The organism is Aquabacterium sp. (assembly GCF_036273115.1).
In the GTDB taxonomy this organism is placed as follows: Bacteria; Pseudomonadota; Gammaproteobacteria; order Burkholderiales; family Burkholderiaceae_C; genus Aquabacterium.
Genome location: NZ_DASUIN010000009.1, coordinates 1 through 57671, shown reverse-complemented (window position 1 = coordinate 57671; position 57671 = coordinate 1). Strand labels below are relative to the sequence as shown.

The 57671-nt window shown below is 60.4% G+C and carries 53 protein-coding genes and 1 tRNA gene (1 of these 54 running past the window's edge); 27 read left to right on the top strand and 27 right to left on the bottom strand.

Features of this window, described 5'->3' with window-relative positions; genetic code table 11:
• Both clpA and clpS read right to left on the bottom strand, forming a co-directional pair.
• Positions 1 to 551, bottom strand: partial view of an ATP-dependent Clp protease ATP-binding subunit ClpA gene (clpA, locus tag VFW72_RS03900; protein ID WP_329672959.1) — the 5' portion only. 1771 nt of this gene lie to the left of the window's left edge; only the first 551 of its 2322 coding nucleotides appear in the window; it begins with the start codon at positions 549 to 551; the stop codon falls past the left edge of the window.
• Positions 548 to 901, bottom strand: coding sequence for an ATP-dependent Clp protease adapter ClpS (clpS, locus tag VFW72_RS03895; protein ID WP_329672958.1), 354 nt, complete (start codon positions 899 to 901; stop codon positions 548 to 550). Before clpS ends, clpA begins: the two co-directional genes overlap by 4 nt.
• A 276-nt stretch (positions 902 to 1177) precedes the next feature.
• On the opposite strand from clpS, the gene VFW72_RS03890 reads away from it, so the two are divergent.
• Complete coding sequence (locus VFW72_RS03890; RefSeq protein WP_329672957.1) at positions 1178 to 1471, top strand: cold-shock protein; 294 nt, start codon at positions 1178 to 1180, stop codon at positions 1469 to 1471.
• Between the two features lie 89 nt (positions 1472 to 1560).
• Here VFW72_RS03890 and icd read toward each other — a convergent pair whose 3' ends face one another.
• The 3 genes from icd to hemN all read right to left on the bottom strand — a co-directional run bounded on the left by icd (position 1561) and on the right by hemN (position 5100).
• A complete protein-coding gene (gene icd, locus VFW72_RS03885; protein ID WP_329672956.1) occupies positions 1561 to 2814 on the bottom strand; it encodes an NADP-dependent isocitrate dehydrogenase in 1254 nt (417 codons plus the stop codon).
• A 168-nt stretch (positions 2815 to 2982) separates the two neighbouring features.
• Positions 2983 to 3663, bottom strand: a complete 681-nt coding sequence (locus VFW72_RS03880) for a sulfite exporter TauE/SafE family protein (protein ID WP_329672955.1) — start codon at positions 3661 to 3663, stop codon at positions 2983 to 2985.
• Between the two features lie 51 nt (positions 3664 to 3714).
• On the bottom strand, positions 3715 to 5100 hold the full coding sequence (gene hemN, locus VFW72_RS03875) for an oxygen-independent coproporphyrinogen III oxidase (protein ID WP_329673017.1): 1386 nt from the start codon (positions 5098 to 5100) through the stop codon (positions 3715 to 3717).
• Positions 5101 to 5236: 136 nt separating this feature from the next.
• Between hemN and fnr the strand changes: the two genes are divergently transcribed.
• Entirely contained in the window at positions 5237 to 6055 is an 819-nt protein-coding gene (gene fnr / locus VFW72_RS03870; RefSeq protein WP_329672954.1) for a fumarate/nitrate reduction transcriptional regulator Fnr, read from the top strand.
• A gap of 89 nt (positions 6056 to 6144) precedes the next feature.
• Here fnr and VFW72_RS03865 read toward each other — a convergent pair whose 3' ends face one another.
• From VFW72_RS03865 to VFW72_RS03825, 9 genes are all read right to left on the bottom strand, one after another.
• Complete coding sequence (locus VFW72_RS03865) at positions 6145 to 6468, bottom strand: hypothetical protein (protein ID WP_329672953.1); 324 nt, start codon at positions 6466 to 6468, stop codon at positions 6145 to 6147.
• Between the two features lie 100 nt (positions 6469 to 6568).
• Positions 6569 to 6829, bottom strand: coding sequence for a nitrogen fixation protein FixH (locus tag VFW72_RS03860; RefSeq protein WP_329672952.1), 261 nt, complete (start codon positions 6827 to 6829; stop codon positions 6569 to 6571).
• Between the two features lie 22 nt (positions 6830 to 6851).
• On the bottom strand, positions 6852 to 8330 hold the full coding sequence (ccoG, locus tag VFW72_RS03855) for a cytochrome c oxidase accessory protein CcoG (RefSeq protein ID WP_329672951.1): 1479 nt from the start codon (positions 8328 to 8330) through the stop codon (positions 6852 to 6854).
• Between the two features lie 128 nt (positions 8331 to 8458).
• Positions 8459 to 9394, bottom strand: coding sequence for a cytochrome-c oxidase, cbb3-type subunit III (ccoP, locus tag VFW72_RS03850; protein ID WP_329672950.1), 936 nt, complete (start codon positions 9392 to 9394; stop codon positions 8459 to 8461).
• 14 nt (positions 9395 to 9408) lie between these two features.
• Positions 9409 to 9546 carry a cbb3-type cytochrome c oxidase subunit 3 gene (locus tag VFW72_RS03845; RefSeq protein WP_329672949.1) on the bottom strand — a complete coding sequence of 46 codons (138 nt, stop codon included), beginning with the start codon at positions 9544 to 9546 and terminating at the stop codon, positions 9409 to 9411.
• 12 nt (positions 9547 to 9558) lie between these two features.
• On the bottom strand, positions 9559 to 10188 hold the full coding sequence (gene ccoO, locus VFW72_RS03840) for a cytochrome-c oxidase, cbb3-type subunit II (RefSeq protein ID WP_329672948.1): 630 nt from the start codon (positions 10186 to 10188) through the stop codon (positions 9559 to 9561).
• 13 nt (positions 10189 to 10201) lie between these two features.
• The gene (gene ccoN / locus VFW72_RS03835; protein ID WP_329672947.1) at positions 10202 to 11629 is read right to left on the bottom strand and encodes a cytochrome-c oxidase, cbb3-type subunit I; all 1428 of its coding nucleotides are present in this window, start codon (positions 11627 to 11629) and stop codon (positions 10202 to 10204) included.
• A 48-nt stretch (positions 11630 to 11677) separates the two neighbouring features.
• Complete coding sequence (ccoS, locus tag VFW72_RS03830) at positions 11678 to 11854, bottom strand: cbb3-type cytochrome oxidase assembly protein CcoS (RefSeq protein ID WP_329672946.1); 177 nt, start codon at positions 11852 to 11854, stop codon at positions 11678 to 11680.
• Positions 11855 to 11866: 12 nt separating this feature from the next.
• Positions 11867 to 14251, bottom strand: a complete 2385-nt coding sequence (locus VFW72_RS03825; protein WP_329672945.1) for a cation-translocating P-type ATPase — start codon at positions 14249 to 14251, stop codon at positions 11867 to 11869.
• Positions 14252 to 14372: 121 nt separating this feature from the next.
• On the opposite strand from VFW72_RS03825, the gene VFW72_RS03820 reads away from it, so the two are divergent.
• Entirely contained in the window at positions 14373 to 14849 is a 477-nt protein-coding gene (locus VFW72_RS03820; protein WP_329672944.1) for a DUF192 domain-containing protein, read from the top strand.
• 13 nt (positions 14850 to 14862) lie between these two features.
• On the opposite strand, the gene VFW72_RS03815 is transcribed toward VFW72_RS03820, so the two are convergent.
• On the bottom strand, positions 14863 to 15750 hold the full coding sequence (locus VFW72_RS03815; protein WP_329672943.1) for a patatin-like phospholipase family protein: 888 nt from the start codon (positions 15748 to 15750) through the stop codon (positions 14863 to 14865).
• A gap of 105 nt (positions 15751 to 15855) precedes the next feature.
• On the opposite strand from VFW72_RS03815, the gene VFW72_RS03810 reads away from it, so the two are divergent.
• From VFW72_RS03810 to VFW72_RS03755, 12 genes are all read left to right on the top strand, one after another.
• The gene (locus VFW72_RS03810; protein WP_329672942.1) at positions 15856 to 16635 is read left to right on the top strand and encodes a sulfite exporter TauE/SafE family protein; all 780 of its coding nucleotides are present in this window, start codon (positions 15856 to 15858) and stop codon (positions 16633 to 16635) included.
• A gap of 51 nt (positions 16636 to 16686) precedes the next feature.
• Positions 16687 to 18396 carry a nitrite/sulfite reductase gene (locus tag VFW72_RS03805; protein ID WP_329672941.1) on the top strand — a complete coding sequence of 570 codons (1710 nt, stop codon included), beginning with the start codon at positions 16687 to 16689 and terminating at the stop codon, positions 18394 to 18396.
• 22 nt (positions 18397 to 18418) lie between these two features.
• Complete coding sequence (locus VFW72_RS03800) at positions 18419 to 18925, top strand: DUF934 domain-containing protein (protein ID WP_329672940.1); 507 nt, start codon at positions 18419 to 18421, stop codon at positions 18923 to 18925.
• A gap of 14 nt (positions 18926 to 18939) precedes the next feature.
• Positions 18940 to 19725: a phosphoadenylyl-sulfate reductase gene (locus VFW72_RS03795; protein ID WP_329672939.1), complete on the top strand. Its 786-nt coding sequence runs from the start codon at positions 18940 to 18942 to the stop codon at positions 19723 to 19725.
• A 38-nt stretch (positions 19726 to 19763) separates the two neighbouring features.
• Positions 19764 to 20717, top strand: coding sequence for a sulfate adenylyltransferase subunit CysD (gene cysD / locus VFW72_RS03790; RefSeq protein WP_329672938.1), 954 nt, complete (start codon positions 19764 to 19766; stop codon positions 20715 to 20717).
• The gene (locus VFW72_RS03785) at positions 20717 to 22042 is read left to right on the top strand and encodes a sulfate adenylyltransferase subunit 1 (protein ID WP_329672937.1); all 1326 of its coding nucleotides are present in this window, start codon (positions 20717 to 20719) and stop codon (positions 22040 to 22042) included. Before cysD ends, VFW72_RS03785 begins: the two co-directional genes overlap by 1 nt.
• Positions 22043 to 22068: 26 nt before the next feature.
• Entirely contained in the window at positions 22069 to 22884 is an 816-nt protein-coding gene (gene cobA / locus VFW72_RS03780) for a uroporphyrinogen-III C-methyltransferase (RefSeq protein ID WP_329672936.1), read from the top strand.
• Positions 22885 to 22942: 58 nt separating this feature from the next.
• Positions 22943 to 23266 (top strand): ferredoxin FdxA, encoded by a 324-nt coding sequence (fdxA, locus tag VFW72_RS03775; RefSeq protein ID WP_329672935.1) that lies wholly within the window; start codon positions 22943 to 22945, stop codon positions 23264 to 23266.
• Positions 23267 to 23284: 18 nt separating this feature from the next.
• A complete protein-coding gene (locus VFW72_RS03770) occupies positions 23285 to 24346 on the top strand; it encodes an NAD(P)/FAD-dependent oxidoreductase (protein WP_329672934.1) in 1062 nt (353 codons plus the stop codon).
• 206 nt (positions 24347 to 24552) lie between these two features.
• A complete protein-coding gene (locus VFW72_RS03765; protein ID WP_329672933.1) occupies positions 24553 to 26682 on the top strand; it encodes a TonB-dependent siderophore receptor in 2130 nt (709 codons plus the stop codon).
• Positions 26683 to 26818: 136 nt separating this feature from the next.
• Positions 26819 to 26894: transfer RNA gene (locus VFW72_RS03760), tRNA-Asn, on the top strand.
• Between the two features lie 537 nt (positions 26895 to 27431).
• Positions 27432 to 28562, top strand: a complete 1131-nt coding sequence (locus VFW72_RS03755) for an aminotransferase class V-fold PLP-dependent enzyme (RefSeq protein WP_329672932.1) — start codon at positions 27432 to 27434, stop codon at positions 28560 to 28562.
• Here VFW72_RS03755 and VFW72_RS03750 read toward each other — a convergent pair.
• The 3 genes from VFW72_RS03750 to VFW72_RS03740 all read right to left on the bottom strand — a co-directional run bounded on the left by VFW72_RS03750 (position 28559) and on the right by VFW72_RS03740 (position 32229).
• Positions 28559 to 28930: a response regulator gene (locus VFW72_RS03750; protein WP_329672931.1), complete on the bottom strand. Its 372-nt coding sequence runs from the start codon at positions 28928 to 28930 to the stop codon at positions 28559 to 28561. The two genes, VFW72_RS03755 and VFW72_RS03750, sit on opposite strands and share 4 nt — an antisense overlap.
• Positions 28931 to 28950: 20 nt before the next feature.
• A complete protein-coding gene (locus VFW72_RS03745; RefSeq protein WP_329672930.1) occupies positions 28951 to 30063 on the bottom strand; it encodes a sensor histidine kinase in 1113 nt (370 codons plus the stop codon).
• Positions 30064 to 30153: 90 nt separating this feature from the next.
• A complete protein-coding gene (locus tag VFW72_RS03740; protein ID WP_329672929.1) occupies positions 30154 to 32229 on the bottom strand; it encodes a PAS domain-containing sensor histidine kinase in 2076 nt (691 codons plus the stop codon).
• Positions 32230 to 32529: 300 nt separating this feature from the next.
• Between VFW72_RS03740 and VFW72_RS03735 the strand changes: the two genes are divergently transcribed.
• On the top strand, positions 32530 to 33003 hold the full coding sequence (locus VFW72_RS03735) for a hypothetical protein (RefSeq protein ID WP_329672928.1): 474 nt from the start codon (positions 32530 to 32532) through the stop codon (positions 33001 to 33003).
• On the opposite strand, the gene VFW72_RS03730 is transcribed toward VFW72_RS03735, so the two are convergent.
• Together VFW72_RS03730 and yfbR are read right to left on the bottom strand one after the other, a co-directional pair.
• Positions 33000 to 34640, bottom strand: coding sequence for a SulP family inorganic anion transporter (locus VFW72_RS03730; RefSeq protein WP_329672927.1), 1641 nt, complete (start codon positions 34638 to 34640; stop codon positions 33000 to 33002). The two genes, VFW72_RS03735 and VFW72_RS03730, sit on opposite strands and share 4 nt — an antisense overlap.
• Before the next feature lie 25 nt (positions 34641 to 34665).
• Complete coding sequence (gene yfbR / locus VFW72_RS03725) at positions 34666 to 35274, bottom strand: 5'-deoxynucleotidase (protein WP_329672926.1); 609 nt, start codon at positions 35272 to 35274, stop codon at positions 34666 to 34668.
• 78 nt (positions 35275 to 35352) lie between these two features.
• On the opposite strand from yfbR, the gene VFW72_RS03720 reads away from it, so the two are divergent.
• From VFW72_RS03720 to VFW72_RS03695, 6 genes are all read left to right on the top strand, one after another.
• Complete coding sequence (locus VFW72_RS03720) at positions 35353 to 35733, top strand: DUF3592 domain-containing protein (RefSeq protein ID WP_329672925.1); 381 nt, start codon at positions 35353 to 35355, stop codon at positions 35731 to 35733.
• Positions 35734 to 35828: 95 nt separating this feature from the next.
• Positions 35829 to 36896, top strand: a complete 1068-nt coding sequence (locus VFW72_RS03715) for an efflux RND transporter periplasmic adaptor subunit (RefSeq protein WP_329672924.1) — start codon at positions 35829 to 35831, stop codon at positions 36894 to 36896.
• Entirely contained in the window at positions 36893 to 40165 is a 3273-nt protein-coding gene (locus VFW72_RS03710) for an efflux RND transporter permease subunit (protein ID WP_329672923.1), read from the top strand. The genes VFW72_RS03715 and VFW72_RS03710 overlap by 4 nt, the downstream gene beginning before the upstream one ends.
• Before the next feature lie 20 nt (positions 40166 to 40185).
• Positions 40186 to 40407, top strand: coding sequence for a DUF2892 domain-containing protein (locus tag VFW72_RS03705; protein WP_329672922.1), 222 nt, complete (start codon positions 40186 to 40188; stop codon positions 40405 to 40407).
• Between the two features lie 95 nt (positions 40408 to 40502).
• Positions 40503 to 40838: a metal-sensing transcriptional repressor gene (locus tag VFW72_RS03700; RefSeq protein WP_329672921.1), complete on the top strand. Its 336-nt coding sequence runs from the start codon at positions 40503 to 40505 to the stop codon at positions 40836 to 40838.
• Positions 40839 to 40981: 143 nt separating this feature from the next.
• Positions 40982 to 42256: an NAD(P)/FAD-dependent oxidoreductase gene (locus VFW72_RS03695; protein WP_329672920.1), complete on the top strand. Its 1275-nt coding sequence runs from the start codon at positions 40982 to 40984 to the stop codon at positions 42254 to 42256.
• Between the two features lie 91 nt (positions 42257 to 42347).
• Here VFW72_RS03695 and VFW72_RS03690 read toward each other — a convergent pair whose 3' ends face one another.
• Genes VFW72_RS03690 through VFW72_RS03675 form a run of 4 tightly spaced genes read right to left on the bottom strand, consistent with a single transcriptional unit; the run spans position 42348 to position 45109 of the window.
• Positions 42348 to 42536, bottom strand: a complete 189-nt coding sequence (locus VFW72_RS03690; RefSeq protein WP_329672919.1) for a DUF2892 domain-containing protein — start codon at positions 42534 to 42536, stop codon at positions 42348 to 42350.
• Positions 42533 to 44344: a SulP family inorganic anion transporter gene (locus tag VFW72_RS03685; protein ID WP_329672918.1), complete on the bottom strand. Its 1812-nt coding sequence runs from the start codon at positions 44342 to 44344 to the stop codon at positions 42533 to 42535. Before VFW72_RS03685 ends, VFW72_RS03690 begins: the two co-directional genes overlap by 4 nt.
• Positions 44341 to 44703: a TIGR01244 family sulfur transferase gene (locus VFW72_RS03680; protein ID WP_329672917.1), complete on the bottom strand. Its 363-nt coding sequence runs from the start codon at positions 44701 to 44703 to the stop codon at positions 44341 to 44343. The genes VFW72_RS03685 and VFW72_RS03680 overlap by 4 nt, the downstream gene beginning before the upstream one ends.
• A 37-nt stretch (positions 44704 to 44740) precedes the next feature.
• A complete protein-coding gene (locus tag VFW72_RS03675; protein ID WP_329672916.1) occupies positions 44741 to 45109 on the bottom strand; it encodes a metalloregulator ArsR/SmtB family transcription factor in 369 nt (122 codons plus the stop codon).
• 48 nt (positions 45110 to 45157) lie between these two features.
• Here VFW72_RS03675 and VFW72_RS03670 point away from each other — a divergent pair, with 48 nt between their 5' ends.
• The 5 genes from VFW72_RS03670 (at position 45158) to VFW72_RS03650 (ending at position 50571) form a co-directional block, all read left to right on the top strand.
• Positions 45158 to 46027, top strand: coding sequence for an MBL fold metallo-hydrolase (locus VFW72_RS03670; protein WP_329672915.1), 870 nt, complete (start codon positions 45158 to 45160; stop codon positions 46025 to 46027).
• A gap of 10 nt (positions 46028 to 46037) precedes the next feature.
• On the top strand, positions 46038 to 46487 hold the full coding sequence (locus VFW72_RS03665; RefSeq protein ID WP_329672914.1) for an OsmC family protein: 450 nt from the start codon (positions 46038 to 46040) through the stop codon (positions 46485 to 46487).
• Positions 46488 to 46545: 58 nt separating this feature from the next.
• Positions 46546 to 46935 carry a DUF2946 family protein gene (locus VFW72_RS03660; protein WP_329672913.1) on the top strand — a complete coding sequence of 130 codons (390 nt, stop codon included), beginning with the start codon at positions 46546 to 46548 and terminating at the stop codon, positions 46933 to 46935.
• Positions 46936 to 47025: 90 nt separating this feature from the next.
• A complete protein-coding gene (locus VFW72_RS03655; protein WP_329672912.1) occupies positions 47026 to 49113 on the top strand; it encodes a TonB-dependent copper receptor in 2088 nt (695 codons plus the stop codon).
• A gap of 114 nt (positions 49114 to 49227) precedes the next feature.
• Positions 49228 to 50571 carry a DUF3422 domain-containing protein gene (locus tag VFW72_RS03650; protein WP_329672911.1) on the top strand — a complete coding sequence of 448 codons (1344 nt, stop codon included), beginning with the start codon at positions 49228 to 49230 and terminating at the stop codon, positions 50569 to 50571.
• 21 nt (positions 50572 to 50592) lie between these two features.
• Here VFW72_RS03650 and VFW72_RS03645 read toward each other — a convergent pair whose 3' ends face one another.
• The 3 genes from VFW72_RS03645 to VFW72_RS03635 all read right to left on the bottom strand — a co-directional run.
• The gene (locus tag VFW72_RS03645) at positions 50593 to 54819 is read right to left on the bottom strand and encodes a translocation/assembly module TamB domain-containing protein (RefSeq protein ID WP_329672910.1); all 4227 of its coding nucleotides are present in this window, start codon (positions 54817 to 54819) and stop codon (positions 50593 to 50595) included.
• Positions 54816 to 56768, bottom strand: coding sequence for an autotransporter assembly complex protein TamA (locus VFW72_RS03640; RefSeq protein ID WP_329672909.1), 1953 nt, complete (start codon positions 56766 to 56768; stop codon positions 54816 to 54818). Before VFW72_RS03640 ends, VFW72_RS03645 begins: the two co-directional genes overlap by 4 nt.
• Positions 56765 to 57671, bottom strand: a 907-nt coding sequence (locus VFW72_RS03635; RefSeq protein ID WP_329672908.1) for a vWA domain-containing protein, incomplete at its 5' end; no start/stop codon positions are given. The genes VFW72_RS03640 and VFW72_RS03635, both read right to left, overlap by 4 nt.

Sequence of the window (57671 nt, the reverse complement as noted above, 5' to 3'; positions counted from 1 at the left end):
TTCAGGTTCTGCGTGTACTGCTCCAGTGGCGAGGCCTTGCCTTCTGCCTCTTCCTTCTCGGGCTCAGCACCACCGGTGGACTCAGACGACGACTTCGCCGATTCAGGTGGGTCGGCCTTGCGAATGCCGTGGGCGATGAAATTGACCACATCCAGACGAGTCACCCCCTGCTGGTGCAGGTAGTAAACCGCATGCGAATCCTTCTCGCCGAAGATGGCTACCAGTACATTCGCCCCGGTGACCTCCTTCTTGCCACTGCCCGAGCTTTGCACGTGCATGATCGCGCGCTGAATGACACGCTGGAACCCCAAGGTGGGCTGGGTGTCAACCTCATCGGTGCCCCCCACTGTCGGCGTGTTGTCTCGGATGAACTGATCCAAGTTCTTGCGCAGCTCATCCAGGTTAGCGGCGCAGGCCTTCAACACCTCGGAAGCAGAGGGGTTGTCGATCAAGGCCAACAGCAAGTGTTCGACGGTGATGAACTCGTGACGTTGCTGTCGGGCCTCGACGAAGGCCATGTGCAAACTCACTTCCAACTCTTGCGCAATCATGCGGTCTCCAGAATGCACTGCAGGGGATGCCCGGCGCGCCGGGCGGCGGCAAGAACGAGTTCGACCTTAGTGGCCGCGACATCTTTGGTGAAGACACCGCACACACCACGACCTTCGTGGTGGATTTTCAGCATGATCTGCGTTGCCGTCTCGATATCGTGACGGAAATATTCCTGCAACACCAGAACAACAAACTCCATTGGCGTGAAATCGTCATTGAGCATCACGACCTGGTAGAGCTTGGGCGGTTCAACCGCTAATTTTTCATGCTCGGCCACAACCGCACCCTGCCCATCTTCCGATGGACCGGATGGCTTGGATGCAACCGGGTGGAATAACCTTTTCGTCATGAATCGATTCTACGAGAGGGGCTTCCCTCGTGTCATGACATCTTGGGGTCACCGTGCACTTATCAAGGCCATGAAATTCACGCCAACAACAGCACTATTCAAACCACCGTTGCGGCACAGCCACCAGATCACCATCAACACCCCGATTGGACACCCCTAGTTTCGCAATATGAAACATTTATGTACCAAAACGGTGTGTTACCCCTAGCAAGTTCCCTTGACAGCCCCAAAAGCGACTCAGAAAATGTGAACAAATTCACATACAGGAGGGACAGTATGGCCACAGGCACTGTCAAATGGTTCAACGACGCCAAGGGCTTCGGCTTCATCGAGCCGGACCAAGGTGGTGGTGACGTTTTTGCCCACTTTTCTGCCATCCAGATGGACGGCTTTCGCACCCTCAAGCAAGGCTCCAAGGTCACTTACGACCTTGTTGCTGGCCCAAAGGGCATGCTGGCTCAGAACATTCAACCGGTCGACGGTGGCACGGCATCAGAAGCTTTGAGTGACCCGCTGGCAGACATGCACTTCCGGGAACACATCGACTCCGGTCGCAGTCTGCAACACTGACCGATCAACCCACAAAAAAAGCCCGCTTGAATAAGCGGGCTTTTTGTTTCGAGCGTGCCTGTGGGGACCGGCCCCACAGCTTAACGAGCTCACATGTTGTCGATCATGACCTGGCCAAAACCAGAGCAAGACACCTGAGTGGCACCTTCCAGCAAACGAGCGAAGTCATATGTCACCTTCTTGCTCAGGATCGACTTTTCCATCGAACTGATGATCAGGTCAGCCGCCTCGAACCAACCCATGTGACGCAGCATCATCTCGGCGGAGAGGATCTCGGAACCTGGGTTCACGTAGTCCTTGCCCGCATACTTGGGCGCAGTGCCGTGAGTGGCTTCGAACATGGCCACCGAGTCAGACAAGTTCGCACCGGGAGCGATACCAATACCGCCAACCTGAGCGGCCAGAGCGTCAGAGATGTAATCGCCGTTCAGATTCAGGGTGGCGATCACGCTGTACTCAGCCGGACGCAACAGAATTTGTTGCAGGAACGCGTCAGCAATTGCGTCCTTCACGATGATGTCCTTGCCCGTCTTCGGGTTCTTGAACTTGCACCATGGGCCGCCGTCAATCAATTCGGCACCGAACTCATTCTGAGCCAGCGCGTAACCCCAGTCACGGAAGCCACCTTCGGTGTACTTCATGATGTTGCCCTTGTGAACCAAGGTCACGCTGGGCTTGTCGTTGTCGATGGCGTACTGCAAAGCCTTACGCACCAGACGCTCGGTACCTTCACGAGAAACCGGCTTGATACCGATACCCGACGTTTCGGGGAAGCGAATCTTCTTGACGCCAAACTCGGTCTGCAAGAAGGTAATCAGCTTTTTGGCCTTGTCGCTTTGCGCCTCAAACTCGATACCGGCGTAAATATCTTCCGAGTTCTCACGGAAGATCACCATATCGGTTTTTTCAGGTTCCTTCACGGGCGAAGGCACACCCTTGAAATAGCGCACGGGACGCAAACAGACATACAAATCAAGTTCCTGACGCAAGGCCACGTTCAGCGAACGAATGCCACCACCCACGGGGGTTGTCAGCGGGCCCTTGATCGAGACCACGTAGTCTTTCAAAACCTGCAGCGATTCTTCAGGCAGCCAGACGTCTGGGCCATACACGCGGGTCGACTTTTCGCCTGCGTAAATTTCCATCCAGTGGATCTTGCGCTGACCACCGTAGGCCTTGGCCACCGCGGCATCAACCACCTTGATCATCACGGGCGTGATGTCAAAACCAGTGCCATCCCCTTCGATATAGGGAATGATGGGATTGTTAGGAACATTAAGCGAGAAGTCCGGGTTGACCGTGATCTTCTGCCCACCTTCGGGCACTTTGATGTGCTGATACATGACGTTGGTCTCCGCGTTTGGCGTTTCCGTAAAACCGCGTTGCCATGGATATCGGCAACGCGTAAATCATTCTACGCCAGGGGGTACCAATAACATCCGAATAAACCTGATATCGACAGGTTAGTCACGCCAATATTCCCAATAGATCCGGGGAATAGGTGACTCACTTTAACCACACCAGGCCTGCCATTGCGCCACCAAGTGATGAATCAACCCCCACCCTGCCATGGCCGCCAACATCCCACCCGCCAGGCGAATGGACCAAGCCGGGTTGCGCCAACCGGATCCGATCGAAGCAAGACGCTGAACCAGGCGTGGCGCGACCCAGACAGCCACACCACTGGGCAGTGCAAAGCTCGTCATGACCAACGCCCCCGACCACATATTCGGCGCCAGCGCAGCGACTGTCACCGCCGCGTAAAGCAAACCGCACGGCAGCAGCGCCCAGCCCATGCCCGCCACGAATGGAGCCGACTGACTCACCCAAGGCGAGACGGATCCGTCCGACACACCCCTGGCCCAGCGGGCCCGCAACCGGTGATAAACATCCAGCCCCCATTGGTCCAGTTGCCGCGGCATTCGCCCAGAAAGCAATAACCAGACCCCCAGGCACACAGCCATGGCCTGCGCGATGAGCCAAAAGGGTTTAAGGAAAGCGACCTCGCGGCTCCATTGAGATACCGAGCCAGCGCTCGCCGCAGCCACCGCTCCGAGCAATGCATAGCCGGCCCAGCGCCCGACCAAGGCCTGCCAGGGCAACGCGCGTCGCAAGGCCGCCGCACAGGGCACGCCACACATGGTCGCGCAATGCGGGGCTCCACCGAGCCCCATCAAGAAAGCAGTCAGCATCAGGCCGGACACCATGCCAGCCCCCGATCGACACTCAAAAACTGCAGACGGTCAAATGATGCGAGAGAAGCGCTCGACGGTTCGATCCGCTTGGAGATAGCGATCGAAGACCATGGCGATGGCACGAACAAAGTACCAACCCAACTCAGTAACCCGCACACCATCGGACTCCAGTTGCACCAGCCCCGACTCCACGAGCGGTTCCAGCTGACGCAGCTCAGCCGCAAAGTATTGCTTGAAATCGACCAGATACGCCAACTCGATCGATTCAAAATCGACCCGCCCCTGGCACATGATCGCCATGATGACCGCACGACGGACGAGGTCATCTCGACTCAAAGTCAGGCCTCGCACCACCGGCAGTTCGCCGCGCTTGAGCGCGTCGTAGTATTCATCCAGGGTTTTGGCGTTCTGACTGTAGTTGGGCCCGATGCGACCGATGGCCGAGACGCCCAACGCAATCAGATCGCTGTCAGGATGGGTGCTGTAGCCCTGGAAATTCCGATGCAGTCGACCTTGACGCTTGGCCACACTCAGGCTGTCTTCGTGCAGCGCGAAGTGATCCATGCCGATGTAGTCGTAGCCAGCCCCCCCGAAAGCATCAATGGCCATCGACAGCATGCCGATCTTGTCGCCCGCCTTGGGCAAAGCTGACGCATCGATGCGGCGCTGTGGCTTGAAGCGTTGAGGCAAGTGAGCATAGGCGTACAAGGCAATCCGATCGGGCTTGATCGAAATGACCTGATCCAGCGTACGGCGGAAGCTCTCGGGCGTCTGGTTGGGCAACCCGTAGATCAGATCCATGTTGATCGAGGTAAAGCCCTCAGCTCGGGCAGCCTCCATCAACTGCGCCACCTGCTCAAAGGGCTGGACCCGATGCACCGCCTGCTGAACCGCCGGATCGAAATCTTGCACGCCAAAGCTCAAACGATTGAAGCCAATGGCAGCCAACCTCTTGAGCCGAACCGGATCAATGGTGCGCGGATCGATTTCAATCGCGTACTCGCCCCCCGGAACGAACCGAAAAGCCGATTGCAGCATGCCGATGAGCTGCTCAAGCTCATCATCTGTCAGGAACGTCGGGCTGCCGCCCCCCAAATGCAACTGAGAAACAGGCTGACCGCGGCCCACTCGGTTCACCACAAGATCAATCTCGGTGCCCAGCGCTTTCAGGTAGGCCTCGGCACGCTCGTGGTGTTTGGTGATGATCTTGTTGCAGGCGCAGTAGTAGCACAACGACTCGCAGAACGGAATGTGCACATAAACCGACAATGGTGTCGCCACCCCACCGGCAAGCCCCTCTCCCCGCTGAGTCAGCGCCTGAGCATACTGGTCAGGTCCGAACGCCTCCACAAACCGATCGGCTGTCGGGTAGGACGTGTACCGAGGACCCGCCACATCCAACCGGGAAAGCACATCCGGGGAAACATGGGGCACCGAAGTACGGGAGCTGGAAAGGGCGACTGATTCACTCATGCGCCGGACTGTGCCAAACTCGCGCATTGCAGGGTTGATTTAGCTCAAGGTGAACGCCAGAGATCTGGCAACAATCGTGCAACCTTTGAGGTTCCTCATGTTGAATAGCTCCATCCCGATCGTTTCGCCTACAACCACCGACAGCCACGAACATTGCCCGCACCATAAAGGCGAACCCTGCGGCTCCTCCGCAGGTCCGGTGAAGTACGAGTCGTTCAAAGTTGCCTGTTCCAGCTGCAACTTGCGTGAACTGTGTCTGCCAGTGGGCTTGACGCAACCTCAACTGTCCCATCTGGATTCCTTGGTCGCTACCCGCAAGACCGTGAAGCGGGGCGACGCCCTCTTCCACACTGGCGACCCCTTCCGCTCGGTTTACGCGGTTCGTACCGGCTTCTTCAAGACACGCATCTCGGCCGAAGATGGCCGCGATCAAGTGACCGGCTTTCAAATGGCTGGTGAGTTGATCGGTTTGGATGGCATCAGCACTGACCGACATGCCTGCGACGCCATTGCGCTGGAAGATTCACAGGTATGCGTAATTCCCTACAGCCAACTCGAGGAACTGTCGCGCGAGTTTTCCGACTTGCAGCACCAGTTCCACAAGATCATGAGCCGTGAGATCGTGCGCGATCATGGCGTGATGTTGCTGCTCGGGAGCATGCGTGCGGAAGAACGCCTGGCAGCATTCCTGCTGAATTTGACCCAGCGCCTGCATGCAAGAGGTTTCTCGTCGTCGGCACTGGTTCTGCGCATGACCCGGGAAGAAATTGGCAGCTACCTGGGCTTGAAGCTGGAGACCGTCAGCCGGACATTCTCAAAGTTCCAGGAGGAAGGTCTACTGGAAGTCAAGCAGCGTGACATTCGGATCACAGATGAAGCAGGCTTGAAAGCCTTGGTCAACAGCGTTCGCTATTGACCCGCCATCGTTGACCCGCCATCAGGCTGATGGCCTCCAATAAAAAAACCCGCTGACGCGGGCTTTTTTTTGGGCAGACGCTGGGGATGTCACGCCATGGACCTTGCGTGATGCCGATGATGACGTCGATGAGAGCGGCGCCCCTCACGCGTCAACGATGGTTGCGCCACCACATGATCAGCCCCGGACTGCCCGTTGGCGTTCAACAGCCAGTGGGAAATCAGGCCAGACACAGCCGTGAGCGCCCAAAACACAAAAAATGCGAGGGTGTAAACAGCCTGGGGCGCCACATGTTCGCCCAGAAGAGTGATGTCACCCGGATCCACCCAGGCAAAAACGACCATTTCGATCACACCTGCCACCACAAAAGCGGGCCAGAGTATCTGTGCGGCACGCACTGCACGAAGGGACATGGACTCTCCTTTCAGTTCAGAACAGGAAACACACCCATATTCCTACCGTTGTGCATTGAACGCCTGAGGAAATACCCCTACCGCCACACAGGATTGATGGTCACCGATCGGCTGGCTGGTATGCCTTCTCGGCAGCTTGGTTACGCCCTTGAATTGCAGGAGCCATGTCTGGCTGGCTCTTCGTCTTCGACACGTCGATCACCGGGTCAACGTGCTTGACCGCGATGCCCACCGTAAACAATGACGCAACGACCACGGCCAAGGGCCCACCAATCACCATCCAGACGATAGGCAAACGATACCAAGGCGGCTGCTTGCTAGGGTCCACCTCATTGGCCGAGGTGGTTTGCTTGTCACTCATAAGGAATTCCCATTCAGTAATGTCAACGCGGAACCATGAACGTTGTGCGCTCACGCAAATCGATCTGTGGCTGATCACCGCGACGGACCTGCTCGATGACCAAGGTCATGCCGTGGGCCCCACTGCCCATTCTGAGCGCCACTTCAGGCGGCACACGAACGGAGATGGGTACCCAGCGCGCCTCGGCTGGTCCGAGCTTGATTTCATCGCCCCCTGAAACCGCCGACTGGCTGAGTTGCTCCACCCCAATCCGATAGCGCTGAGGCTCTTCGGTGGCGTTCATCAACTGCACACGGTAGACGTTCTCCACAAAGCCCTCCTCGACCACGCGAGCCAAGGCCCCGCGATCGCGCACGACATCAACTCGGAACGGCGCACGGGTAAACAGGCTGTACAGAAAGGCACTGACCACAACCACAAGGATACCTGTGTAAAGCAAAACGCGTGGGCGTGCGACGCGATGCCACATTTTCTTGCGGCCCCAGCCATTGTCGAGCGCATTGAGCGTGGCGTAGCGGATCAGACCGCGAGGCGACCCAACTTTGTCCATCACCGTATCGCACACATCAATGCATGCGGCGCAGCCAATGCATTCGTACTGAAGACCGTTGCGGATATCGATGCCGGTGGGACAAACCTGAACGCACAAAGTGCAATCAACACAGTCGCCCTTGACCTGGCCCGCCGCATCAGCCTTTTTGGACTTGGCACCACGCGGTTCGCCACGCTTGGTGTCGTAACTGACGATGAGGGTATCGCGGTCGAACATGGCACTCTGGAAACGAGCGTACGGGCACATGTACTTGCAGACCTGCTCGCGCATGTAACCGGCGTTGCCATAGGTCGCAAAACCGTAGAACAGCGTCCAGAACGCTTCCCAAGGGCCCATGCCAAATGAGATGACTTCCTGCGCCAACACGCGGATGGGCGTGAAGTAGCCGACAAAGGTGAAGCCGGTCCACAGAGCGACGGCTATCCAAGACACCTGGGTGCCGGCCTTTCGCCAGAACTTGTCAAACGACCATGGCGACTTATCAAGCTTCATGCGCTTCATGCGATCGCCTTCGAACTTGCGCTCGATCCACATGAAGATCTCGGTATAAACCGACTGCGGACAGGCATAACCGCACCACAGGCGCCCTGCGACCGCAGTGAACAAAAACAGCCCGTAAGCCGAGATGATCAACAAGCCGGTCAGGTAGATGAAATCCTGTGGATACAGGACCAGCTTGAAGATATAGAAGCGGCGCACACCCAAATCAAACAGCACTGCTTGCCGCTCACCCCAGTTCAGCCAGGGCAAACCGTAAAAAATGATCTGGGTGAACCAGACCAACACCCAGCGCCATTTAACAAACCAACCAGCGACCTCTCGCGGGTAGATCTTCTCGGTCTTTTTGTACAACGAGACCATTTCCTCACGTTTACCTGACGACTGAGGATCGGGCTGAATGGGGATGACACGCTTGGTGGAGTCTGCAGAGGATGGGGTGTCGCTCATATCACACACACAAATAAAGAAGGCCGCATGGATACCCTGCAGGGTATCACGATGCGGCCATTCGATCCGAGGTAACCCTTGGTTACTTGACTTGAATCAAGCGGGCACCCCATCGAGTTCAGCGGAACTTATTGCGCTTGAGCTGTCTTGGTGTTGTTAGACAGGCTCCAGACGTAAGAGGCAACCAGCTTGATCTGGTCTGCACTCAAACGGTCCTTCTGAGCAGGCATAACGTTCAGCTTGCCATTGTTGACCATGGCCATAATGGCATCTTCGCCGAAGCCATGCAACCAGATCTTGTCAGACAGGTTGGGCGCACCCAGAGCTTGGGTACCCTTACCTTCGACACCGTGGCAAGCAGCACAAACCTGCTTGAACTTCTCGCGACCCAACTCGGCCTTGATCGAGTTGTGACCCGAACCAGACAAGCTCAGCACATAGTTTGCGACATTGCGGACATCTTCAGGACCACCCACGGCAGCTGCCATCACAGGCATCTGACCACGACGACCTTCGGTGATGGTCTCGATGATCTTGTCAGGCGAACCGCCATGCAGCCAGTCGTTATCGGTCAGGTTCGGGAAGCCCTTGGCACCGCGCGCGTCAGAGCCGTGGCAAGCCGCACAGTTGTTCAAGAACAGCCGCTCGCCAATGGCGTGAGCTTGAGGATCGCGTGCCAGGTCTTCCACCGACATGGGCTTGAACTTGGCAAAGATCTTGTCCTGCTCGGCCACGGCCTTGGCGTTTTCAGCCTCGAGTTGCCCCTTGCTGGTCCAGCCCAGGCTACCCTTCGAAGCACCCAGCGCGGGGTACATGGCGAAGTAAGCCACGGCGAACACAATGGTCAGCACAAACAGACCCACCCACCACATAGGCAGAGGGTTGTTCAACTCACGCAGATCCTGATCCCAGACGTGACCAGTGGTCTTGTCGATGTTGCCTTGAGCATCACGAATGACCTTGTGACGGGCGGCAACCAGCAGCACAGCCACACAGTACACCAGACCGAACACGACGATGCCGACCACATAGGTGGACCAGCCGCTCGAAATGAAGTCGCTCATATAAGAGCCTCCAATCAATCTTCTTGAAGAGGCAGACGACCCGCCTCTTCGAAATGGGACTTGTTACGACGCGAGTACGCCCACGCCGTCACGCCCACGAAAACGCACAGGCAAACAACCGTGAAGATGCTTCGAAGCACGTTGATGTCCATGTGCGTCACTCCTTATTTGACAGCGGTGCCCAGCACTTGCAGGTAGGCAACCAGTGCGTCCATTTCGGTCTTGTCCTTGACCTCGTCGGCAGCAGCCTTGATCTCGTCATCGGTGTAAGGCACACCGACCACGCGCAAAGCCTTCATGCGAGGAGCCAGACCGGCTGCGTCAACCTTGGCGGTTTCAAGCCAGGGGTAGGCAGGCATATTGGACTCAGGCACCACGTCACGTGGGTTGTGCAAGTGAGCACGGTGCCAGTCGTCGCTGTACTTGTTGCCAACGCGCTGCAGGTCAGGACCGGTACGCTTGGAACCCCACTGGAAGGGGTGGTCGTAAACGAACTCACCCGCCACCGAGTAGTGACCGTAACGCAGGGTTTCTGCACGGAAGGGACGAATCATCTGCGAGTGGCAGCCGTAGCAGCCTTCGCGCAGGTAGACGTCACGGCCAGCCAGTTGCAAAGCGGTATAGGGCTTCAGGCCCTCAACCGGCTTGGTGGTGCTGTGCTGGAAGAAAAGTGGAACGATTTCAACGAGACCACCGAAAGCAACTGCGATCAGGATCAGAACGATCATCAGGAAGTTGCTGGTTTCAATGCGCTCGTGAGAGATCGCAGCAGGCTTGTGGTTGTGATCAGCCATGTTGTTCTCCTTATCAAGCTGCGACGGGTGCAGGGATCGCGGTGGTGGTTGCACGGCCAGACATGGCTGTCATGACGGTGTTCCACAGCATCAGGATCATGCCGCCGAGGTACAGCAAGCCACCGGCCACACGCAACACGTAGAACGGATAGGTTGCCTTCACGCCTTCAACGAAGGTGTAGACCAGGGTGCCGTCAGGGTTCACAGCACGCCACATCAGACCTTGCATCACACCGGCAATCCACATTGCGGCGATGTACAGCACGATGCCGATGGTGGCAGCCCAGAAGTGCAGCGAAATTGCGGGAACGCTGTACATCGTGTTGCGACCAAACATGCGGGGGATCAGGTAGTACAGGCTACCGATCGAGATCATGCCCACCCAGCCCAAAGCGCCAGAGTGCACGTGGCCCACGGTCCAGTCGGTGTAGTGCGACAGAGAGTTCACGGTCTTGATGGACATCATCGGACCTTCGAAGGTGGACATGCCGTAGAACGACAGGGCCACGATCAGGAACTTCAGGATCGCGTCATCACGCAGCTTGTACCAGGCACCCGACAGGGTCATGATGCCGTTGATCATGCCGCCCCAAGATGGTGCCAACAGGATCAGCGAGAAAACCATGCCGACGGACTGAGTCCAGTCGGGCAAAGCGGTGTAGTGCAAGTGGTGAGGACCCGCCCACATGTAGGTGAAGATCAGGGCCCAGAAGTGCACGATCGACAGGCGATACGAGTACACGGGCATGCCAGCTTGCTTGGGGATGTAGTAGTACATCATGCCCAGGAAGCCTGCCGTCAGGAAGAAGCCCACGGCATTGTGGCCATACCACCATTGCACCATCGCGTCCTGCACACCGGCGTAGGCCGAGTAGGACTTGGTCAGGCTGACAGGAATTTCAGCGCTGTTGACCACGTGCAGCAAGGCCACGGCGATGATGAAGGCACCATAGAACCAGTTGGCCACGTAGATGTGACGGATCTTGCGGGTACCGACGGTACCGAAGAACACCACAGCGTAAGCCACCCAGACCAAGGTGATCAGGATGTCGATGGGCCACTCGAGCTCAGCATATTCCTTGCCGGTGGTGTAACCCAGAGGCAGAGAAATAGCAGCCAAGAGGATGACCAGCTGCCAACCCCAGAAGGTGAAGGAAGCCAGAGGGCCTGCAAACAGACGCGTTTGGCAGGTGCGCTGAACCACGTGGTAAGACGTGGCAAACAGGGTGCAGCCACCGAACGCGAAAATCACCGCGTTGGTGTGCAGGGGTCGCAGCCGACCGTAGGTCAGCCAGGGAATACCGAAGTTCAACTCCGGCCAAGCCAATTGCGACGCGATCAACACGCCGACAGCCATGCCAACGACGCCCCATAGGACGGCGGCAAGGGCAAACTGCCGAACGACTCTGTCGTTATAAGTGGCAGAGTGAGTGGTTGCCATCTCTTTTTCTCCTTTGTTACACCCGTAATTGTGAGGGCAAACCACTAACTATTCTTGACTAGTCTCAAGTTTCTGGTCCGGTTTGCCATCATCTTTTTGAAGGATTCTCAGCCCTTCTTGCTCCAGATCCTCAAATTGGCCACTGAATACCGCCCACCCCAGGACCCCCAGGATGGCCAGCACCAGCACCACTGAAACTGGAATCAGAACGTAGAGAATTTCCATAAAATCAAATACTTAGCTCTTGGCCGACGTCAGCCGCAACGCATTGAGCACAACCGCCAGAGAACTGGCAGCCATCCCGATGCCTGCCAACCAGGCTGGCAACAGCCCTGCCAGCGCCAGGGGAATGCATGTCAGGTTATAGACGGCCGACCACAGCAAATTCTGATTGACAACACGCAACGCTCGTTTGCTGATGGCCACAGCCTGCGGCAACGCCGACAGACGCCCCCCCAGAATGATGAGGTCAGCCTGCGACTGCGCCAGCGCCGCACCTGCATCGAGTACCACCGACACATCTGCCTTTGCCAGGACAGGTGCGTCGTTGATGCCATCCCCCACTACCGCGACGAACTCGCCTGAGTGTTGAGCTTGCGTGACGACCTCCAGTTTACCTTCTGGGGTGGCGTGCGATTTCGCAATCTTCAGGGTGTTTGCACCACCCAGGTGCGCAATAGCGGCTTCAACTCTGGGGGCTGTATCACCAGAAAGAAGCATGCATTGCCACCCCGCATCGCTCAACTGACCGATGGTGCTGGCCGCATCGGCTCGGAAAACTTCGTCAAACTCAAAGGCAAATATTTCGCCAGAAGAAAAATCTTCCGATTGAGTTGCCAGCCAGACACGTGCCGCGTCCACACCCGGCCACGACTGAACCTGAGTCAAATGGCGGCCCAGCACCCAATCGGCAGCCCCCAAACGCCACATCCGCCCTTCTGCGTCGCGGGCTTGTATGCCTTTACCTGCCAGTTCCGTCACTTCGGTCAGGCCAATGGGCTGGCGCGCCTGAACCGGCTCGGGCAATGTAGCCACCAGTGAACGTGACAACGGGTGCTGTGAAAACGCCGCCAAGCCTCGGGCCATTTCCATGGCCGGCGCATCCAGTGGCACGACACCGCCAGCAGAGACCACACGGACCAAGGTCAAAGTGCCCTCGGTCAAAGTGCCGGTCTTGTCAAAATAGGCTCGCCGCACTTGCGCGAGCGCTTCAATCGCATCCAGCCGCCTGACCAGCAGTCCGTTTTTGCCCATGGCACCCGCAGCAGCCAACAGCGCCGAGGGCGCAGCCAAGGACAACGCGCACGGACACGTGACGACCAGCACAGAAACCGCAACCCAGACGGAGCGCGCTGGGTCGATCCATTGCCAGGCCAGAGCGCCCAGCCCGGCCAAGGCCAGTACGACCCACAGGAACGGCCCCGCCATGCGGTCGGCCATGCGAGCCAAACCAGGCTTCTCGGTCAGTGCCTGTTGAACCAGGGCCACAATCTGTTGATAGCGGGTGTCCGGCCCCAGACGCTCAATGGCAATCCAGATCGGCGCGCCTTGATTCAGGCTCCCTGCCACCACAATTTGCCCCTGCCGCTTAGGTACTGGACGAGACTCGCCTGTGAGCATCGACTCGTCGACCTCGGTCTGCCCCCAAATGACCTGACCATCCCCGGGAATGGCTTGCCCAACCGGTACACGAACGCGATCGCCGTGCTTCAGTGCAGACAAAGGGACCGACTCGACTGCAGCAGAGGACCAGTCCTGGTCGGCGGCATCGCTGGCAGCTCGCTCAACCGCTTCAGGTAGCCGCACGCACAAAGTTTCAAGCGACTGGGTGACCTTCTCTCGCGCCCTGCTCTCCAGCCATCGCCCGGCCAGCAGGAAGGTGACGAACATCGTCAACGAATCAAAATAGGTGGCGTCGCCAAACCGGACCGTGTCTCCGAAGGTGACCGCCGAGCTGACGATGAAGGTGGCCGCCATACCAATGGCCACGGGGGTGTCCATAGAGACGCGACGTTGCTTGGCTGCATGCCAGGCCCCGGAGAAAAACGGCCCGCAAGAAAACAGCATCACAGGCAAACTGAGCACCCAGCAGGCCCAGTTCATGAGACGCCAGATGTCTGCCGGAATTTCGTGAGGCCCGGCGACGTACTGAGGCACGGTGATCATCATCACCTGCATCATGCAAAAGCCTGCGACTGACAACCGCCAAAGCAAGCGTCGCCGCTCTTGCAGGCGCTCATGGCCAGCTCGAGCCGCCGCATCAGGCCACGCACGGTATCCCACAGCCTGAACCGCCTGAACCAGATCCGATAGTTTGACTCGCGATGGATCCAACAAAATGCGCGCGCGTTGCGAGGCAGATTGCACCTGAACCTCATCAACACCCGGCACCGCGCGCAGCGCCTCCTCGATGGTGATGGAGCAGGCTGCACAGTACATGCCAGACAGGCCCAGCCCAATGCGGCGTTTGCTGGAACCCAACGGAGCTTCCAGAACACATTGAGCCAACAGTTGCGGATCATCCAGACCTGCCAGTTGCGATGCCGTCAGTGGCGGCGGCTTCGGACCGGGCCCGCTCCCCTCATCCGGGAGAGACTCGGATCTGACAGGCAAGGAATTCATCAAACGCTCACTGCTAAAGTCTTGGAACGAAAGCTGCCAAGTTTGGCGCGGTGCCGCACTCTACACGCCACCGTGGCCCCATACTTGATCCAAGTAAAAAAAGCCGACCACGAACACAGGTATGAAGCTGAAACGATTCGCGCAGACAACTGCTACTTGGGCCCTGGCGTGGGCCTCATTGGTTTCGATGCCCGCCTGGGCCACCGACAATGGCAAGCCCCAGCAGCTGCCCACGACCACCCTCGGCATCAGTTTCTACAACATCAAGGCTGAGGTGGCACAGACCGAGCGCCAACGTGAAATTGGGCTGATGTACCGAACCGCCATGGGGCCCAACGACGGCATGATTTTCGTGTTCGAGCGCGCTGGCACACAGTGCTTCTGGATGAAGAACACCTTGATTCCGCTGTCGGTGGCCTTCGTCGATGAAGACGGCACCATCGTCAACACCGACGAAATGAAAGCCGAGACGGAAGATGCCCATTGCTCAACCAAGCCCGTTCGCTTTGTTCTTGAAATGAACAAGGGGTGGTTCGCCAAGCGAGGCATCAAACCCGGAACGCGGATTACCGGCGAGTTGTTCGCCGGCAAGCACTGAAGTGCCCTAGCCCTCATCGCCCCCGTGCAGCGATTTTTTCCTTGAGTTGCTGCAACACGGTGAGCGCCGCCTCACGGCCAGCCAGAATCGACAAGCGGCGTTGACTGAAATCGGCGCTGCCGATCCCAGCGAGCTTGGGCCGCATCACCACATCGGCATCCTTGAGTTCATACTGACTGATGCTGTGCCCCATGATGTTGAAGGTCTGCATGAGGATGTCAATGGCGCTCTTGGTCGGCTCGCCCTCTGGTATGGACGAGATATCGACTGCGATGATGATGTCGGCCCCCATCTTGCGCGCAAACTGCACCGGCACCGGTGAAACCAGTCCGCCATCCACATACTCCCGCCCACCGATTTTCACTGGTTGGAAAACACCCGGAACGGAACTGGACGCGCGAACGGCTGTGCCCGCATCGCCGCGCTGAAACAGAATGGGCTGACCGTTGTTCAGATCGGTGGCCACGATGCCCAGTGGGACACGCATATTCTCGATCTGGGTGTTGGCGGTTGCGGTTCGCACGAACTTGGCCAGCGCCTCACCTTTCATCAGAGAGCGGCTGGGAAACATCCAGTCGGTGATGGACGACTCGTCCATGTTCATGGCCAGTTCGGCCATTTCCTTGGGTGTTTTGCCACTGGCATACAGGGTGGCTGCCAAGCTGCCAGCCGAGGTACCCACCACCAGATCGGGCTTGATGCCCTGCTCTTCCAGAACCTGCAAGACCCCGATATGAGCGAACCCGCGGGCTGCGCCCCCACCAAGGGCCAGTCCAATTTTGGGCGGCTTGGGCGCGGGTTTGACCTGCGCAACGGGCGCCGGCGGCGGCGTTTGTTGAACGGCACAGCCCGCCAGCACCAGCCCGCACGCGATGACGGCGGCACGAGACGCACCAGCCACAGCCTTATAGAACCAAAAGTTATTTACTGAATGCAAAAAAGTTGTTCTCATTTATATAGAAGTTTTTTACAGTTCGGGCCTCGATACGATTCCCAGTAGCTCATCATGAATTTTGATTGGACAGCCATTGCAGCGGGCGCCGGAGTAGGCTCCATTGTGGGGCTGACCGGCGTTGGCGGTGGCTCTTTGATGACGCCACTGCTCATTTCGGTGTTTCATCTCGACAAGGCCGTGGCCATTGGCACGGACCTGTGGTTTGCTGGCCTGACCAAGGTGTCGGGTTCGGTGGCGCATCACCGCGAAGGTCATGTCGACTACCACATCACCCGCAAGCTGCTGTATGGAAGCATTCCCGCATCCATCCTGACGATGATCGTCATGCATATGTATGACATCCACAAGACCAAGCAAAGCGCGCTGGCCTACGCTCTGGGCATTGCCCTGCTGCTGACGGCAGTGACTGTGGCGTTTCGCCCTGTGTGGCACAAAGTCGGGATCTGGCTGGAGCGCTGGATCACACGCGAGCGTCGTCCTGCATTGACCGTGTTGTGCGGCGCCATTTTGGGCGTGCTGGTTTCATTGAGTTCGATTGGGGCCGGCGCGCTGGGCGCCACCATGATCCTGTTGCTGTACCCGCGCCTGGATATGAAGCGTTTGGTGGGCAGCGACATTGCTCACGCCGTGCCACTGACGATCGTGGCCGGTATCGGACACGCGTCTCTGGGTAACGTGAACGTAAGCTTGCTGGTTGAGTTGCTCATTGGTTCTGTCCCCGCAATCTGGGTGGCCGCCAAGCTGACCAAGCATTTGCCTGAGACAATCACGCGCTTCGCCCTTTGCGCCTGCCTGATTCTTGCCGCCAAGAAGGTCTTGCTGACCGCTTGATCTTCTGAAGATTTTTGACACATTGACACCCGGCCAGACCGGATAGATGCCATGTATCAGTACACTGAATTTGACAAACAGTTCGTCCGCCAGCGCGCGGCTCAATTCCGCGATCAGCTTGAGCGCAATCTGGCCGGCAAGCTGGGCGATGACGAGTTCCGCCCTCTGCGTCTGCAAAACGGCTGGTACATCCAGCGTCATGCGCCCATGCTGCGCATTGCTGTGCCTTATGGCGAAATCTCGTCCAAGCAGATTCGTCAGATCGCCCGCATTGCACGCGAATACGACCGCGGCTATGCCCACTTCACCACCCGTCAAAACATCCAGTTCAACTGGATTCCGCTGCCCAAGAGCGCGGACGTGATGGACCTGCTGGCTGAAGTCCACATGCACGGCATTCAGACCTCGGGCAACTGCATCCGCAACATCACCTCTGACGCCACCGTGGGTGTGGCGCAGGACGAAATCATCGACGCTCGCCCCTATTGCGAAATCTTGCGTCAGTGGTCCACCCTGCACCCCGAGTTCGCCTTCCTGCCCCGCAAGTTCAAGATTGCGGTGAATGGCGCCAAGGAAGACCGCGCAGCCGTTTACTGGCATGACATCGGCCTGAACCTGGTCAAGAACGACGCTGGCGAAGTGGGCTTTGAAGTGATCGTGGGCGGCGGCATGGGTCGTACCCCGATCACCGGCACCATCATCAACAGCTTCGTGCCTTGGCAGCAAATTCTGGTCTACATCGAGGCCATCGTTCGCGTCTACAACCGCTACGGTCGTCGCGACAACATGTACAAGGCCCGTATCAAGATCTTGGTGAAGGCCGAAGGTCAGAAGTTCTTTGACCAGGTCAACAAGGAATTCAACGACATCCTGACACGTGATGTGGACGGCGCTGCCCACATCATTCCTCAGGCTGAATTCGACCGCGTGGCCGCCAGCTTCGTCTACCCCGAAGCGGTGAAGGCCCATGCCGCCGCTGGCAATGGTTTGCCTGCTGACGCCTCCGACGCCGAGAAAACCCAGTTCAGCAAGTGGCTGGAACGTAACGTGGTAGGCCACAAGGTTCAGGGCTACAAGGCCGTGCACCTGTCGGTCAAGCGCGTGGGTCAAGCCCCTGGCGACGTGACCGATGCTCAACTGGAAGCCATTGCCGACATGGCCGACCGCTTCAGCTGCGGCGAACTGCGTGTCACCCATGACCAGAACGCCCTGCTGCCCTTCGTGCGCGAAGAAGACCTGTTTGAAGTGTGGAAGGCCGCCAAGGCCAACACCCTGGCTTCGGCCAACATCGGCCTGCTGAGCGACATGATTGCTTGCCCAGGTGGGGACTTCTGCGCCTTGGCCAATGCGCGCTCCATCCCGATCGCCAATGAACTGATCGAGCGCTATCAAGACCTCGACGAGTTGTATGACATCGGCGAAATCGACCTGCACATTTCCGGTTGCATCAACTCCTGCGGTCACCACCACACCGGCCACATCGGCATCTTGGGCGTGGACAAGGACGGCACCGAGTGGTACCAGGTCACCCTGGGTGGCTCGGATGGCTCCAACCATGCCCCCGTCAGCACCGCTGGTAAGGTCATTGGCCCCTCGTTTGCCGCCGACGAAGTCAGCGATGTGATCGAAGCCATTATCGAGACCTACCGCAGCCAACGCGCCGCCAACGAGAAGTTCATCGACACCGTCAAGCGCGTGGGCATCGATCCCTTCAAGAGCGCCGCCAACGCCGTGCGTCGCACCACAGCCAAAGCAGCCTGATTGGTCGAAAGGACAGAACATCATGAAATTCATCGACATCCATCACGACCAATGGCACACCGTGGGCGGCGAAGACGGCCCCATGGCTCACCCCCCCATCAAGAGCTACAGCCTGTTGACTCTGGCTCAGTGGCACGCCGTGCGCGAGCAGTGGCCAGCTCAAGGCTCGGCTGACTACAAGCCTGTGGGCGTGATCCTGCCTAACGACACCGACATCGAAGTGCTGGAAGCCGACACTGCCAAATTGGCGCTTGTCGTGCTGCAGTTCCCCAAGTGGGTGGACGGCCGCGCATACAGCCAAGCGCACATCCTGCGCTCGCGCTATCGCTTTGCTGGCGAAATTCGCGCCACGGGCGAAGTGCTGGTCGACATGATGCCGCTGGCAGCTCGCACAGGCTTTGACGCCGTGGTGCTGCGCGCCGATCAAGACCGCGCTGCGGCTGAGCGCGCACTGGGATTCTTTGCCGCTCGTGGCCACTACCAGGGCGACGTCAAGGTGACCCAACCCGTGTTTGGTCGCGCAGCCTGATTCCGGAGACTCCCATGAGCGAAACCTCTCCTATTGGTGGTGTCTCGTCGCTGATCGGCGGTGCAGCCCCTGCCGGTTCGGCCATCTCGCTGTACAACAAGCCGAGTGCCGATTACGCCGCCAAGGTGCACGCCACCATCGAGTTGCTGAAGGCAGCTGCGTTTGAGCACCCCGGCAAGGTCGTGCAAGCCACCAGCCTGGGCGTGGAAGACATGATCATCACCGATCTGATCGCCCGCCACCAGTTGCCCATCGCGATTGGCACGCTGGAAACTGGCGCGTTGCACCCTGAAACAGCGGCCCTGATCGGCACGATCGAGTCGCACTACGCCGACGCTGGCATTCACGTCGAGGTCTACAAGCCTGTGGCCGAAGCCGTGATTGAATTCGTGCAAAAAAATGGCGAGAAGGCCATGTACGAAAGCATCGATTTGCGCAAGGCGTGCTGCGGCATTCGTAAACTGGAGCCTTTGGCCCGCATGTTGGCTGAGCGTTCGGCTTGGATCACCGGCCTGCGCCGCGAACAGTCGAACAACCGTGGCGACATGCAAGCCCGCGAGCAAGACGACAAGGGTCGCGCCAAGTTCAACCCGATGATCGAGTGGACCTGGGGCGATGTGTGGCACTACGTGGCCGTGAACCACGTGCCCTACAACCCATTGCACGACCAGTTCATGCCCAGCATTGGCTGCGCGCCCTGCACGCGCGCCATCGCTGTCGGCGAAGACTTCCGTGCCGGTCGCTGGTGGTGGGAAGACGAGAAGGCCAAGGAATGCGGCCTGCACGTCCACCAGAAGTAACGCGCCCGAATCAAGAATCTGACCAAAAAGTTGAAGCTATGACTGATGTGAACCAATTGCTGGCGGATGTGGATCACCGCCATCTGGACGCGCTGGAAGAAGAAGCCATCTTCATCTTGCGTGAAGTGGCTGCCAGCTTCGAGCGCCCAGGCCTGCTGTTTTCCAGCGGCAAGGACTCGTGCGTGGTGCTGCACCTGGCCGAGAAGGCCTTCAAGATGAAGAACCCCGAAACCGGCAAGCTGGAAGGCAAACTGCCCTTCCCGCTGGTGCACGTGGACACCGGTCACAACTTCCCTGAAGTGATCGAGTTCCGCGAAAGCCGCGTCAAGGAAATCGGCGAGCGCCTGATCGTCGCGCACATGGAAGACTCCATCAAGCGTGGCACCGTGCGCCTGGCGCACCCACTGGAATCGCGTAACGGCCACCAGACCGTGACCCTGCTGGAAGCCATCGAAGACAACCGCTTCGACTGCCTGATCGGTGGCGCCCGTCGTGACGAAGAGAAGGCCCGCGCCAAGGAACGCATCTTCTCGCACCGCGACAGCTTCGGCCAATGGCAACCCAAGGAACAGCGCCCTGAGCTGTGGAACCTGTTCAACACCCGCATCAAGCCGGGCGAACACTTCCGTGCCTTCCCCATCTCGAACTGGACCGAGCTGGACGTGTGGCTCTACATCGCCCGCGAAGGCATCCCACTGCCAAACATCTACTACAAGCACCCCCGCAAGGTGATGCGCCGCAAGGGCCTGCTGGTGCCTCTGACCGAGGTCACCCCCGCACTGGAAGGCGAAACCATCGAGACCGTGGACGTGCGCTTCCGCACCGTGGGCGACATGACCTGTACTTGCCCCGTGGAATCGACCGCCGCCAACCCGGCTGACATCGTCGCCGAAACCCTGCACGTGACCGTGAGCGAACGCGGCGCCACCCGCATGGACGACCGCACCTCCGAAGCATCGATGGAGCGTCGCAAGAAGGAAGGTTATTTCTGATGAGCACCGTGACCCACAACCAGGCCAGCGAAGAACTGGCACACAAGGCCCTGCGCTTCCTGACTGCTGGCAGCGTGGACGATGGCAAGAGCACCCTGATCGGCCGCCTGCTGTTTGACAGCCGCGCCATTCTGGCTGACCAACTCGACGCGCTGGAAAAGCGCGCCGCAGGTGCCCCCATCGATCTGTCGTTGCTGACCGACGGTCTGGAAGCTGAGCGCGAGCAAGGCATCACCATTGACGTGGCCTACCGCTACTTTGCGACCAAGACCCGCAAGTTCATCATCGCCGACGCCCCTGGCCACGAGCAGTACACCCGTAACATGGTGACCGCTGCCGCTGGCTCCGATGCTGCGGTGGTGCTGGTCGACATCACCAAGATCGACTGGAAGGCTTCGCCCGTGCCGCTGCTGGCACAGACCCGTCGCCACAGCCTGCTGGCCCACTTGCTGCGCGTGCCCAACATCGTGTTCGCCATCAACAAGCTGGACGCGATCGAGCAAGACACCGAAACCGCCTTCAACAACGTCAAAGCTTCCCTGGAAGCTTTTGCCGAACAAGCTGGCATCAACAGCAAGGGCGTGATCCCTGTGTCGGCCCTGCGCGGCGACAACGTGACCACACCAAGCGCCAACTGGACCTGGTACCAAGGCCCCACCCTCCTGCAAGTACTGGAAAGCCTGCCTCCGAGCGATGAGCGCCACGACGGTGCCTTGCTGCACCCCGTGCAGTACGTCACCCGCGATGCCGTTGGCGAAGGTGAAGCTTCGGCTTCGGGTACGGGCCACCAATACCGCGCCTTCTGGGGCCGCATTGCCCACGGCGCAGTCAAAGCTGGCGACGAAGTGCAAATTTTCCCGAGCGGCGAAACCGCCATCGTGGCCGAAGTGCGTCACGCCGCTTTGGTGGTCGACTCTTGCGAAGCCGGCCAATCGGCTGGCATCGTGCTGGACCGTCAGGTCGATATCTCGCGTGGCGACTGGATTGCCTCGCCTGGCAGCATCAAGCCCACCGACAGCTTCAAGGCCACCCTGGCCTGGCTGGACACCGAACCTGCCGTGGTCGGCCGCAAGTACTGGGTCCGCCATGGCAACCGTTGGGTGCAAGCTCGCATCACCTCGATCGACAATAAATTGGACATCCATACCCTGTCAGATCAAGAAGCAAGCGAATTGGCCGTCAACGAGATCGGAACTGTGCAGATTCAGACACAACAGGCTTTGCCGGTTGAGCCATATGTGGACAATCGAGTCGGCGGCGCCTTGATCGTGGTGGACCCCACCACGAACCGCACTAGCGGTGCTCTGTTGGTCAAGGCTGCCTGATTTCAGATCAAGCCTTTACGCACATCATGACTCAGCCCTGCTCCCTGGTTACCGCCAAAGTTGTCTTTATCGGGGCCGGCCCCGGGCAGGCTGATCTGATCACGGTGCGTGGTAGCCGCATCCTGGCTCAGGCCCATGTGGTGCTGTTCGATGCCTTGGCCGACGAGGCCTTGCGCGACCTGGCACCACAAGCCACCTGGATCGATGTGGGCAAGCGCGGCTTTTCTGGCAAGGAAGGCAGCGACTTCAACGGCCAGACCCGCATCAACCAACTGCTGGTTGAACAGGCCTTGGCTGTGGGAGCCATTCACGGCGACAAAGGCTTGGTCGTGCGCCTCAAAGGCGGGGACCCCAGCCTGTTTGGCCGCCTGGAAGAAGAACTGCATGTGCTCTACGATGCCGGCGTGGCCTGCGAAGTGGTGCCCGGCGTGACCTCCGCTCTTGCCGCGGCGGCAGCCACCCAACGCCCCCTCACGCGCCGCGGCACCGGCCGTAGCGTGGCGTTCACCACGGCCATGACGCGTACGGGCGACCTGCAATGCGGCATGGGCCCCGGTCAACGCGCCGATACCGAAGTGTTTTACATGGCGGGACGCCAACTGGATCCGCTGTCCAAGGGCCTGTTGGAAGCGGGATGGCCTGCCGACACCACCGTCAGCGTGGTGTCTCGGGCCGGTTGGCCTGATATGCGCCACTCGATGCACACCGTGGATACCTTGGGTGCCGCCAGCGAAATACACGCCGGCCGCCCCACCCTGGTGATCGTGGGCAACGGCGCCACCGACATTCCTGAACAACCATTGACCCATATCGCCCTTTGCGGCGAAGGTCGAAACGCCTGAAAGCGTTGCGGCCCGTTAAAATTTCAGATTAACCCTTAACTGTTTCAAGAGACCTGACATGACCCACGTCGTCACCGAAGCCTGCATCAAGTGCAAATACACGGACTGTGTGGACGTGTGCCCGGTGGACTGCTTCCGCGAAGGCCCCAACTTCCTGGTGATCGATCCCGACGAGTGCATCGACTGCGCCGTCTGCATCCCCGAGTGCCCTGTGAACGCCATCGTTCCCGAAGAAGACGTTCCTGGCAACCAGCAGCAATTCATCAAGATCAACGCTGATCTGGCCAAGTCGTGGCCCAGCATCACCAAACGCAAAGAGCCCTTGCCTGAAGCCGAAGAGTGGAAGGACAAGACTGGCAAGCTGGATCAACTGATCCGCTGATCAACGACGCCAAAACTCATGCATGACACCGACGCCCTGGTCATCGGGGCAGGCCCAGTGGGCCTTTTTCAGGTCTTCCAGCTTGGACTGCTGGGCCTGACGGTGCATGCCGTGGACGCGCTGCCACAGCCGGGAGGCCAGTGCGCAGCGCTCTACCCCCAAAAGCCCATCTACGATGTTCCCGGGGTGCCCGTGTGCACCGGCCTGGAGTTGGCTGACCATCTGCTGAAACAGGCCAGCCCCTTCACCGGAACCCACCATGAACACCTGCACCTGGGCGAACTGGTCGAGATTGTCGAGCCGCTCCCGGACGGGCAGACAGGCTATCGTGTCGTCACCCACAGTGGCCTGACTTTTCATACCAAAGTCGTGGTCATCACGGCTGGCGCCGGTGCCTTTGTGCCTCGGAGCATGAAAATCGCCGGTCTGGATGAAGGTCCGCATCTGCACTACTACTTGCCCGAGGAAAGCGGTGTGGCCACACCGTGGGTTCATCAGCGTGTCGTGATCGCCGGCGGCGGAGACGAAGCGCTGTCTGCGGCATTGGCCCTGGCTGCGCAAGTCGGTACAGCCACAGGCCCGGCGCGTGTCAGTCTGATGCATCGCCGGGACCAGTTTCAGGCAGAACCGGAACTGGAGACCGCGGTCCGAGCGCAGATTCAAGCCGGCTCGATTGAATGGATTCAAGGCATGCCAGACCATGCCTGTGTCAATGACGGGCGCCTGACCGAATTGCACGTACTGGGTTCCGATGGAAGCGTTCACACCCATGCAGTGGACCACGTGCTGGTTCGACAAGGCCTGAGCCCCAAGCTGGGCCCGCTGTCTAACTGGGGTCTGACTTTGGAGCGCAAGCAGATTCCGGTTGATGTCAGTACCTTTCAGACTGCCCTACCCGGCATTTACGCTGCGGGCGACATCAACACCTACCCAGGGAAAAAGCGCCTTCTGGTGTGTGGCTTTCACGAAGCCACCATGGCCGCCTACGCGGCGCGCGAGTGGCTTCGCCCCGACGAGCCGCATCACCTCCAGTACACCACCACGAGCACTCTGCTGAAACAGCGCCTGGGCGTGGCCTGAGCCCACCCGTCATACAATGGCAGCTTCGCTAGGGGTGTTGGCAACCAACCGGTCGCCGACTGAGACAGTCCCTTTGAACCTGTGAGTTAATCCTCGCGCAGGGAAGCACCATGCATTGGCTGGGCCTGCTGCTGTCAGGCTGCCCACGCCGCCCGGTCGCCCTCTGCGGGAGACAACGCGCCACCAAGGCGCATCGGGCTAGAAACATGCATCCACGTTTTCAATTGACGCCATTGGTCTGCGCATTGGCCGCCGTTGCGCTGCCTGAGTGGGCCTCCGCCCAGGACGCAGGCACCCTGCCAGCCGTTTCCGTGCAAGCCCCATCGACCAAGAGCGGTGAGGCTCAAATTGCCGGCTTTGGCAACACGCCCAGCTGGAAAGTGCCCGCGCAATCGGTCAGCTTCAGCGACCAGGCCCTGCAAGAGGCGGGTATCACACGGGTGTCAGAGCTGGCCAAGGTGGACGGCAGTGTCAGCGGTGGCTACAACACCACGGGATACTGGGATGATCTGACCGTTCGCGGCTTTGCGCTCGAAGGCGCCTACAGCTACCGCCGTGAAGGCTTGCCCTACAACGCCGAAACCCGCATTCCGCTCGACAACAAATCCAGCCTGGAGCTGTTCAAGGGCACCAGCGGCATTCAAGCCGGCATCAGCGCCCCTGGCGGGCTGGTGAACCTGGTGGTCAAACGCCCGGAAGGCCACGTGCGTTCCGCAGAAGTGGCCTGGACCAGCGCGCGCAGCTTCAAAGTGGCCACCGATCTGTCTGATCGCTTTGGCGACCAGCAACAGTTTGGCTTGCGCATCAATGCGGCGCACGAGCGCCTGAACCCTGAAGTGCGCGACGCTCAAGGCCAGCGCCATTTGCTCTCGGCCGCCACCGATTGGCGCCTGAATTCCGACACCACGCTGGAGGCGGAAGTCGAGCAAAGCCGCGCAGCACAACCCAGCGTGCCCGGTTTCAGCATGCTGGGCAACACCCTGCCCAAGGCCAACACGATTGACCCGCGCATCAACCTCAACAACCAACCGTGGAGCCTGCCCGTGGTCTTCCAAGGCCAGGTAGGCACCCTGCGCCTGAACCAGCAACTCAACACAGACTGGCGTTGGCAAACCACCTATGGCTACCAACGCCTGGTCACCCAAGACCGAATCGCCTTTCCCTATGGTTGCTATGCCGAAGATATCTCCTCCGGCTACTGCTCCAACGGCAGCTTTGATCTGTACGACTACCGCAGTGAAAACGAGGTGCGCAAGGTGCAGTCGCTCGACAGCCATGTCGATGGCACCGTGCAATGGGCCGGCATTCAGCACCAACTCAGCCTGGGCGTGCTGCGCAGCTTCCAAACGGTGTCAGCCGCGTCGGCTGCGTACAACGGGGTCGGAACCGGCACCATTGACGGCCTGACGGTGATCGCCGAAGGCAACGGCATCACTCGCGATTCAGCCATGGGCAACCGCCGAGAAGGCTCGACCGAGTGGTACGCCCGCGATGCCATTCAGTGGAATGCCGACTGGTCTTCCTGGTTCGGTGTGCGCCACACCCGACTGAACCGCACAGGCTTCCAGTCCGACGGTTCGGACCCATCGCAACCGCTGCGCCAAAGTTTCACCACCCCGTGGTTGGCCACGGGCTACCAGTTCGCACCCATGCAACAGGTGTATGCCAGCTGGGGCGAAGGCGTACAGGCCCTGGTGGCGCCCACCCCATATGGCGCGTCATACGACAACTCGGGCCAGCCTCTGCGCGCCCAAAGGACGCGCCAACTGGAAGTGGGCCTCAAAGGCCAATGCCCTCACACCATCTGGGGCGTGAACTGGTTCCGCACGCAAAAACCTGAAACCAACGGCGTTGGCACCGTGTACAAGGTTGATGGCGATAGCCTGCACCAGGGGCTGGAAGGCATGATGCGCTCCACACTGGGCCGTTGGACACTGGACCTCAGCGGCATGGTGCTGGACGCCAAGCGTCGCGGCAGTGCGGACACCACCATCAACGGTTTGCGCCCCACCAACGTGCCTGACCATACGGTGAAGGTTTCGGCGGCCTACCGCCTGGAAAGCATTCCCGGCCTGACGACACAAGCCGCCATCGTTCACGAGGGTCGCCGCATGGTGACCCCCGACAACAGCCAGCATGTGCCATCGTGGTCGCAACTCGACGTGGGCCTGCGCTACACACAACGTCTGGGCGCTCAGGCCGTGGTGTGGCAAGCAGGCGTGCAGAACGTGACCGACGAACGCGCATGGCGCTCCACCCCGTATCAGTTCGATCACGTGTACCTGCTGCCCTTGGCGCCACGCACCTTGACCGCGTCCGTCTTGATCGACTTCTGATGAGTGTTTGATTTGCCCAACAGCTTGCAAAAAGCATGGGGGACTTGAACCAAAACAGAAAATGATGCTATAGTTACGTTCTCGGTTGACGACAGCAACGAAACAAACGAAGCAGTCAACAACTGAACCGACATATTCCCCGATAGCTCAGTCGGTAGAGCGCCGGACTGTTAATCCGTAGGTCCCTGGTTCGAGCCCAGGTCGGGGAGCCAAAATAAGCCAAGTGTGACAAGCACTTAGCAGCAAAAGCCACCGCAAGGTGGCTTTTTGCTTTCTGGCGATATGAGACGAGATAAGAGACGCGTCTCTTATCCAGTGTTTTGGCTTCATGCAGAACCAGGCCAATGCCAGTGCCTTCGAACGTGTTGGACTGCAGTCGCACGAATGGCTCAAACATGAGCTCCGCCGCACTTATTTGCGGGCGTTGCCAATCAAATCGACCAGTGCTGGAGCAGCAAGTTGGGGGCAGCGTGGACCTTGGGCATCGCCATGAAACATGGGTCTGCGAGAGTTTCAAACAAGAGGCTCAACTGACCCCGGCATCAACCGAAGCGCTCCACGGTTTAACACGAAGGTTTATTTCGCCACCAATCCTCACTGCAATGGCCTGCCCCGATCAACCCGTTGTCGTGCAGGCCACAGCAGCTTGGTGAAAGTCCTCACCGCAAGACAGGTGGATCTGCAACGCAAGGTTCACAGCCCGGTGCTAAGCTGGAACAACACGATTTCATTGCAAAAGAGGAAACCCCATGCCCGGCCTGCTGCCTGATGTCGATCCCGACGGCCTGCTTGAATACTCGGTGGTCTTCACCGACCGCTCTCTCAATCAGATGTCGCAGAAGTTTCAACGCATCATGCGCGACCTGTCTGGGATACTGAAAGAGGTGTACCGCGCTCGTTCGGTCGCTTTGGTGCCCGGCGGCGGCACATTCGGCATGGAGGCGGTGGCACGGCAGTTCGCAACCGGCAAGAAGGTGCTGGTCATCCGCAATGGCTGGTTCAGCTTCCGCTGGTCGCAAATCTTTGAGATGGGGCACATTCCCGCCGAAGAAACCGTTTTGAAGGCCCGGCCCGTGGCAGAGGGGCGCCAACAGGCGTTTGCGCCTGCCCCGATTGACGAGGTGGTGGCCACCATCCGCGCAAAACGCCCCGACCTGGTCTTTGCGCCCCACGTGGAAACGGCCTCGGGCATCATCTTGCCAGACGACTACCTGAAAGCCGTGGCCGATGCGGTTCACGAGGTTGGCGGCATGTTTGTATTGGATTGCGTGGCGTCGGGCGCCGTGTGGGTTGATATGCAGGCCACCGGGGTGGATGTGCTGATCAGCGCGCCACAAAAGGGCTGGAGTGGCTCACCCGGATGCGCCTTCGTGATGCTGAGTGAGCGTGCGCGCACGGCCATTGAGCAAACCACCAGCACCAGCTTTGCGGCTGATTTGAAAAAATGGCTGCAGATCATGGAAACGTACGAAGGCGGCAGCCACGCGTACCACGCCACGCTGCCAACTGAAGCCATTGCCCGCACCTGCCAGATGATGCAGGAGACACGCGAGTACGGCTTTGACAAGGTTCGCCAGGAGCAGTGGGAGCTGGGCCGCCGCGTGCGAGCCCTGATGGCCAGCAAGGGCATTCGCAGCGTGGCTGCAGAAGGGTTCCAAGCACCCGGAGTGGTGGTCAGCTACACCGACGACGACGGCATGCACACCGGCAAGGCGTTCATTGCACAGGGTCTGCAATCAGCCGCTGGCGTACCACTTCGTTGCGACGAGCCCGCTGACTTCAAGACCTTCCGTGTAGGCCTGTTTGGTCTGGACAAGTGGCACAACCCCGACCGGACGGTGGCCAGTCTGGAGGCCGCCCTCAATAGGATTTTGGGCTAGGCTGAGGCCAGCATGTTTTCCAAGGTTTCGATGAGTTCAAGTGGACTGAAGGGTTTGATCAGGTAGCCATCCGCGCCGGCATCCTTCCCAGCCTGTTTGTCGGCAACCTGCCCTCGCGCGGTCAATAAGATCACCCGAATCTGGCTGAGTTGAGGATCGGACTTGATGCGTTTGCAGACCTGCAGACCATCAAGTTCGCCCGGCATCATGATGTCCAACAGCACAAGATCAGGATGGAATTCGCGGACGATGCGCAATCCCTCGGCGCCATCGGGCGCTTCGCGAATGTCATAGTCTTCGAACTCCAGCGTCATGCGGATCAACTTGCGGATGTCGGGCTGGTCTTCGGTGATCAAGATGCGTTTCATGGTGACATCTCCTTGAGCGCTCAAGCCGTCTTCTGGCGACGGCGGGCCATCAACAGCGCAAGATCGGCTGCATATCGCTGCGCCTGCGCAGCGTCCATGGCCGCGTCCTCGGCGTGATATGGAGCCCCGGTCGGCAAATCAATCAGGAAATTGCGCAAGCCGTCTTCCTCGTCTTCACGGAGTTGTCCTCCGTGCAGACTCAAAATGCGCTGGCAGAGGTGAAAGCCAATCAAATCTTTCGCGTTGGGCGGAGGCGGGGCTTTTACCGTCTCCGCTTTGCCTTGAGCTGGCTGCTCAGCATTGGGGTCGGCCAGCAAGGTGGCATCACTGGCCCGGGCCGGCCACATGCCGCTGTTCTTGAATACGATGAGGATGCGCGGACCCATCTGCCGGAGTTCAATGTCAAGCGTCCCGCCATTCGGTACCGCCTTGATGGCAGCCCAAAGGCTTTCATTGATCACCCTGGCCAACCAATAGTGGCTGGAATACACGACCGGTAGGTCCACATCGACGACCCGATTGATGAGGCGAACCGTGAGCTTTTTGCTGATCGCCTGAGCTTCCTGCCTGAGCCAGCACTCGTTGAGCAAGGGCCAGATTTCCAGCCGGTCATGCGCCAGAAGGTCTTCGCTTTCCCAGATCGAGGCAAGATCAACCAGACGGTTCACCGTATCGGCCACGACGGAGACGGACTCCATGGCCTTTTTGAAGCCCTCAGGATTGTCCCCTTCCATCGCGCTCTTCATGGCGCTGGAGAAGCGCCCCAACGGTTGGGCAAGATCTGTCCGGATCACGGTCATGAGATTTTGCATGGCCAGCGTCTCGCCATACGCTGGCGGTGCCTTCAGATAGACCCACGCCTCCCCTGCTGCCATGCCTGGACCAACCTGAGCCACCAGCAACTGACGACTCCCGTTCTGGGGCTCGAACTCGAGTTGCAGATGTCGGTCGAGTTTGCCCGAAGCGATCACCGCCACGGCACGCGCCAAAGGAGAATCGGGCAAGGTGTCCCCTTCCTTGAGCCCGGCAAAGGTCTGTGCAAGCTGATTGGAATAGAGGATCTTTCCGTCGGCGTTGGCCCATACAAGTCCATCGGCGACTCGCTCCAGTAGACCTTGCATGATGGGGTTCATGTGACTCCCCCTTTCCAATCGCGGCTGAATCAACGCTCCTGAGTCATTGATATCACTTTTTGCAGATGTGTGCCTGTATCCTCCATCGCACTATGTGATTTGTGCCCGATATGCGTCGGTGACAACACGCAGCCAGAGGGTCACTTCCGTGCCCTTGTTCAATTCGCTTCGTAACTCGACCTCGCCACCGAGGAGACTCATGATTTCCTTGACCAGTGACATCCCCAAGCCTGTGCCTGGAATGTTGCCGGAAGGATCGGCCCGGTAAAAGCGCTCGCACACCCGAGCCAACTGCTCGTGGGTCATGCCAATGCCCTGATCTGTGACCCGAATGCCGATTTGCGGCCCCATATCCAAGCCGCGCTCCACGACGTCCAGCCGGATGACACCCCCCTTGGGCGAATATTTGTAGGCGTTCGACAAGATGTTCGTCAAAGCCCGAACGAGGTGATCCTCGTCTGCGAACACTTGGGGTAGTCCGTCTTCGAACTGCACTTCGACCCGTCGATTGTCCCCAGGAAACAGGAAGGAGTTGACGGCTCTCTCAATGATCGCCCCCAAACCCATGGGGCGAATGTGCAGGTCTTTCCCGGCACGTGCCTCGATTCGAGCCAGATCGAGCAGCTCGGTCACCATGCTGACCAGCAGTTGCGACTGACGATGGATGGTTTCATAGATGTCCTGACGTCGCTCCTCGGAGAACTTCCGCTTCAGCAGCAACTCCGTGAAGCCGTGGACGCTGACCATGGGCGTTCGCAGTTCATGTGCGGCAGTCGACAGAAACTCACTTTTCATGTGGTCGACTTCCATCTCGCGGGTGATGTCGCGCATGTAAACCGCACGCCCGATATAGCGCCCCATGGCGTCGAACATGTCTTTGACTGACCTCTGCAAAATCGATGGTTTGGGCAACACCAGTTCAAGCCGGTCGCTTTCGCCTGATGCGGCTACCGCGGCAATGGGGGCTGGCCTGTGCTCAGGGGCGCACAGGCTGGCGAGAATGGCGTCGAAGTCGGCTTCTGTGACCCCATCGAGACGCTCACGGGTCAGGCCTGTCATCGCGTAAAAGGCGGGATTGCCGTATGAGCGTATGCCCTCCGAGTTGAAAACGATGAATCCGTCCGGAGAGAGCTTGAACAGCGAGTCAAACTCAGTCATGAACTGCCGCACCCGAAGTTCGTCTCTCTTACGATCGATGAAGTGGGAAACCTGCAAACAGACGTTGTCCAAGAAGACGAGCAATTCGCGATCTGGCGGATCGGTTCGAGGGCCGACAAACTCAAGCAAGTAGGTCACCCGATCGCCTGAGAGCACAGGCAAGACCAAGCTGCTTTGCAAGCCTTCCTTGTCAGCTACGGCGCCTCTGTGCCGATCTGACACACGCTGCAGATCATGCACAAAACGGGTCTTCTTTTGCTCCCAGACCTGTCCCAGCCAGTCCTCTCCCTTACTGAGAAGGGCACGTTCGCTGGCGGCAATGAATCCTGCGTATCGCACCTCGTTCGACGACCAGATGGCCGCATGTCGCAAATGGGTATCGCCAACCCATCGCTTGGTTTTCACTTCCCACGCCACCGCGATCGGCCACGAAAGGTAGTTGGCCAACAGCTTGAGCAGACCCGGCAGCAACGTTCCGATTTCGCATGCATCGGACAGCAACTGGAGAACATCATGATGAAGTTGCAACCGCACCTCCGTGCGACGTTTGACCGTGACGTCCCGCTCAATGGCCATATAGCATTCGATTTGGCCGCAGGCATCTCGCAAAGGCTTCGCCTCGATGCTGGCCCAGTAAGTGGCCCCGTCTTTGCGTCGATTCAAAACCTCGGCGGCAAAGGGCAAGCCTTGGTCAATCTGATCTTTCATGTAGGCCGCGGTAGAGGGGTCGGTTTCCGCGGTTTGCAAGATGTCGCCAGGGTTCTTCCCCCGCAACTCATCCAAGGTATAGCCCGTGAGTCGGGTGTAGCTTGCGTTGACCCATTCGACTCTGGCCTGAGCATCGGTCACCACCAAAGCGCTATCAAGGCTCTGAGCCACTCGGGCCATTTTGCTCAAGGCGTGAACCTGCTCAGTCAAGGACTGAACCTGTTGAGCCAGCACCTCAATTGACTGCTCTGACGACTGGGTCGCAGATTCATTGCCAACAGGAATGACTGCCGTTTCCATGAGGCCTCCTCTCCCACTGTGGGGACGATTGGCGCCTCTTCATTTTAGAAAGTCACCCATGCTGGATACACCGCCGAGGACGAAATCCGCCACAACGTCACACCAAGGCTGAATATGTAAGGTTTGCCTTACAGGCCCCAGCCCAACACTAGCCGCCCACGCCCACCCCAGAATGCCCCCTCAAGCCGGGGTGATTGCCCCCACCTGAGGGGCAACCCCCTTCTCCTCTTTCTGGGGTGACGTGGTATTTTTCCTCACCCTATCGATGCCCCCATCGGGCGCCCCCTGGAGGAAATGACCATGCCCCGAGTGTTTCAGGCCAAGTCCCTTGTGCTTCTGGCTGGCCTTGTCCTGTCGATGTCAGCCCACGCCGTTGTCCAGGCCGGTGCTCAATTGCCCCTGAAGTCGATCGATGGTCAGGTGTTCAAGTCTGGCGACCAGAAACGGGTGAAATTCCGTGTCGCCACGCCGGAAGACCCAGCGGATGCCGACACCCCCATTGGCCGCTTGGCGGGCTGCACGATTGAAGGCGACTCGGCCTACAACCCGCGAACTGGGCGGCTGTACGTGAAGCGCCCTGTGCTGACTTGCGCACCCGACACCAAGGTTGGCGCGGCTTTTCTGGGCGGCAGCATCAACGGCCAACTCAGTGAGGCCGGGCTGGAGGGCATCCCGCTGGAATGCCCCAAGCCGAAGGAATGCACCGTTGGCGCGCTGAAAAAGAACAGCGAGGCCGCCTTCACGGTGACGGAAACAATGGGCGGCGGCGACTAAGCCGTTCGCTTGCGAGCCAGCGTCACCGCCTCGTCGATGCTCAATACCGTCAGGGTGACGCCCGGCAAATGCGCCCTCTGGAGCACCGTGTAAGCCTTGCTTTTCAGGCGCGCCACGATCAGGTGCTGACCTGATCGCAGCAGTTGCTGACTGAGTTCTCTCAGGGCCTCTATGCACGAACCATCCAGGTCGGGGCTTTCTTCCAGACTCAGGACCACCGCCTTGGCCGCAGGGCCGTGCTGAGCCAGCGTGCGCTGCAGCAGCACCATCAGCCGCTCGGCGTTCCAGAAGAACATGGGGGCCTCGGGGCGTACCACCAGGATGTCGGGATCGACTTTGGCATGCGGGTACAGCTCCAGGTCAATGAAGTCGTGGCTGTCTTTCAGGCGGCCTAACACGGCAATTCGAGCTTCAGTCAGGCTCTTCAAGGTCAGGAACAGGCTGATGCCGATGGACAGCAACAAGCCATCCAGCACGCCCAGAACCAATACGGCCAGCACCGCAGCGCAAACCAGCAGTCGGTCGCGCTGCCACACGAAGTATGGCGCCAGGGTCTCCCACCTCAGGGTGTGGCTGACCGCCCAGATGACCACGGCCGCCAACACGGGCACGGGGGTACTGGCGACCCAGGGCAAAAACAATGCAACCAGTATGCCGACCGCAGCCGCAGCCATGAGCCCGGCCCAGCGGGTGCGTGCACCCGCTGCTTCGTTGGCAGCGCTGGCTGAATAGCCGGCCCCAACGGGCATGCCTTGCAGCAGGCCACTGAGCACATTGGCCACCCCCAGAGCGAGCAGATCTCGGTCGGGGCGAACCGGGTCACCATGCCTGAGCGCCAGACTGCGGATGGAGCTGTAGGACTCGGCGTACAAGATCAGAACCATGGCAAACGCCAGTTCGCCCACACGCAACCACTGTCCCCAATCAAGTACCGGTACTCTGAGAGAGACATGGTCGAACGCGATGGTACCCACCGCAGGCACGCCATATAACGACAAAGGCGCCCATTCCTGGGCTGCGATGCCAGCAGCCATGACCACCAGGCCGGCGGGCACCCAGCGCAAATGCCGTGACAGGGCAAACAGCGCGGTCAGGGCCAGAACGCCAACCAGGAAGCTGGGGCCATGCCATTGGCCGCTGGCAGCCGCGATTTGAGACAAGACCGACATCGGATCGCTGCCCACCGTGTGCACCGACAACAGGCCTGGCATCTGGCGAATGATGATGAGCAAGGCCAGGCCAAAGGTGTAGCCCTTGACCACCGGCTTGGCCACGAAAGCAGATGCAGCCCCCAGGCGGGCGACAGCGCCAAGCAGAAACAACCCGCCAGCGACACCGACCAGACCAGCTGATAACGACACCCGCCAGTCGAGATGGCCGATCGACATGGAGCCCACCGCTGCCGCCAGCAGTGCCGCCGACGAAGACGTAGCCGACACGATGGCAAAACGGCTGCAGCCGAGTAAGCCATAGGCCAGCAAACCGACGAACAGGGCCACGATGCCCGCCTGGGGCGGCATATTGCCCAAGCCGGCGTAAGCCACGGCCTCAGGTAGCAGCAAACCGGCGAGCGAGAGCCCCGCCAACACATCTTTGCCGGTTGGGCGCCCCAGCGCAAGGTCAGGCCAGCGAGGCATCAACTCAAACCCAAAGGCGCACGCATCAGGCCTCGCCCTGCATCAGCGAGTCGAGCGTGAGGTCATAGGCCTGGCCAAATGTTTTCAGGAAGTACTCCACCTCGGGCGTCATGTGCTGCTCGATCTTGCCTTTGACCTGCTGCTCGGCCTGTTCGAACTCGCGGTTGCCATAGCGCAGCTCAGCTCGGCACTTGAGCCAGGCCGCCAGCCGGTCGGCCGACTTGACCAGACGCGCCTCGTGTTCGGGCCACTGGTGGTGGTCAATCAAACCCGAAAGAGCCGGCCGCAAGGCTTGCGGCAACAACGCCACCATTTCCTGACTGACTTCGTCTTCCAGATGGGCGGTGGCGTGGCGCATGGCCGGCGAATACTTCACGGGGGTGGGCAGGTCACCGGTGATGGCCTCAGACGCATCATGAAACAGGGCCTTGGTCGCCACTGCCTGCGGGTCTACAGCCTGCCCCAGCACATCGCGACTGATCACAGCCAGGGCATGCGCCAACACCGCGACTTCCCAACTGTGCTGGGCCACGTCTTCTTCCACGGCGTTGCGCATCAGCCCCCAGCGTTTGATGAAACGCAAGCGCGAGAGGTGTGCGTAGAAAGGACTGTGCGCAAAATCTTGAGAAGGCATGGAGAAAACGGGACTTGTGCTTTATCTTGAACAGACCGACATCTTCGCGCAATTCCCCCCTCCCCGATGCCATTCGCCATGTTTGAAGACCTGGGCAAATACCTGTTGATCGCCTTTGCGGTGTTTTTTGGTGTGCTGGCATGGCGCGCCTGGCAGATCCGGCAGGCGAGTCCCGAATGGCCTCATGTGGAAGGCGAGATGCTCTCCACGCGCGTCTTTGCGCAAAACGAAACCGGTGGCGATCGGGGCGTGTCCACCCACGAGTGGTACACCGAGGTGCACTACCGCTACATCGTCGATGGGCAGACCTACACCGGCAACCGACTGCGTGCATTCGGACTGCATCATTTTTCACGGGATCAGGCCGAGGCCGAACTCGCCCCGTTTCAGGTTGGCAGTCGCGTGAAGGTGTACTACAACCCCAACAAGCCATCCGAGAGTGTCTTGATTCCGGGCTGAGCCAGCCATCAAAAGCGGCAGCGTCCGAGGGCAACTTGCATACCCTACAGGGTATATGTATACTCCCCACCGTATCCAAGATTGAGGGATGTGACATGGCACACAAGCTCGCGGCACTCACCGCCGCCTTATTGATTGCTCAAACCAGCTGGGCCCAAGCCGCCCAGAATGGCGTTGCATCGCTGGCCGTTCCCACCTTGACGCTGGCCTCAGCCCAGGCTGGGGGTTCAGTGCAATTCGACGGCGTGATTGAGGCGCTGCGGCAAAGCACCGTGGCAGCACAGGTGCCGGGCAACATCCTGGAGCGTCTGGTCAAGGCGGGTGACACGGTCAAGGCGGGTCAAGCCCTGTTCCGCATTGACAACCGCGATACCCAAGCGGCACTCGACATGCGCCAGGCCGAGGTCGCTCAAGCCCAGGCTCAACTGGAAAACGCTCGACTTCAGTGGGAACGCAGCCAATCGCTGCGAGCCCAAGGCTTCATCAGTGCCGCGGCGCTGGATGCCGCCCAAGCTCAGTGGAAAACCGCCCAGGCTGGCGTCGCGGCTGCCCAAGCGGGGCGCAGTCAGGCGGCATTGGCCAAGAGCTACACCCAGGTGTCTGCGCCCTTTGACGGCGTGGTGCTGGCAACCCTGGCCGACGTGGGCGATCTGGCCGGCCCCGGCCGCCCTGTGCTGAGCCTGTATTCGCCGCAGGCCATGCGGGTGGTGGTGCAAGTGCCGGCCTCGCAGTCTGAGGCGCTCAAGCGTGCCACAGAGGTCGCAGTCGATACCCCCCAAGGTGTGCTGACGCCCAGCAAGGTCACCCCCCTGCCCGGCACCGACCCCGTGTCTCAAACCGTGGAATGGCGCCTGGACCTGCCCAAGCAGGCCGCCAGCCTTCTGCCAGGACAAACCGTGCGGGTGCGCTGGGGTGGGGTTGCCTCTGGCAGCGCTTCGATTGGGCAACCTCTGACCGTACCCGCCTCCGCGGTGATGCGCCGCGGTGAGTTGAGCGCCGTTTACGTGGTGCGCGATGGCCGCTTCGTACTGCAGGCCGTGCGCACGGGCCCCTCATCGGGCAACGCCCCCGTGTCGATCTGGTCCGGCGTCAAAGCCGGTGACCGTGTTGCAACCGATGCCGTGAGGGCGGGTCTGGCTGGTGCCACCCCGCAAGCGCAATGAATCAGTTGGGTGTATCCGGGCGCCTGGCCCGCGCTTTCCAGGACAACGCCTTGACACCGCTGCTGGCCATCGTGGCCATGCTGCTGGGTCTGTTTGCCGTGCTGGTTACCCCGCGTGAGGAAGAGCCGCAGATCAACGTGACCATGGCCAATGTGCTGATCCCCTTCCCCGGGGCCTCCAGCACCGACGTGCAGAACATGATTGCGCGCCCGGCCGAACAAGTGCTTTCGCAAATCGCAGACATCGAGCACACCTACTCGGTGGCCCGTCCTGGTGTGGCCGTGCTGACTGTGCAATTCAAGGTGGGGGTGCCTCGCACCGACGCTCTGGTTCGCCTGTATGACGTGCTGAATGCGAATCAGGATTGGCTGCCTCGCAACCTGGGTGCCTTGCCCCCCATCGTCAAGCCCAAAGGCATTGACGACGTGCCCGTGCTGGGCGTGACACTGTGGTCCAAAGACAGCCAATCGGCGCTGGAATTGGAGCGCGTGGCCCGTAGTCTGGAAATGGAAATCAAGCGTGTGCCGGGCACCCGCGAAGTGCAGACCATTGGCGGCCCCGGGCAAGCGGTGCAGGTTTCTCTTGACCCCACCCGCCTGCGTGAGCGTGGCGTCGATGTGCAATCGCTGATGCAGATCGTGGGTGCAGCAAATCTGGGCATGCCCTCGGGCAGTGTCTTGCAGGCAGACGGCAAAGGCCACCAGATGCTCTCGGTGGAGACCGGCGAATTCCTTCGCAGCGCAGACGATGTGGGCGAGCTGATTGTGGGCATTCACAACGGCAAGCCGATTTACCTGCGCGAAGTGGCCCGTGTGGAGGCTGGCGCCCAGCAGCCTCAACGCCATGTGTGGTTCACCCAAGGTGCCGCAGATGCCGCTGCAGGCAACACGACCGCCGTTCCTGCCGGTCAAACTTACCCGGCCGTGACCCTGACAGTGACCAAGAAGCCCGGCCAGAATGCGGTCGATGTGGCCCGCGCCGCACGCGCCCGGTTGGACGAATTGCGCAACACCGTGCTGCCCGCGAACGTGGAGATGACCATCACCCGCGATTACGGCGAAACCGCTGCCGAGAAGGCCAACAAGCTGATCCAGAAGCTGGCTTTTGCCACCGGCTCGGTGATTTTGCTGGTGGGCTTGGCCTTGGGCCGCCGTGAAGCCGTGATCGTGGGCGCTGCCGTGATCCTCACGCTGACTGCCACCTTGTTTGCTTCGTGGGCCTGGGGCTTCACGCTCAACCGGGTGTCGCTGTTTGCCTTGATTTTCTCGATCGGGATTTTGGTGGACGACGCCATCGTGGTGGTGGAAAACATTCACCGCCACCAGCAACTGCACCCGGGCATGCCTCTGCGCGACATCATTCCTGCAGCAGTGGACGAAGTGGGTGGCCCGACCATCCTGGCCACGCTGACCGTGATCGCCGCGTTGCTGCCCATGGCTTTCGTGAGCGGCCTGATGGGCCCCTACATGAGCCCCATCCCGATCAACTCCAGCCTGGGCATGGCCATTTCCTTGGCCATTGCCTTCACGGTCACCCCCTGGCTGGCGCTCAAGCTGATGAAGTCGCACCCTGCCGATGCCACCCATGGCGACTCGGCAGATGGGCATGGCACCGGCGGCAAGCTGTCTCGCGTGTTCCACGCCATCTTGATGCCCCTGCTGACCCAGCGCCGCAAGCGCTGGATCATGGGCTTGAGCATCATTGCCGCCTTGATGGGCTCGGTCGGTTTGGCGACTGTGCCCTCGACTTGGGCTGGCGTGGTCATGAAAATGCTGCCCTTCGACAACAAGAGCGAGTTCCAGGTGGTGGTGGAAATGCCTGCCGGTACCCCCTTGGAGGACACCGAAGCCGCCTTGCATGACATGGGCGCCTTCCTGGCCAAGCAGCCTGAGGTCCTGAATCTGCAAGGCTATGCCGGCACTGCCTCGCCCATTACGTTCAATGGCTTGGTGCGCCAGTACTACCTGCGAGCAGACGCAGAGCAAGGTGACCTGCAAGTCAACCTCGTCGACAAGCACCACCGCAAGGACAAGAGCCACGCCATTGCGCAACGCCTGCGTCCTGAGCTGGAAGTGATCGCGGCACGCCACGGCGCGCGCATCAAGGTGGTGGAAGTGCCACCTGGCCCGCCAGTGATGTCTCCGCTGGTGGCCGAGGTGTATGGCCCCGATGAAGCCGGCCGCCAGCAATTGGCCCGCCGCGTGGCCCAGGCCTTTGACGACACGGCCGACATCGTGGCCATCGACACCACGCTGAAGGAAGATGCCCCCCGCACCTTCCTGCGCGTCCGCCGCCAACGTGCCGAGTCATTAGGCATTCCTGTGGCTTCGGTAGCCCAAACGGTTCAGGCAGCCCTGTCGGGGGCCGATGCCGCCTACCTGCACGACGAGCAATCAAAGATCCCGGTACCGGTTCGCCTGCAACTGCCCCGAGAGTCGCAAATTGGTCTGGATGCTGTGCTGGCCCTGCCGCTGCGTGCCGCCAGCGGCAAGCTCGTGCCCCTGTCTGAACTGGTCACCATCGAAAAGGGCATCATCGACAAGCCCTTGTTCACCAAAGACCTGCAGCCTGTCAGCTATGTGTTTGGCGACATGGCCGGCAAACTCGACTCGCCGCTGTATGGCCTGTTCGACATCCGCAAACAGCTCGACAACGCCACCTTGCCTGGCACGGGCAAGCTGGAGGAATACTGGATCAAGCAGCCCAGCGACCCATATCGCGCCTACGCCATCAAGTGGGATGGCGAATGGCAGATCACCTACGAAACCTTCCGCGACATGGGTGCGGCCTACGGCGTGGGCCTGATCCTGATCTACCTGCTGGTGGTGGCGCAGTTCAAGTCGTACCGCACGCCCTTGATCATCATGGCACCCATTCCACTGACCATCATCGGCGTCATGCCCGGCCATGCTCTGCTGGGGGCCCAGTTCACGGCCACATCGATGATCGGCATGATCGCCCTGGCCGGCATCATCGTGCGCAACTCCATCCTGCTGGTGGACTTCATTGAACTGCAAGTGGCCCAAGGCGTGGAGTTCAAGCAAGCCGTGGTTCAGTCGGCCGCTGTACGTGCGCAACCCATTGCGCTGACTGGCATTGCCGCCATGGTGGGCGCCTTCTTCATCCTTGACGACCCCATCTTCAACGGCCTGGCTGTGTCGCTCATCTTCGGCATTGCCGTCTCGACCCTGTTGACCTTGGTCGTCATTCCTGTTCTGTACTTTGCGGCTTACCGCCGCCAACACGATGCTGCGGCATCGGCCCATTGAACCCACACAAGGAGTACCTCATGACCACCGAACGCTACATCCGCATCATCGCCGGCCTGTTCATCATGATTTCGCTGGCCCTGGGCGTGGAGGGCTCGCCCCTGTTCGTCTCGAAATGGGCGCTGGCTTTCACCGCCTTTGTCGGGGCCAATCTGTTCCAGTTCGGCTTCACCAATTTCTGCCCGCTGGCCATCATTTTGCGCAAGCTCGGCGTACAGGACGCAGCGGCCTGCAGTCGCTGAAATGCCTCTCGGGCCGCGCTTGACCCGAAGATTTCTTGCGCCGCCTCAAGAAACAAGGCGGCCAGCTTGCCCCAAACCTTGTCGGGAGTTGCACAATGAAGTCTTTACCAACGCCCCCGCTGAATCCGGACGACTGCAAGATGGCCGCCCTTGACGACGAAAAAAGCCGAACCGATATCCTGAACCGACTCAAACGGGCCGAGGGCCAGCTTCGGGGCATACAGCGCATGATCGAGGAGGGAGAAGCCTGCCTGGACATTGCCACGCAAATGGCCGCCGTACGCAAGGCCCTGGACAGCACCTATGTGCGCATGACCATGTGCTTCATGGAGCAGCAGATCCAGGCCCGCGTTCAAGCTGAAGCGCCACAAGCCGCTCCCGTCGGAGAACTGATGCACGACATCGAAACCCTGCTGGGCAAGATTCGCTGAATCAGCATCCCGACTCAAGGTCTTGAAAAATGGCGCCACGCTTGCAAAAGCTGGCGCCATTTCAGTATTAACCCTCAAACACTTCTTCTCGCCCAGGCGCATCATTTCAATATACCCATACCCGTATAGGTAAAGGAGCAATGATGGCTGAGATCGTGATTCTCGGTGCAGGCATCGGTGGCTTGCCCATGGCTTTCGAGATGAAAGAAAACGCTCGCCCTGGCGACCGTGTCACCGTCATCTCCAACACCCCCACTTTCCACTTTGTTCCGTCCAACCCCTGGGTGGCGGTCGACTGGCGAGACCGCGAAGAAATCGAACTGCCCATCGCCCCCATTCTGGAAAAGAAGGGGGTGGACTTCATCGCCGTGGGCGCCAAACGCGTTCACCCCGAACGCAATGTGGTCGAACTGATGGACGGTCGTGAGGTGCCGTACGACTTTCTGGTCATCGCCACCGGCCCCAAGCTGGCGTTCGACGAGATCGAGGGCTTAGGCCCGAACGGCCATACCCAGTCTGTGTGCCACGTGGACCACGCCGAGCATGCCAAGCAAGCCTGGATGGAGTTCGTGAAAGATCCCGGGCCGGTGGTGGTGGGCGCCGTGCAAGGCGCCTCGTGCTTCGGCCCCGCCTACGAGTTCGCCATGATCATGGAAACCGACCTGCGCAAGCGCAAGATTCGCGACAAGGTTCCCATGACCTATGTGACCTCAGAGCCTTACATCGGGCACCTGGGCCTCAATGGGGTGGGCGACTCGAAGGGTTTGATGGAATCGATCTTCCGAGACAAGTCGATTCGCTGGATCTGCAATGCGAAGGTCACCAAAGTCGAACAGGGCGTGATGCACGTGACCGAGCACGACGAAGACGGCAAACCCAAGAAGGAACACACCCTGCCCTTCAAGTACTCGATGATGCTGCCAGCCTTCAAAGGCGTGGATGCGATCTTCGGCATTGACGGCCTGGTCAACCCGCGCGGCTTCGTGTTGATTGACGAACACCAGCGCAACCCCAAATTCCCCAACATCTTTGCGGTAGGCGTGTGTGTGGCCATTGCCCCCACCGAGCCCACGCCGGTGCCCACAGGCGTCCCCAAGACCGGCTACATGATCGAATCCATGGTCACCGCCACGGCACACAACATTCGTGCGGTGCTCGACGGCCAACCGCCGAAGGAAAAAGCCACCTGGAACGCCGTGTGCCTGGCCGACTTTGGCGACCGCGGTGCGGCGTTTGTCGCCCTGCCCCAGATTCCCCCACGCAATGTGAACTGGTTTGGCGAGGGCTACTGGGTGCACCTGGCCAAGATCGCATTCGAAAAGTACTTCCTGCGCAAGATGAAGAAAGGCACGTCTGAGCCCATCTACGAAAAAATCGTCATGCAGGCCATGGGCATCATGAAGCTCAAAGACAAATGACGAGATGACGGAAATGAAACGGGGGGCACGAAGCCCCCCATTTCTTTGGCCTGTACAGCGCCTGACGCTGCACAGGCGCAAGACGCCAGCCTTACTTGGTCTTGCAGGTCGACAGGCCGAACGGCAGGTAAGCCGGGCACCAGCCCAACGAGCCCGTAGCCAGTGGCACCACACCAATCCAACCCCAAACGCCCACGGTGCCGGTTGCTGCCAAGCCAATCAACACCAGACCCGCGGCAATGCGCGCAATGCGGTCCAAACCACCAACGTTCGCTTTCATTTTGAGTTTCCTTTCTCAGACAAACCAGACAAGGCGTCCCATGCGTGCTGCGCACTCATGAAAACGCGCCCTTCGAACGACCTGTCGAGCTGACAGGCCTTGAGCCGATCCATCACCGGCCCTTTGATCTCAGCCAAATACAAATGCTTGCCCTGCTCACGCAGGTTGTCGCTCAACTCCAGCAAGGTCTGCATCGCAGAGTGGTCAATGTGATTGACAGCGGAGAGCAGCAACACAATGTGATCGATGCCATCGCGGGCGTGCACCAACTCGCAAAATCGGGCCTCCACGCGTTGAATGTTGGTGAAGTCCAGGCTTTCGTCAACCCGCACCATCAACACCCCATCCAGTTGTTCGACATCGTGGCGTTGAACATTGCGGAAATGCGCGGTACCCGGCAGGCGCCCCACCTCGGCCATGTGCGGCTGGCTGTGGCGCCAGATCATGGCCCCTAGTGACCAGGCCATGCCTAGCAAAATGCCGGCGTCGAATCCCACCATCAGCACGCCCAGCGCCGTGGCCACGAATGCCCAGGCGTCGGCCCTGTCGTAGGCCCAAGCAGCTCGCAGGCCCTTGATGTCAACCAACCCGACCACGGCTGTGATGATGACCGCAGCCAAGGCGGCCTTGGGAAGGTAAGCAATCCAGGGCAGGAAACACCACAGCAATACGGCCAGGAACAAGGAGGTGATCACCCCAGCCAAAGGGCTACGCGCCCCAGCGGCTTCGTTCACCACCGAGCGCGACAAGCCACCTGACACCGCCATGCCACCCAAGATGGCGCTTCCCACATTGGCCAGGCCCAAACCCAACAACTCGCGGTCCGCATCCACCCGTTGGCCATGGCGCAATGCAAAAGTCTGGGCCACCGACATGCTGCTGACAAAACTGACGAGGCTGATCAACACGACGGGCATCAGCAACCCCCAAAAATCCAAGCCTGCCCCAGCGCCCTGCCCTAAGGCCTCCAAGGCGGCACCAAAGTCAAGCGACACGGCCCCCACACGGGCCACGCGGTAAGCGGGGTTCTGCACCAGCACATGGCCCAGCCAGGATGCGGCAATCAGGACAAACAAGGGCCACAAGCGGGTGGCCACTTGAACCGGGGCAGATGGCCACCGCCGCGCTCGCGCCAAGGCCTCAACCACACGGGGGCCCAACCACAGCAGCATCAGCGCAGCCAAGCCCACCCACAGGTCGCCTGTCTCAAAGACAGCATCCGCACCTGCCGCCTGGGCTGCATCGGCATGCACCGTCACGGTACGCAGCATGTCAGGCAATGTCTGCCCCAGGGTTCGCCAACCCAGGATGGGCGCCAGTTGCCCCAACAGAATCAGCACCGCCGAGGCCACCGTGAACCCCTGCACCACGGGTCGGCTCAAGAGTTGCGACAGAAAGCCCATGCGCAACCAGCCCATGCCCAGCATCAACAAGCCCGAACCCAATGCCAGCAGCGCCGACAAGGCCACGTAAGCAGTCGAACCTGGGGCAGCCAAGGGCGTCAACGCCTGGTACACCATCAAAGACGTGATGGCCGCTGGCCCCACCGACAAACTGGCGCTGCTGCCAAACACAGCATAGGCGATCAATGGCAACAAACTGGCCAGCAAGCCCGCTTGCGGCGGCAAACCGGCCAACAAGGCATAGGCCAGGCTTTGCGGCACCAGCATGATGGCCACCACCAGGCCGGCCGTCAGATCACCTGTGAACCAGTCTCTCCGCCATGCTCTCAGCCAGGGCGGCGGCAACTGCCACGGGGAGCCTGCCTGTAGCAAGACGCGCCCCGATGGACGACGCCGTTTCGTCATGCAGGCCGCCCAACGCGGCAACCCGTGGCCTGGAACAGCGCATTCGCGCGGCCACCGGCAGCACAGAAGGCCACGATGGGATGCGGCAAATCCGCGCACAGAGCGTGGTACTGCGACACCTGCTGAGGCGAAATCATCAAGCTGGCCACAGGGAAATGGACATAAGCCATGCCCGCGGCCTTGGCTGCCGCTTCAATTTGCGCACTGGTAGGCTGGCTGGGGCCGCCTTCGCCATCAGGGCGGTTGTTGATGATGCTGCGGTAGCCCTGCTGGGCCAGCAGCGCCACATCGGGCACCGAAATCTGGCCGCACACAGTGAACTCAGGGCAAAGCTGGGTGGTACGAACGCTCAAGGTCATGGCTTTCTCCAAACTCGGTTCCAGATATCGGTTTCCATCAACAGGCGCGGCCATTCATGGCCGCCCCGCAAATTCGGCTGTGCAGCACCTGCATCACCGCAGCCGCGTCTTCGCTGACCAGACGGTAGTAGATGTGCTTGCCTTCCCGGCGCGTGTCAACCAGGCCCTCCTGGCGCAACACACCCAATTGCTGCGAAAGTGTGGGCTGACGTATGCCCAGATCGCGCTCCAACTCACTGACGCAGAACTCACCCTGGGCCAGTCGACAGAGCAAGACCAGTCGATCGGTATGGGCCAACACTTTCAGCAGGGCACAGGCTTTTTGGGCCGACGCCTGCAGCGCTTCCAGATCGGGAGCCGGCAGCCCCACTCGATCGCAAGGCTCATCAAGTTCAGTCACTTTCATGTTTTTTATTATGTTGACAGATATATTGTTTGTCAATAAAGTGAAGTCATGAACTCCAGTACCCCACTCGTTCAGTCTTTCTTTGACCCAGCCACCGGTACCTACACCCACGTCGTGTACGACGAACCGGGCGGTCACGCAGCGGTCGTCGATCCAGTGCTCGACTTCGATCAAAAAAGCGGCCGCACCAGCCACCTGCACGCTGACGAAGTCATCGCGTTTGTCCGCAGCCACCAACTGCAGGTGGATTGGATTCTGGAAACACATGCGCACGCCGACCACCTCTCGGCTGCCCCCTACCTTCAGCAAACGCTGGGTGGGCGCATTGCCATCGGTGCAGCGATTGCGCGCGTGCAATCGGTGTTCAAAGGCTTGTTCCACCTGGAACCCGAATTTGCCACCGACGGTTCGCAGTTCGACCACCTGTTCAACGACGGTGAAGCCTTTGCTATTGGCCGCCTGACCGCCACCGCCTGGCACGTGCCAGGCCACACCCCAGCCGACATGGCCTTTGTGGTCGGCGATGCGGTCTTCGTGGGCGACACCCTGTTCATGCCCGACGTGGGCAGTGCTCGCTGCGACTTCCCGGGTGGCGACGCGCATCAGCTGTATCGATCCATTCAGCGCATCCTGGCCTTGCCCGACAACACGCGCTTGTACCTGTGCCATGACTACCCACCCAACGGACGCGCCCCTCAGGGCGTGTGCACCGTGACTGATCAGAAGCAGCACAACATCCATGTGCACCAAGGCATCGGCGAAGACCAGTTCGTGGCCATGCGCCAGGCACGCGATGCCACCTTGGCCATGCCCCAGCTCATCCTGCCTTCGGTACAGGTCAACATTCGCGCCGGGCATTTGCCGCCAGCCGAGTCCGACGGGCGCCACTACCTGAAGCTGCCGATCAACGTGTTTTAAGGATCCCACCATGGCCGAACAAACCATCGTCGTCACCCTGGAGCAAAAACAGGACTACCAGTTCAATGTGCAGTTCGGGGGCAGCGTGCCGCCCCTGCATACCGATGAGCCCGCCCCTCTGGGGCAAGGCACGGGTCCTTCTCCGGTTCAGATGTTGGCAGCCGCAGTGGGCAACTGCCTGTCTGACTCGCTGCTGTTTGCGCTGCGCAAGTTCAAGCAGGCGCCAGAGCCGATCCGCACAGAAGTCCAAGCCGAGGTGGGGCGCAATGCCGAGGGCCGCGTCCGCGTGCTGAACATTCACGCCAAGCTGCACTTGGGTGTTCCGGCCAGCCAACTTGAACACCTGGACCGTGTGTTAAGCCAGTTCGAAGCATTCTGTACGGTCACACAAAGTGTCGGTCAAGGCATTCCAGTTCACACCCAGGTACTCGATTCGACCGGCACCATTGTCAAGGACTGACAGTCCACTTTGATCAGGCTCAGTTCTTGAACTGAGTCAGGCGTCTAAAATTATGTGCATGTCTTCCGCCATGCATGCCCCTCGTCGCCATGTGCGGCTGACCGCCTGGATCGGCCTGCTGGCGATGTGCCTGCAACTGTGGGCATCGGGCCTGAGTCACCAGCACATGCTGGAAAAGCAATTGCGCACCGTCTTGTACGGTGCCATTTGCTCCAGCCATGGCGGCTCATCCTCCGCTCCGGATTCCCCGCTCTCGCCACACACCTCGCAAAGCCATTGCGCCATCTGCGCATTGAGCGGGGCCATGCCACTGGCCCCGTCACACAGCCTGGCCTACTTGCGGTTACCCCAGGCACGCGAATCACACTCGTTCCAACTGGCACTGGCCGAACCCCATTCGCCTGACCAACGCCATGCGCCGCCGCGTGCGCCGCCTTCCCTGAGCTGACAAGCTTCTTCTTCGTTACCCCCTGCCTTGCGGCCATCGCCTTGATGCGTGCCGCGAGGCAAGTCTTGTCTGCACTCAGAAGGTTTTCCCATGTCGACTCTGCCTCGTCAGACCGCGCTGTCGCTGTCTGTTGCCGCTGCATTTCCGTTCGCGTTCGCGCTTCAACCCACCTTGGCTTTCGGCCAGGCCCAAGACACCCTGGAGCCCGTGGTCGTGACCGCCCCCGCAATGGAAACTCCCATGCTGACCCGTGTCAACACACGGACCGCACAACAGCCCCTACCTGCCAATGATGGCGCCAGCCTGCTCAAGTCGGTGCCCGGCATGAGCGTGATCCGCAAAGGCGGCACCGATGGCGATTTGGTGTTCCGTGGCCAAGCGGGCTCTCGCGTGAATGTTCTGATTGATGGCGAGCAGATCATGGGCGGCTGCGGCATGCGCATGGACCCACCGACCGCCTACGTCTTTCCCGATGCTTACGATCGGGTCAGCCTCATCAAAGGCCCGCAAACCGTTCTGTACGGCCCTGGCAACTCCGCTGCCACCGTGTTGTTCGAACGTGTGCCAACTCGGTATGAAGCAGCTGGCACCAGCCTGAAGGCAGCATTGACCACCGCGGGATTCGGACGCACAGACGCGCAGATCGATGCCCGCGCCGGCACACCCAAAGCCTATGTGCAAGCCATTGCCACCGACGCCCGCTCGGACGATTACCGCGACGGCCACGGCACTCGCGTGCACTCGGCCTTTGCCCGCAGCAGCTTGACCGGCCTGGTGGGCTGGACACCCGACGAGGACACACGCCTGGAAGCCAGTGCCATTGAAAGCCGTGGGCATGCGGCCTATGCGGACCGCAGCATGGACGGCAGCCGCTTTGACCGCCGCAACGCGGGATTGAAATTCGAGAAGAGCCGCATCGGCACGGTGCTGCGCAAGATCGAAGCGCAGGCGTACTACAACTACATCGATCACGTCATGGACAACGACAGCCTGCGCACCCCACCGATGAACTCGGCCATGCGCATGGCCTCCAACCCCGACCGAAAGACCACAGGGGGACGCCTGGCTTTCACACTCGTTCCGGATGATCAGCACCAGGTGATCATCGGTCTTGACCGACAGGACAACCAGCACACCGTTCGAGCCAGCGGCATGGGCGGCGAGCTGGTGACGTCCTACGCCAGCAAGCCCCGAATGGAAGATGCTCGCTTTGACAACCTCGGCCTGTTCGCCGAAGTCACCCACGTGGTCAATGACGACCGACGCCTGGTGTTTGGCCTGCGCCACGACCGTTGGCACGCAAGAGACCAGCGTGCCACCCTCAGCAGCGGGATGATGAGCCTGGGGGCCAACCCCACCGTGGGCGCACAGCGCATGGAAATGTTGCCCGGCGGGTTCGCGCGCCTCGAACAGGACTTCGGAGCCGACACCCAAGTCCATCTCGGACTGGGCCACACTGAGCGCGCTCCCGACTACTGGGAACTGATCAGCAAGGAAAGCGCAAACAGCACCAGCGCCTTTGCCAGCGTGGCACCGGAACGCACCACACAGATCGATGTGGGGTTGACCCACCGCCAGGGCCCGCTGCAAGCCTTCACTTCGGCGTATTACAACCAGATCAGCGACTACGTTCTGATTCAGACCGGGGTACTCAAGCCTACCGGCATGGGCATGGCCACCCGCAGCACCACCATTGCGCGCAGCATTGATGCGCGCACCTTCGGACTGGAAGGGGGAGTGCAGTACGCGCTCACCCCCCAGTGGATGAGCCAAGCCAGCCTCGCCTATGTGAACGGCCAGAACACCACCGATGACCGAGCCCTGGGGCAAATGACGCCACTTGAGACTCGCTGGGCACTGGACTGGGACAACCGCACCTGGTCGGCAGGCGCCCTGCTGCGCCTGGTCGCGGGCCAGCACCGCTACGCGGTGGGCCAAGGCAACATCGTGGGCCAGGACCTGGGCTCGACTGCGGGCTTCGGCGTTGTGTCCGTTCACGGTGGCTACCGTTGGAGCAAAACGCTGACCTTGACCGCCGGCATCGACAACCTGTTTGACAAGGTCTATGCCGAGGCCATCAGCCGAGGGGGCGCAGCCGTATCCGGCTATGACCAGACCACGCGTGTGAACGAACCCGGTCGCCTGTGGTGGCTGAAGCTGCAACTGGCGCTGAACTGATCTCGGCTGCCCGAGACGGCATGGACTTGACGCAGGCTCAATGCTGGCAGCTGCCAATGGCAGACAATGGGGGCATTGCATTTTGCCCAGCAGCTCGCGCCTGCGTTCTTGTTCATGCCTGCCCACTCGACCACCGATCGCGATCAGATCACCCGGACCAGCGCCCTGCCGCCTGACGACAGCCTGCGGGAGTTGCTGCACAACGAAGTGCATGCACGCCCCCCGGCACGCATTCGTCTGCCTGCCCTGGTGGTGTATGTGGCGGTACTGAACGAGGGGGTGAGCCGTGAAATGGAGTGGGAGCACCTCAAGCGGCTTCCTGGCCAGGAAGGTCTGACACTGGACCAGCTCTCAGGCAATTTTCAGCGCCTGCGCTTTGCCAACCACACACTGAAGTGGGAGCGACATACTGAGTTCACGCGTTACTCGGTCGTTCAAGCCCTGCCCGAGAAGGCCCTGCAAGGTTGCAGCGACGAGGAGATGCTGCAATCACTGGTGGTGGACCCGCAATGGCTGGCCCAGATTCCAGGCAAAACCATCACGGCCATCATGCTGGCCATGGTGCATGGCGATGTGGATGACCCGAACGCCATGCGCAACATGGCAGCCCCCTGGGTAGAAGATCCGGCCATGCTCGCCTCCTTGCTGGGCATTCGGCGCTCATGCGCCATGACCGACTTCAGATTGCGCCCCAGCGGTTTCGAACGCATCGTGGTCATCTCGCCACCGAACACGTCTGAACTGCGCTCGGGTCGAACTTCACAACGTTTGCTGGAGTTGGAGACTTACCGTCTGATGGCCTTGCGCGGGCTGCCCGTGGCCAAAGAACTCGGATCCATGCTCGGGCAGGCCGAGACCCAATTGGCCGAGATCACGGCCCAGATGGAAAACACCGAGGCGTCGGATCAGGAGCTGCTCAAGCAGCTGATCGGGCTGGCAGCGCGAGTGGAGCGCGCCACCGCCATGCACATGTACCGTTTCTCGGCTACCGAGGCGTACTACAACCTGGTCGAGCAGCGCATCACGCAGTTGCGTGAAACCCCGATTCCCGGCACCCAGACCATTGGCGAATTCATGCAACGCCGGGTGGCCCCCGCCATGACCACGGTGCAAGCCACGGCACGGCGCCTGGGCTCCCTGTCACAACGGATCGAACGCGCCAGTGCCTTGCTGCGTACCCGGGTCGACATTGCCACCGAAACGCAAAACCAGATGCTGCTGGAAAAGCTGACCAAAGGCCAGGCCCTGCAACTGCGCTTGCAGACCACGGTGGAAGGCCTGTCGATCGCGGCGATCTCCTACTACGTGGTCAGCCTCATCTTGTACGTTGGCAAGGCGGGCAAGGCAGCCGGCCTGCCCATCAACCCCGAGATTCTGGCCGGCGCACTGATTCCAGTGGTCCTGCTGGGCATCTGGTGGGGCACCCAGCGCATCCACAAGATCCTGCAGGAGCACTGACCTCGGTCGGTACCTTGACGGTCAATCCCAACGCCAGGCCCAGATCAGGTCCACGGCGTTATCCACGCCGGTCTGTGCACGCAAGGTGAAGCGCTGGGCCAAGCGGTAGATCAGCTGCCAGTTGCCGCTGGTCGCGTTGAGGTTACGTTCGTAACCCAGGTACCAGTACTTCGACAGCTGCTTGCCCACGTTGACCACGGTGTCTCGCACCGTGCCATCGGACTGGTGCAGCGACAGTTCGTCAATGCCCAGGGTGCTCATCAGGTTGTCGGTGGTCGATGGCCCTTCGCCAGACAGCAAAGCCACAGCTGCGCTTTGCAGCAGGCCAATGTCGGCGCCTCCGAGGCCGCTGGGGCCTCGACCCAGAATCAACCAGGACAGCTTGTCGGTTTCAGACATGGCTGGGTCTGAGTACAGGCTGACACGTGGATCCATTGCGGTACCAGCGATCTTCACCCCCACCTTCACATCGCTGGAGGCAGCCATGGGCGACTGCCGGCGCATGGCCAGAATGTCCAGGCGTGGGTTTTCGATGGCCCCATTGAACACGATGGCGCCTCGCTCAATGTCGAGCTTCTGACCATAAGCGGCATAAGTGCCGTTCACCGCCTTGACCGTGCCTTGCAGGCTGGGCCGGTTGTTCGGGCTGGTGAACTTGAGCTTGCCAGTCAAGTCGGTGTCGAGCCCGCGCCCGCGCAGGTGAAGTTTCTCGCCCAGGTCAATGTCCACGTCGGCCAGCAATTTGCGCTTGCCTGCCGCTCCGCTACCTGAGCTGCCCTCTTCTTGCTGCGTCTGCCCTGGGCCGTTGATCACGTTGACGTCATCGCCCACCGTCGGCGCATCGGAACGGGTGAAGTCGAACAAGCCCTCGTCGACCTTGACCTTGCCTTGCAATTGAATGTCTTCCTCGCGCAATACGGCATGAGCCTGCCCGCTGATCAGGATGCGACGGTCAAGGCGCTGCAGGAGAGCAAAGCGGTCGGCCAGCACGTCCAGCGTCGCTTCTGGCGCCGTGCCCAGACTGGCTTGGCCTGTGGCGCGGACCATGCCACCCTGCTGCCCACTGCGAGCGGTCAGCTCGGTCAGCGTGGCACGATCGCCCTGCAATTCGAGTTGCAAGCGACCATCGCTGAGGTTCACCCCCATCAACGCATGCGCCAGACGCAGATCCTGCCCCTGTATCAGCCCTCGGTACTGGGGAGCCCCCACGGTGCCACTTAACTCGGCTCGACCATGCAACTGCCCCGACAAGCGCCAGCCAGCAGGCACCCAAGCCGCCCACGGGCGCAGGCTACCAATTTGCAGGTCGATGTCGCCACTCAGGGGATCGCTTGCCGACGGCAACTCAGCAGCCCGCGCCACACGAACGGTTTGCCGCCCAGACAAACGCCCCAGCACACGCCCTTCGAACAACTGGGTCAAAGTCCAAACCCCATCAGCCGCGTCCAGATTCACCGAAGCGGTATCCACCCCCAGCTTTTGCTGCGAGTTACCTTCGATGCTGGGTTCCGACAAGGTCAGGTCCCCCGATAGCTTGCGAACCTGGGCCTGCACATGCCAAGGCTGCACCGCGTTGTGGAACAGCCTGATTTCACCGCCCAGCATCAAGTCCCCGCCCCAGCCAGCCTGAGGTTGCCATTGCTTCAAGATAGCGGGCAGGTTCAGGGGCTCAAGCTGCAGCGAGGCTTTGATCTGACCAGGCCCAGCGCTGCCGTCTGACAGCCAATCCAGTTCCTTGATGCTGACGGCCGCCCCCATGACTGTGACGGCCACCGGACTGACGGTGACCTGATCCGTTTCAATTGAATGCCGCCAGACCAGATCGAAAGGTTGCGCTCGCAGCCACACCCTTCTGCTGTCTTGCGCCGATTGCCAGTTCAATGACTGCACCCGGCCGCGCCAGCCGCCGACAGTATTGCCGGCCCCCTGCAAGCCGCCTTGCAGCGACATCACGACGACCATCGGCTCCAGCAGCTTCTTGCCGGCACCTGCAGCGGCACCGGCGCCCGAACCCGCGCTGCTCACAGGTTTGCCCTGCAAACTCAAAGTAGAGCGATGATCTCGGCCTGTGCCTTGCAAGTCCCAGGTGGCCTGATCCAGTTGCAGGTGTGGCAACTTCAAACCCGCCAATTGAGCTTGCAAGTGCAAAGGTGCATCCCAGCGCAGGGTCTGCATGTCCCACGAGGCTCTGCCATCGGCCAATTCAGACAGCGACTGGCCATCGATTTGCCACTGAACCTGACGCGCCAGCAATTGCCCCTGCGTCGCCAGGCTGGGCCACTGCCCGTCGATATTGAACTCGCCCTCCACCTGGCCAGACAGCGCCTTGACGCCCCAGACCGACGCCAGATGCTGCAAAGCCTTCAATGCTGGCGCCTGGACATTCACATGCCAATGCTGCTCCCCGCGCGTTCGGGGCAAGCCATCGGCGCCCATCTGCCAGGGCAACTGGCCCTGCGCACGAACGCGATTGCCCGCAGCCAGGGCATCGAGGTCCAGTGCCGCGACCGCTTGCTTGCCAGAAGCCTGCCAGCTCAGAGAACCCTCCAAAGGCGTGCCCGCAAGCAAACTGGGGTCTAGCCGCAAATCAGCCTTGCCTCGCCAATTGGACGCCAAGTCGAGATTCAACACACCGTCGAGTCGATTGGCACCGGTCAGGGCTGCCGGCCAAGGCAGCCAGACTTGCGGATCAAACCGCTCTACCTTCAATTGCGACTGGGTTTGCCACCCCCACCGGGCACTGCCTTGCGCCGGCGGCGAGTACTGCCCTTTTCCCTTCAAGGAGGCCCGTGCGCCTTCCGCCTGCAGTGTGAGGTCATCAACCTGAACCTGCCCCTGCCGCCATTGACCACGCAAAGTCGCGGCCACGGTTTTCTCTGCCGCCGGACGACCGGACACCACCGATGGCGGGGTGTAACGCCCCGACAAATCGGCGGTGACGGACCAAAGGGCCTGCAACCAGTCCTTCGCCCCCTGGGGACGGCGATCGGGTTCAGTCTCCACCTGCCCAGACAGGACCAGAGCTGGCGCCTGTGCGTGCATGGCTCGCAGATTCACCGCTTGCAAACCGACGTTGACACGATTGGGCAGGCGCGACAAACGAAGATCCCAACTGCCGTTCACCGACAACTGGCCGTCCTGAGCCCCTACGGTGGTGGCCTGCAGTTGCAACTGACCGGCCTCCACCAGCGCCTGCAGCGAAGCAGCATGCAAGGCATCGGGCAGGCTGGCCTTTGCAATCAGCTGACGCACCGGCAGGCGTGCAGCGGTCCACTCACCCGGCAGCCCGTTGCGCAGGTCAGCACGCGCATGCAAGGCCTGCCCCTGGGTATCCCAGTCGACAGAGCCTGTCAAAGCCGAGCGGGGCAAAGTGTCCAACAAGGCGGCCAGATCAAATTGCTTCGCTTTCACATGCAAGGCTGGCAGCATCCACGGCGCCCACATCCGAAGGCGTGCTGTGCCTTGCAAGGACTGCGCTTGCTTTTGCGCCCCAACCGACACTTGTGTGTTGACGGTCAGGTCAGTCAACGGCCCGGTCGCCTGGATATCGGCCTTCACCGGCAAGGCCGGTGACGATGGCGCCGAATCGTAGGCATACACCCCCTGGGCCTGGAGTTGCAACTCGCCTTGCAAGCGCCCCAAGGTCTTCACATGGCCGTGTCCCTGCAACCGCCAAGGCCCATAGGCCACGGTGCGAATGTCGGCGCGGTGGTGCGTCTGCTTCATTTCCAGACGGCCATCCAGCTGCGTCAAGGCATACGGCCCCCACAGGCTGCTTTCGCCGCGCTGGGCTTGAACCCGCTCCACCACCACAGACAAGGGCAAGCGCAAATCGTAGGGATCGGTGGTGGGCTCTGGCATGGGGTTGGGCACCCACTTGATCTGAACCAGGCGTGCAGACAAGGCCTGGGCGTGCACGCCAAACCGCCATGCGGCGGCAGGGTCAGGGTAAATCGTGAGCCCCTTCCAGGCCGTGTCATCCAGGCTCAACAACGAACCACGCGGCAGGTCAATTTCAACGCGTTGCGCACTGAAGTCGCCCAGCAATGCCCCTTTGCCCCCCACCACCCTGATCCCAGGCAAGTGTGGCAGCAGGAACTGGGTCACGGTTTCACTGTGCAGCAGCCCCCAGATCAAAGCGGGCACCACCAGCATCAGCACGATCAACACTGCCAAAGTGCCGCGCACCAGCCATTTGAGGCCGCGCACCCACCAGTGGATTCGAGGTTGAGCCTGGGTGTCGCTCACAGGCTGATCCCCACACTGAAGTGCACACGCAGTTGCTGCACGTCACGGCCATAGGCCACATCCAGCTTCAGTGGCCCCACGGGGCTACGCCAGCGCAAGCCGGCCCCGTAGCCGAGCTTGATGTGCAGGTCAGACGGATTGGCGGCGGCGTCGCCAGCATCCACAAACACGGCCCCCCACAGGCTGGGCATCGACTTGAGCAATGGGTGCGCCACCTCTACGCTACTTGTCAGCAAGGAGCGCCCGCCCACCACAATCCCATTGCTGGGCACACCCAGAGAGCGATAGGCATAGCCGCGAACGGATTCATCCCCCCCGGCGCGGAACAGCAAGGTGTCTGGCACACTGACCGAATCACGGGCAATGACCTGCCCCCATTCGCCACGAGCCGACAGATACCAGTTCCATGGCAATGGCAGGTAACCGGTCAAGCGCGCATAGCCTCGACCAAAATAGCCCGAAGACTCCAGCGTGGAAAAGGTATGCCCCGCCGTGGCCGACACCGTGGTGGTGGTGCCCACGGTCGGCAAAATCTGGCTGTCGACGTTGCGGAAGATCCACTGCGCGGTGCCCGCCAAGGATGAGGCCTGCGACACAGTCACGCCTTCCTCTGATGTGACCTTGGCACGCTGGAACTCGAGGTAGTCGGTTCGCTCCATGCGGTCGCCTTCGCGCAATCGGCCCACCCGCAAACGTTGGCTGGTCGTCAGTGCGTTGTCATCGTCAATCTGAAACGACAGTTGCCCAGAGATCAGGCCGCGGCGACGTCCAGGCCACGGGTGCGAGGTCAAGTCCAACTGCACATTCGAATCATCTCGACCGACCTGCAACTTCGACTTGGCTTGCCAGTCGGCATCAAACGGCTGCCGGTGCAGGTGCTCCAGCGTCATGCGAGGACCGGTGTCACTCGAAATACCCACGCCCACCGATGCCTGCTGCAGCGGCATCTCATGCACCTGCACGACCACCGGCACGGCAGCCGCATTGGTCGGGTCGACCTCGGTGGTCACGAACACGTTGTCGAACAGGTTGATTTTCTGGATGCGGTCTTGCAGGTCGACGAGCTGCGCTTCCTGATAAGGCGCCCCCCGGCTGAAAGGGGCCAGATTGGTGATGGCAGAAGCGGGCTGGCGCTTCAAGCCCTCGACACGAATGTTCCCGTAGAAAAATGCGGGGCCACTGTCGGCCACCAGGAACAGGCTGGCGGTGCGCGCCTCGGCGTCGACCGTCACCGATGTACCCGACCACGATGCCACGGGGTAGCCTTCGGCGCGCAATCGCGCCAGGGTGGCGTTCTTGGCGGCGGACCACTCCGCCTGTTTGAAAACCTGCCCCTCTTGCAGACCAAAACCAGCAAGCAGCGATTCGGTCAACTCTTGGGCCCGCTTTTCACCATTGGACAAGCGTGCATCGAGTTCGCCTTCGTAAATGATCTGAACCTTGGAGACCCGCGTCTGTGGACCAGGGTCGACCTTCAAATTCACCACCATGGGCTGCCCGTCTTGCGCATCAGTGACGCGCACGGTGATCTGTGCACCGAAATACCCTTCCGCCTCCACCAGGGAGCGGGCTTGTTCGGGGGCAGACACCACCAGGCGACGCAACTCGACCAGGTTGATCTGATCGCCATCTGCCTGACCTTCGGCCTGAAACCGAGCCAGATCCAGATAGCTGCGCAACAGCTTGCGCAAGGCATCGGGTGCATCGATGTCCAGCCGCCACAAGGGTTGTGGCGCAGCCAGATCGGCCGGGTCAACTGCGCCTGCTGCACCGGCAGCAGGTGGTGGCGCCTCCACTGGCACGATCGCCGTCTGGTTTGACGCTGAAGGCGGTGCAGAGGCAGGATTGGCCGCCGACGACTGGGCCTGCGCATGAGCCCATCCGGGCGTCAGCACAGCGACACCGACGCACCATGGCGCCAGCCTCCGGCGGCGGAACCAATCGATCATTTGCTCAACAAGCGCATGGCCCCTTCCAGACCCTGAATGCTCAGCGGGAACATGCGCCCACCCAACAATTGCTGAATGATGGCAATGCTCTGGCGATACGACCACACGCCAGGCTGCTCAGGGTTGATCCACACGTGCTGCGGGAAGGCGTTGAGCAAACGTTGAATCCACTCGGCGCCCGGCTCCTCGTTGTTGTATTCGACGCTGCCATGGGCCTGCAGGATCTCGTAAGGGCTCATGGTGGCGTCGCCCACAAAGATCAACTTGTAGTCTTTGTTGTACTTGCGGATGATGTCCCAGGTGGGGATCTTCTCCGAGAAGCGCCGCATGTTGTTCTTCCACATGAAGTCGTAGACGCAGTTGTGGAAGTAGTAGAACTCAAGGTGCTTGAACTCGGACTTGGCGGCCGAGAACAACTCTTCAACGCGGTGGATGTGATCGTCCATCGACCCGCCCACATCCATCAACAGCAAGACCTTGACCGCATTGTGCCGCTCGGGCACCAGCTTGATATCAAGCATGCCTGCGTTAGCTGCAGTGCTGTGAATCGTGTCATCCAGGTCCAGCACCTCGGCCGCCCCTTGGCGAGCGAACTTGCGCAAGCGGCGCAAGGCCACCTTGATGTTGCGGGTGTCCAGCTCGATCGTGTCGTCGTAGTCCTTGAATTCGCGCTTGTCCCACACCTTGACGGCACTGCGGTGGCGCGAACGGTCTTGCCCAATGCGAATGCCCTCGGGGTTGTAGCCATAGGCGCCGAACGGCGAGGTGCCGCCGGTGCCGATCCACTTGTTGCCGCCCTCGTGCCGCTCCTTCTGCTCCTCGAAGCGCTTGCGCAGCGTGTCCATCAGCTCGTCCCAGCCCATCTTCTCGATGGCGGCCTTGTCCTCGGGCGAGAGTTCGATC

Bases quoted from the DNA above. Each gene is read 5' to 3' on its own strand.
- clpS (WP_329672958.1), bottom strand. From the start codon at position 901: ATGACGAAAAGGTTATTCCACCCGGTTGCATCCAAGCCATCCGGTCCA.
- VFW72_RS03890 (WP_329672957.1), top strand. From the start codon at position 1,178: ATGGCCACAGGCACTGTCAAATGGTTCAACGACGCCAAGGGCTTCGGC.
- icd (WP_329672956.1), bottom strand. From the start codon at position 2,814: ATGTATCAGCACATCAAAGTGCCCGAAGGTGGGCAGAAGATCACGGTC.
- VFW72_RS03880 (WP_329672955.1), bottom strand. From the start codon at position 3,663: ATGCTGACTGCTTTCTTGATGGGGCTCGGTGGAGCCCCGCATTGCGCG.
- fnr (WP_329672954.1), top strand. From the start codon at position 5,237: ATGTTGAATAGCTCCATCCCGATCGTTTCGCCTACAACCACCGACAGC.
- VFW72_RS03865 (WP_329672953.1), bottom strand. From the start codon at position 6,468: ATGTCCCTTCGTGCAGTGCGTGCCGCACAGATACTCTGGCCCGCTTTT.
- VFW72_RS03860 (WP_329672952.1), bottom strand. From the start codon at position 6,829: ATGAGTGACAAGCAAACCACCTCGGCCAATGAGGTGGACCCTAGCAAG.
- ccoG (WP_329672951.1), bottom strand. From the start codon at position 8,330: ATGAGCGACACCCCATCCTCTGCAGACTCCACCAAGCGTGTCATCCCC.
- ccoP (WP_329672950.1), bottom strand. From the start codon at position 9,394: ATGAGCGACTTCATTTCGAGCGGCTGGTCCACCTATGTGGTCGGCATC.
- VFW72_RS03845 (WP_329672949.1), bottom strand. From the start codon at position 9,546: ATGGACATCAACGTGCTTCGAAGCATCTTCACGGTTGTTTGCCTGTGC.
- ccoO (WP_329672948.1), bottom strand. From the start codon at position 10,188: ATGGCTGATCACAACCACAAGCCTGCTGCGATCTCTCACGAGCGCATT.
- ccoN (WP_329672947.1), bottom strand. From the start codon at position 11,629: ATGGCAACCACTCACTCTGCCACTTATAACGACAGAGTCGTTCGGCAG.
- ccoS (WP_329672946.1), bottom strand. From the start codon at position 11,854: ATGGAAATTCTCTACGTTCTGATTCCAGTTTCAGTGGTGCTGGTGCTG.
- VFW72_RS03825 (WP_329672945.1), bottom strand. From the start codon at position 14,251: ATGAATTCCTTGCCTGTCAGATCCGAGTCTCTCCCGGATGAGGGGAGC.
- VFW72_RS03820 (WP_329672944.1), top strand. From the start codon at position 14,373: ATGAAGCTGAAACGATTCGCGCAGACAACTGCTACTTGGGCCCTGGCG.
- VFW72_RS03810 (WP_329672942.1), top strand. From the start codon at position 15,856: ATGAATTTTGATTGGACAGCCATTGCAGCGGGCGCCGGAGTAGGCTCC.
- VFW72_RS03805 (WP_329672941.1), top strand. From the start codon at position 16,687: ATGTATCAGTACACTGAATTTGACAAACAGTTCGTCCGCCAGCGCGCG.
- VFW72_RS03800 (WP_329672940.1), top strand. From the start codon at position 18,419: ATGAAATTCATCGACATCCATCACGACCAATGGCACACCGTGGGCGGC.
- VFW72_RS03795 (WP_329672939.1), top strand. From the start codon at position 18,940: ATGAGCGAAACCTCTCCTATTGGTGGTGTCTCGTCGCTGATCGGCGGT.
- cysD (WP_329672938.1), top strand. From the start codon at position 19,764: ATGACTGATGTGAACCAATTGCTGGCGGATGTGGATCACCGCCATCTG.
- VFW72_RS03785 (WP_329672937.1), top strand. From the start codon at position 20,717: ATGAGCACCGTGACCCACAACCAGGCCAGCGAAGAACTGGCACACAAG.
- cobA (WP_329672936.1), top strand. From the start codon at position 22,069: ATGACTCAGCCCTGCTCCCTGGTTACCGCCAAAGTTGTCTTTATCGGG.
- fdxA (WP_329672935.1), top strand. From the start codon at position 22,943: ATGACCCACGTCGTCACCGAAGCCTGCATCAAGTGCAAATACACGGAC.
- VFW72_RS03770 (WP_329672934.1), top strand. From the start codon at position 23,285: ATGCATGACACCGACGCCCTGGTCATCGGGGCAGGCCCAGTGGGCCTT.
- VFW72_RS03765 (WP_329672933.1), top strand. From the start codon at position 24,553: ATGCATCCACGTTTTCAATTGACGCCATTGGTCTGCGCATTGGCCGCC.
- VFW72_RS03755 (WP_329672932.1), top strand. From the start codon at position 27,432: ATGCCCGGCCTGCTGCCTGATGTCGATCCCGACGGCCTGCTTGAATAC.
- VFW72_RS03750 (WP_329672931.1), bottom strand. From the start codon at position 28,930: ATGAAACGCATCTTGATCACCGAAGACCAGCCCGACATCCGCAAGTTG.
- VFW72_RS03745 (WP_329672930.1), bottom strand. From the start codon at position 30,063: ATGAACCCCATCATGCAAGGTCTACTGGAGCGAGTCGCCGATGGACTT.
- VFW72_RS03740 (WP_329672929.1), bottom strand. From the start codon at position 32,229: ATGGAAACGGCAGTCATTCCTGTTGGCAATGAATCTGCGACCCAGTCG.
- VFW72_RS03735 (WP_329672928.1), top strand. From the start codon at position 32,530: ATGCCCCGAGTGTTTCAGGCCAAGTCCCTTGTGCTTCTGGCTGGCCTT.
- VFW72_RS03730 (WP_329672927.1), bottom strand. From the start codon at position 34,640: ATGCCTCGCTGGCCTGACCTTGCGCTGGGGCGCCCAACCGGCAAAGAT.
- yfbR (WP_329672926.1), bottom strand. From the start codon at position 35,274: ATGCCTTCTCAAGATTTTGCGCACAGTCCTTTCTACGCACACCTCTCG.
- VFW72_RS03720 (WP_329672925.1), top strand. From the start codon at position 35,353: ATGTTTGAAGACCTGGGCAAATACCTGTTGATCGCCTTTGCGGTGTTT.
- VFW72_RS03715 (WP_329672924.1), top strand. From the start codon at position 35,829: ATGGCACACAAGCTCGCGGCACTCACCGCCGCCTTATTGATTGCTCAA.
- VFW72_RS03710 (WP_329672923.1), top strand. From the start codon at position 36,893: ATGAATCAGTTGGGTGTATCCGGGCGCCTGGCCCGCGCTTTCCAGGAC.
- VFW72_RS03705 (WP_329672922.1), top strand. From the start codon at position 40,186: ATGACCACCGAACGCTACATCCGCATCATCGCCGGCCTGTTCATCATG.
- VFW72_RS03700 (WP_329672921.1), top strand. From the start codon at position 40,503: ATGAAGTCTTTACCAACGCCCCCGCTGAATCCGGACGACTGCAAGATG.
- VFW72_RS03695 (WP_329672920.1), top strand. From the start codon at position 40,982: ATGGCTGAGATCGTGATTCTCGGTGCAGGCATCGGTGGCTTGCCCATG.
- VFW72_RS03690 (WP_329672919.1), bottom strand. From the start codon at position 42,536: ATGAAAGCGAACGTTGGTGGTTTGGACCGCATTGCGCGCATTGCCGCG.
- VFW72_RS03685 (WP_329672918.1), bottom strand. From the start codon at position 44,344: ATGACGAAACGGCGTCGTCCATCGGGGCGCGTCTTGCTACAGGCAGGC.
- VFW72_RS03680 (WP_329672917.1), bottom strand. From the start codon at position 44,703: ATGACCTTGAGCGTTCGTACCACCCAGCTTTGCCCTGAGTTCACTGTG.
- VFW72_RS03675 (WP_329672916.1), bottom strand. From the start codon at position 45,109: ATGAAAGTGACTGAACTTGATGAGCCTTGCGATCGAGTGGGGCTGCCG.
- VFW72_RS03670 (WP_329672915.1), top strand. From the start codon at position 45,158: ATGAACTCCAGTACCCCACTCGTTCAGTCTTTCTTTGACCCAGCCACC.
- VFW72_RS03665 (WP_329672914.1), top strand. From the start codon at position 46,038: ATGGCCGAACAAACCATCGTCGTCACCCTGGAGCAAAAACAGGACTAC.
- VFW72_RS03660 (WP_329672913.1), top strand. From the start codon at position 46,546: ATGTCTTCCGCCATGCATGCCCCTCGTCGCCATGTGCGGCTGACCGCC.
- VFW72_RS03655 (WP_329672912.1), top strand. From the start codon at position 47,026: ATGTCGACTCTGCCTCGTCAGACCGCGCTGTCGCTGTCTGTTGCCGCT.
- VFW72_RS03650 (WP_329672911.1), top strand. From the start codon at position 49,228: ATGCCTGCCCACTCGACCACCGATCGCGATCAGATCACCCGGACCAGC.
- VFW72_RS03640 (WP_329672909.1), bottom strand. From the start codon at position 56,768: ATGATCGATTGGTTCCGCCGCCGGAGGCTGGCGCCATGGTGCGTCGGT.